Source organism: Citrobacter sp. Cu231 (assembly GCF_030332265.1).
Lineage (GTDB): Bacteria > Pseudomonadota > Gammaproteobacteria > Enterobacterales > Enterobacteriaceae > Citrobacter > Citrobacter meridianamericanus.
Genome location: NZ_JAOWIE010000036.1, coordinates 1 through 49881, shown reverse-complemented (window position 1 = coordinate 49881; position 49881 = coordinate 1). Strand labels below are relative to the sequence as shown.

General features: G+C 50.8%; 43 protein-coding genes and 1 pseudogene. 33 read left to right on the top strand and 11 right to left on the bottom strand.

The features are described 5' to 3' along the window. Positions 1-210: 210 nt before the first annotated feature. Together OGY15_RS13215 and mdtD are read left to right on the top strand one after the other, a co-directional pair. Complete coding sequence (locus OGY15_RS13215; protein WP_151217203.1) at positions 211-915, top strand: FadR/GntR family transcriptional regulator; 705 nt, start codon at positions 211-213, stop codon at positions 913-915. Between the two features lies 1 nt (position 916). Continuing rightward, positions 917-2344 (top strand): multidrug transporter subunit MdtD, encoded by a 1428-nt coding sequence (gene mdtD / locus OGY15_RS13210; protein WP_286539534.1) that lies wholly within the window; start codon positions 917-919, stop codon positions 2342-2344. Here mdtD and rbsR read toward each other — a convergent pair. The 7 genes from rbsR to kup form a co-directional block, all read right to left on the bottom strand. Next, positions 2310-3302 (bottom strand): ribose operon transcriptional repressor RbsR, encoded by a 993-nt coding sequence (gene rbsR / locus OGY15_RS13205; RefSeq protein ID WP_151217200.1) that lies wholly within the window; start codon positions 3300-3302, stop codon positions 2310-2312. The two genes, mdtD and rbsR, sit on opposite strands and share 35 nt — an antisense overlap. Positions 3303-3305: 3 nt before the next feature. Next, positions 3306-4235 (bottom strand): ribokinase, encoded by a 930-nt coding sequence (gene rbsK / locus OGY15_RS13200; RefSeq protein ID WP_151217198.1) that lies wholly within the window; start codon positions 4233-4235, stop codon positions 3306-3308. Positions 4236-4376: 141 nt separating this feature from the next. Continuing rightward, positions 4377-5267, bottom strand: coding sequence for a ribose ABC transporter substrate-binding protein RbsB (gene rbsB, locus OGY15_RS13195; protein WP_003023760.1), 891 nt, complete (start codon positions 5265-5267; stop codon positions 4377-4379). A gap of 24 nt (positions 5268-5291) precedes the next feature. Further along, positions 5292-6257 carry a ribose ABC transporter permease gene (gene rbsC, locus OGY15_RS13190; protein ID WP_003023762.1) on the bottom strand — a complete coding sequence of 322 codons (966 nt, stop codon included), beginning with the start codon at positions 6255-6257 and terminating at the stop codon, positions 5292-5294. Positions 6258-6262: 5 nt separating this feature from the next. Beyond that, on the bottom strand, positions 6263-7768 hold the full coding sequence (gene rbsA, locus OGY15_RS13185; protein WP_003023764.1) for a ribose ABC transporter ATP-binding protein RbsA: 1506 nt from the start codon (positions 7766-7768) through the stop codon (positions 6263-6265). A 7-nt stretch (positions 7769-7775) separates the two neighbouring features. Further along, positions 7776-8195: a D-ribose pyranase gene (gene rbsD, locus OGY15_RS13180; RefSeq protein WP_151217196.1), complete on the bottom strand. Its 420-nt coding sequence runs from the start codon at positions 8193-8195 to the stop codon at positions 7776-7778. A 192-nt stretch (positions 8196-8387) separates the two neighbouring features. After that, a complete protein-coding gene (kup, locus tag OGY15_RS13175; RefSeq protein ID WP_151217194.1) occupies positions 8388-10256 on the bottom strand; it encodes a low affinity potassium transporter Kup in 1869 nt (622 codons plus the stop codon). Between the two features lie 328 nt (positions 10257-10584). Between kup and ravA the strand changes: the two genes are divergently transcribed. After that, positions 10585-12081, top strand: coding sequence for an ATPase RavA (gene ravA, locus OGY15_RS13170; RefSeq protein ID WP_286539530.1), 1497 nt, complete (start codon positions 10585-10587; stop codon positions 12079-12081). Next, positions 12075-13526, top strand: coding sequence for an ATPase RavA stimulator ViaA (gene viaA / locus OGY15_RS13165; RefSeq protein WP_187259930.1), 1452 nt, complete (start codon positions 12075-12077; stop codon positions 13524-13526). The genes ravA and viaA overlap by 7 nt, the downstream gene beginning before the upstream one ends. Before the next feature lie 3 nt (positions 13527-13529). Here viaA and asnA read toward each other — a convergent pair whose 3' ends face one another. Then, positions 13530-14522: an aspartate--ammonia ligase gene (asnA, locus tag OGY15_RS13160; protein ID WP_151217189.1), complete on the bottom strand. Its 993-nt coding sequence runs from the start codon at positions 14520-14522 to the stop codon at positions 13530-13532. 151 nt (positions 14523-14673) lie between these two features. Between asnA and asnC the strand changes: the two genes are divergently transcribed. From asnC to phoU, 24 genes are all read left to right on the top strand, one after another. Next, positions 14674-15132, top strand: a complete 459-nt coding sequence (asnC, locus tag OGY15_RS13155; RefSeq protein ID WP_003023780.1) for a transcriptional regulator AsnC — start codon at positions 14674-14676, stop codon at positions 15130-15132. An 89-nt stretch (positions 15133-15221) separates the two neighbouring features. Next, entirely contained in the window at positions 15222-15671 is a 450-nt protein-coding gene (mioC, locus tag OGY15_RS13150; protein ID WP_151224050.1) for an FMN-binding protein MioC, read from the top strand. A gap of 372 nt (positions 15672-16043) precedes the next feature. After that, positions 16044-17933: a tRNA uridine-5-carboxymethylaminomethyl(34) synthesis enzyme MnmG gene (gene mnmG / locus OGY15_RS13145; protein WP_286539526.1), complete on the top strand. Its 1890-nt coding sequence runs from the start codon at positions 16044-16046 to the stop codon at positions 17931-17933. Between the two features lie 101 nt (positions 17934-18034). Continuing rightward, the gene (gene rsmG / locus OGY15_RS13140; RefSeq protein ID WP_151217183.1) at positions 18035-18658 is read left to right on the top strand and encodes a 16S rRNA (guanine(527)-N(7))-methyltransferase RsmG; all 624 of its coding nucleotides are present in this window, start codon (positions 18035-18037) and stop codon (positions 18656-18658) included. A gap of 614 nt (positions 18659-19272) precedes the next feature. Beyond that, a complete protein-coding gene (gene atpI, locus OGY15_RS13135; protein ID WP_151217181.1) occupies positions 19273-19653 on the top strand; it encodes a F0F1 ATP synthase subunit I in 381 nt (126 codons plus the stop codon). Between the two features lie 7 nt (positions 19654-19660). Continuing rightward, positions 19661-20476 carry a F0F1 ATP synthase subunit A gene (atpB, locus tag OGY15_RS13130; protein ID WP_151217179.1) on the top strand — a complete coding sequence of 272 codons (816 nt, stop codon included), beginning with the start codon at positions 19661-19663 and terminating at the stop codon, positions 20474-20476. A 46-nt stretch (positions 20477-20522) separates the two neighbouring features. Continuing rightward, a complete protein-coding gene (atpE, locus tag OGY15_RS13125) occupies positions 20523-20762 on the top strand; it encodes a F0F1 ATP synthase subunit C (protein ID WP_003023794.1) in 240 nt (79 codons plus the stop codon). A gap of 59 nt (positions 20763-20821) precedes the next feature. Next, positions 20822-21292, top strand: a complete 471-nt coding sequence (gene atpF, locus OGY15_RS13120; protein WP_003827022.1) for a F0F1 ATP synthase subunit B — start codon at positions 20822-20824, stop codon at positions 21290-21292. A 14-nt stretch (positions 21293-21306) separates the two neighbouring features. After that, complete coding sequence (gene atpH, locus OGY15_RS13115; RefSeq protein WP_286539522.1) at positions 21307-21840, top strand: F0F1 ATP synthase subunit delta; 534 nt, start codon at positions 21307-21309, stop codon at positions 21838-21840. A gap of 12 nt (positions 21841-21852) precedes the next feature. Beyond that, the gene (gene atpA, locus OGY15_RS13110) at positions 21853-23394 is read left to right on the top strand and encodes a F0F1 ATP synthase subunit alpha (protein ID WP_003023802.1); all 1542 of its coding nucleotides are present in this window, start codon (positions 21853-21855) and stop codon (positions 23392-23394) included. Between the two features lie 50 nt (positions 23395-23444). Beyond that, positions 23445-24308, top strand: coding sequence for a F0F1 ATP synthase subunit gamma (gene atpG, locus OGY15_RS13105; protein WP_003023804.1), 864 nt, complete (start codon positions 23445-23447; stop codon positions 24306-24308). A 26-nt stretch (positions 24309-24334) separates the two neighbouring features. Next, the gene (gene atpD / locus OGY15_RS13100) at positions 24335-25717 is read left to right on the top strand and encodes a F0F1 ATP synthase subunit beta (RefSeq protein ID WP_003023806.1); all 1383 of its coding nucleotides are present in this window, start codon (positions 24335-24337) and stop codon (positions 25715-25717) included. A gap of 20 nt (positions 25718-25737) precedes the next feature. Then, a complete protein-coding gene (locus OGY15_RS13095; RefSeq protein WP_003023809.1) occupies positions 25738-26157 on the top strand; it encodes a F0F1 ATP synthase subunit epsilon in 420 nt (139 codons plus the stop codon). A gap of 650 nt (positions 26158-26807) precedes the next feature. Further along, positions 26808-28178, top strand: coding sequence for a bifunctional UDP-N-acetylglucosamine diphosphorylase/glucosamine-1-phosphate N-acetyltransferase GlmU (glmU, locus tag OGY15_RS13090; protein WP_151224047.1), 1371 nt, complete (start codon positions 26808-26810; stop codon positions 28176-28178). Between the two features lie 192 nt (positions 28179-28370). Beyond that, entirely contained in the window at positions 28371-30200 is a 1830-nt protein-coding gene (gene glmS, locus OGY15_RS13085) for a glutamine--fructose-6-phosphate transaminase (isomerizing) (RefSeq protein WP_003023813.1), read from the top strand. 462 nt (positions 30201-30662) lie between these two features. Beyond that, positions 30663-31247 carry a chaperone-usher fimbrial major subunit gene (locus OGY15_RS13080; RefSeq protein WP_151224055.1) on the top strand — a complete coding sequence of 195 codons (585 nt, stop codon included), beginning with the start codon at positions 30663-30665 and terminating at the stop codon, positions 31245-31247. A gap of 83 nt (positions 31248-31330) precedes the next feature. Continuing rightward, positions 31331-32011 carry a fimbrial chaperone gene (locus OGY15_RS13075; protein WP_151217175.1) on the top strand — a complete coding sequence of 227 codons (681 nt, stop codon included), beginning with the start codon at positions 31331-31333 and terminating at the stop codon, positions 32009-32011. A gap of 20 nt (positions 32012-32031) precedes the next feature. Further along, the gene (locus tag OGY15_RS13070) at positions 32032-34569 is read left to right on the top strand and encodes a fimbria/pilus outer membrane usher protein (protein ID WP_210905546.1); all 2538 of its coding nucleotides are present in this window, start codon (positions 32032-32034) and stop codon (positions 34567-34569) included. A gap of 12 nt (positions 34570-34581) precedes the next feature. Then, entirely contained in the window at positions 34582-35643 is a 1062-nt protein-coding gene (locus OGY15_RS13065) for a fimbrial protein (protein WP_286539516.1), read from the top strand. A gap of 249 nt (positions 35644-35892) precedes the next feature. Next, a complete protein-coding gene (gene pstS, locus OGY15_RS13060) occupies positions 35893-36933 on the top strand; it encodes a phosphate ABC transporter substrate-binding protein PstS (protein ID WP_003023814.1) in 1041 nt (346 codons plus the stop codon). Between the two features lie 262 nt (positions 36934-37195). Next, positions 37196-38155 (top strand): phosphate ABC transporter permease PstC, encoded by a 960-nt coding sequence (gene pstC, locus OGY15_RS13055; protein WP_151217169.1) that lies wholly within the window; start codon positions 37196-37198, stop codon positions 38153-38155. Next, positions 38155-39045, top strand: a complete 891-nt coding sequence (gene pstA / locus OGY15_RS13050) for a phosphate ABC transporter permease PstA (RefSeq protein WP_003023819.1) — start codon at positions 38155-38157, stop codon at positions 39043-39045. Before pstC ends, pstA begins: the two co-directional genes overlap by 1 nt. 47 nt (positions 39046-39092) lie before the next feature. Further along, positions 39093-39866 carry a phosphate ABC transporter ATP-binding protein PstB gene (pstB, locus tag OGY15_RS13045; RefSeq protein WP_003023821.1) on the top strand — a complete coding sequence of 258 codons (774 nt, stop codon included), beginning with the start codon at positions 39093-39095 and terminating at the stop codon, positions 39864-39866. A gap of 24 nt (positions 39867-39890) precedes the next feature. Continuing rightward, a complete protein-coding gene (phoU, locus tag OGY15_RS13040) occupies positions 39891-40616 on the top strand; it encodes a phosphate signaling complex protein PhoU (RefSeq protein ID WP_003023824.1) in 726 nt (241 codons plus the stop codon). 44 nt (positions 40617-40660) lie between these two features. On the opposite strand, the gene yieH is transcribed toward phoU, so the two are convergent. Then, the gene (gene yieH, locus OGY15_RS13035; protein ID WP_286539513.1) at positions 40661-41326 is read right to left on the bottom strand and encodes a 6-phosphogluconate phosphatase; all 666 of its coding nucleotides are present in this window, start codon (positions 41324-41326) and stop codon (positions 40661-40663) included. A gap of 166 nt (positions 41327-41492) precedes the next feature. Here yieH and adeP point away from each other — a divergent pair, with 166 nt between their 5' ends. From adeP to phsC, 5 genes are all read left to right on the top strand, one after another. Further along, a complete protein-coding gene (gene adeP / locus OGY15_RS13030) occupies positions 41493-42830 on the top strand; it encodes an adenine permease AdeP (protein ID WP_003840586.1) in 1338 nt (445 codons plus the stop codon). A 305-nt stretch (positions 42831-43135) separates the two neighbouring features. Then, positions 43136-44842, top strand: a complete 1707-nt coding sequence (locus OGY15_RS13025) for an HAL/PAL/TAL family ammonia-lyase (RefSeq protein WP_151217166.1) — start codon at positions 43136-43138, stop codon at positions 44840-44842. Then, on the top strand, positions 44839-46419 hold the full coding sequence (locus OGY15_RS13020) for a flavocytochrome c (protein WP_247605086.1): 1581 nt from the start codon (positions 44839-44841) through the stop codon (positions 46417-46419). Before OGY15_RS13025 ends, OGY15_RS13020 begins: the two co-directional genes overlap by 4 nt. A gap of 1 nt (position 46420) precedes the next feature. Then, entirely contained in the window at positions 46421-46837 is a 417-nt protein-coding gene (locus OGY15_RS13015; RefSeq protein WP_151217164.1) for a cytochrome c3 family protein, read from the top strand. Positions 46838-46845: 8 nt separating this feature from the next. Beyond that, positions 46846-48453: a thiosulfate reductase cytochrome B subunit gene (phsC, locus tag OGY15_RS13010; protein ID WP_187259925.1), complete on the top strand. Its 1608-nt coding sequence runs from the start codon at positions 46846-46848 to the stop codon at positions 48451-48453. Between the two features lie 42 nt (positions 48454-48495). On the opposite strand, the gene OGY15_RS13005 is transcribed toward phsC, so the two are convergent. Both OGY15_RS13005 and OGY15_RS13000 read right to left on the bottom strand, forming a co-directional pair. Continuing rightward, positions 48496-49206 carry an AAA-type ATPase lid domain-containing protein gene (locus OGY15_RS13005; RefSeq protein WP_286539508.1) on the bottom strand — a complete coding sequence of 237 codons (711 nt, stop codon included), beginning with the start codon at positions 49204-49206 and terminating at the stop codon, positions 48496-48498. A 49-nt stretch (positions 49207-49255) separates the two neighbouring features. Continuing rightward, positions 49256-49881: pseudogene (locus OGY15_RS13000) on the bottom strand (IS1-like element IS1B family transposase); the annotation flags it as partial.

The following is a 49881-nucleotide window of genomic DNA, read 5'->3' as shown; positions in this document are numbered from 1 at the left end:
TAATCCGTTGTTCCGTGTCAGTGGAGGCGCATTATAGGGAGTTATTTCAGGCTGACAAGGGGAAATTTAAAATAACTTTCTGAACGCGTATTTTTTCACCAAAATCACCATTAACATGCCATAAAATAAGCAAATTGCCGTTTTTGCAGCCGCAATCACAGTTCCTGGTGGCATACTAATGAATAAGAAAAAGAGTAAGGAAGAACATTCATGCCGTTAAATGCCCAACAGCTAGCCGCACAGAAAAACCTGTCCTACGTTTTGGCCGAAAAGCTGGCTCAGCGAATACTAAAAGGTGAATATGCACCAGGCGCGATACTGCCTGGTGAAATAGAGCTGGGCGATCAGTTTGGCGTAAGTCGTACCGCAGTAAGAGAAGCGGTAAAAACGTTAACGGCAAAGGGTATGGTATTACCGCGCCCGCGTATTGGTACACGCGTCATGCCGCAGGCAAACTGGAACTTCCTCGACCAGGAACTGCTCACCTGGTGGATGACGGAAGATAACTTCCCACAGGTCATTAAACATTTTCTGGTAATGCGTATCAGCCTGGAGCCTCAGGCATGTTTACTGGCGGCAACTATCGGCACGGCAGAACAGAAAGCGCATCTCAACACGCTGATGGAAGAGATGGTTGAGTTGAAAAGAAACTTCAGACGTGAGCGCTGGATTGAGGTTGATATCGCCTGGCATGAACACATCTATGAAATGAGTGCTAATCCGTTCCTTATCTCCTTTGCATCACTGTTCCATTCTGTTTACCAAACCTACTTTACTTCTATTACATATAACGATGTGGTTAAGCTGGATTTGCACCAGGCCATTGTCGATGCGATAGATGATAGCAATGGGGATCGCGCTTTCACTGCCTGTCAGGCATTGCTGATGGCACCGAACGTGCTACCGGATAAATAATATGTCAGAAAAGAAATCACGCAGTATGGCCGGACTACCGTGGATAGCTGCCATGGCCTTTTTTATGCAGGCATTAGACGCCACTATCCTAAATACTGCGTTACCCGCAATCGCACACAGCCTCAACCGCTCCCCACTTGCCATGCAATCGGCCATCATCAGTTATACCCTGACGGTGGCAATGCTGATCCCAGTGAGTGGCTGGTTGGCAGACAGGTTCGGCACCCGGCGCGTCTTTATGATAGCAGTTAGCCTGTTTACGCTGGGATCGTTGGCCTGCGCGCTGTCCAGCACCCTAAGCGAACTGGTGATTTTTCGCGTTATTCAGGGTATCGGCGGTGCCATGATGATGCCAGTTGCCCGTCTGGCATTATTGCGCGCTTACCCTCGCAGTGAACTACTTCCTGTACTTAACTTCGTAACCATGCCAGGACTTGTGGGGCCGATTTTAGGCCCGGTTTTAGGCGGGGTTTTGGTCACGTGGGCCAGTTGGCACTGGATCTTCCTGATTAATATTCCAATTGGCGTTGCCGGTATCTTCTATGCACGCAAATATATGCCGAACTTCACCACACCACGCCGTGGCTTTGATATGACCGGTTTTTTTCTGTTTGGTTTGAGCCTGGTGCTGTTTTCCAGTGGAGTTGAGCTGTTCGGTGAGAAGCTGGTCGCAACCTGGATAGCGCTCAGCATTATTCTTGCCAGCGTTTTGTTACTACTCGCCTACATTCGACACGCACGCCGTCATCCAACGCCGCTGATATCGCTACCTATTTTTAAGACCCGAACCTTTTCCGTCGGGATCGCCGGAAACCTTGCCACACGTCTGGGTACAGGGTGCGTACCTTTCTTAATGCCGCTGATGTTGCAGGTAGGCTTTGGATATCCGGCACTGATAGCCGGTTGCATGATGGCGCCAACAGCGCTGGGTTCAATACTGGCGAAATCGATGGTGACTCAAGTGCTGCGCCGACTCGGTTACAGGACAACATTGGTGGGTGTTACAGTATTTATTGGTCTGATGATTGCGCAGTTCGCATTGCAATCTCCCGCCATGCCGGTCTGGATGCTAATTCTGCCGTTGTTCATTTTAGGTATGGCGATGTCCACTCAGTTTACCTCAATGAATACCATCACTCTGGCGGATCTGACCGATGAAAACGCCAGCAGCGGCAACAGCGTGCTGGCCGTTACGCAGCAGTTATCAATCAGTTTAGGGGTCGCCATCAGCGCCGCCGTTCTGCGTATCTATGAAGGTATGGAAGGAACGAATACGGTCGAGCAGTTCCACTACACCTTTATGACGATGGGCGCTATCACGGTAGTGTCCGCGCTGATGTTCATGCTGCTAAAAGCCAAAGATGGACGTAACCTGATTAAAGAGCGACATAAGCCTAAACCGACCCCCGCTCCATCAAAACAGGAGTAAGCTGCAAGCGCTGTTGCTGCAATGCGGGCTGCGCCATTCGATGAATTAATACATCGATGGCCAGTTCGCCCAATTCATCTTTTGGTTGATGGATAGTCGTCAGCGGCGGCGTCATATAGCGCGCCAGCTCAATATCATCATATCCCACCACCGCCATATCCTGCGGAATGCGTAATCCTGACTGGTACAGAGCCTGATACGCGCCGACCGCCATGGCATCATTGCCGGTAAAAACGGCCTGCGGTCGCAGTTTATGCGACAGCAACGTCTGCATAGCCTCAAAGCCGCCGCCGAACTCAAAGTCACCGGTAATCTCGTAACCTTCAGGAACAAGCAAACCCGCCCGCTTCATTGCTTCACGATATCCTTCCAGACGTAAACGCGCCGGGGTTTTATCCAGCGGCCCGGTGATGCAGGCAATGCGCGTAAACCCTTTTTCAATCAGATGTTGAGTGGCTAAATCTCCGCCCAACAAGGAATTATCCTGAATCAGATCGCTTTCACCATCAAAAGGCGACCAGTCCATCATGACGGTCGGTATAGAAGGATAGCGTTGCATTATCTCCCTGGAAGGTTGATGTGTTTCCGTGCAGAGCAACAGCAAGCCGTCCACCCGTTTTTGCATCAACGTTTCCAGATTACGGTTCATGCGCTGTTCATCACCTTCGGTATTACACAGCACCAGGCTATAACCGCGTTCAAAACAGCTACGTTCAACGCCGCGTACGAGTTCGGAATAGAAGGGATTGGTACTGGCAGTAATTAACATGCCAATAGTGCGGGTCTGGTTTAACTTGAGACTACGCGCCAGTGCAGAGGGTGCGTAGTTAAGTTCTTTAATCGCCGCTTCAACTTTGTCAGTAACAGGCTCACTGACAAAGCGATCTTTATTAATGACGTGAGAAACCGTCGATGTGGAAACTCCCGCCAGGCGGGCGACGTCCTTCATTGTAGCCAAGCGTTACCTCTGCTGACTTAAAAACGCTTCTATTTCTTCGCGCCATGGAACGGAAGGCTGAGCGCCTTTACGGGTGACCGCAATCGCCGCAGCCGCATGCGCAAAACGGATCGCTTCAGGCAGCGGAGTCTCTTCCAGTAACGCTGTAATTAACGCGCCGTTAAAGGTATCCCCGGCGGCGATGGTATCCACAGCATCAACTTTAAAACCCGGTACTCGCTGACCTTCACCGTTTACGCTGGCCCACACACCGCGACTCCCTAAGGTAATCAATACAGTATGGATCCCCTTCGCGTGCAATGCCTGCGCCGCTTTGGCCGCATCTTTATCATTTTCAACCCGGATCCCCGTCAGCTTTTCAGCCTCGGTTTCATTCGGGGTAATAATATCCACCAGCGCCAGCAGCTCGTCAGAAAGTTCACGTGCCGGAGCTGGGTTAAGGGCGACCAGAGTCTTATTCTGATGGGCAATCTTTGCCGCAGCCAGTACGCTTTCGATCGGAGACTCTAACTGCATCAGCAAAGCGGACGCCTGCGCAATACGCTCATGCTGCGCTTCCACCAGTGCGGGCGAAAGTGCTGCGTTCGCACCAGCATGAATGCCAATGACATTCTCGCCTTCACCATTCACAAAAATCAACGCCACACCGGTCGATTCCCCCGAAATTACGCTAATCGGAGCAATATCGATATTATCTTTGGCTAACTGTTTACGAACACTTTCGCCAATATCATCATCGCCCGTACAGGCAATAAATGCGATATTCGCGCCACTCCGACCCGCAGCAACAGCCTGATTCGCGCCTTTACCGCCAAATGCCACCTGATAATGGCTACCGGTTACGGTTTCACCCGGTGTTGGGAAAGAGTTAAGGTTGAGGATGTGATCGGCATTGATACTGCCAAGAACAACGAGGTTGCCTGCGGTTTTCATATTTGGTGTTCCAAGTCAAAGTGCGCCACCGGGTTAGGGTGGCGCGTGCCCTGCTTTTCTTTTTACGCTTTCATCCTCAGAACAAGATCCATGGATGGCGTATTTATGTCTCCATCAGGTCGCGAGCGACCTGAATCGGTATTACTGCTTGATGACCAGCTTCAGGTCAACCGGATATTTAGCCTGAACCTTCTCGCCTTTCAGGACTTTATCCGCAGTCTCAACGCCTTTCGCGCCGATTTGATCCGGCAGCTGAGCAATGGTCGCAGCCAGTTTGCCATCATTTACTGCTTTTTCGCCATCTGGAGTGCCGTCAAATCCAACCACCATCACATCAGATTTACCCGCCGTTTGCAGCGCGCGCAACGCACCCAGCGCCATTTCATCGTTCTGAGCAAATACGGCCTGCACGTCTGGATGCGCGGTCAGCAGGTTCTGCATGACGTTCAGACCTTTAGTACGGTCGAAGTCTGCCGGCTGGCTGGCCAGGACGTTAAACTTGTGCGCCGCAACGGCCTGCTGGAAACCTTCGCCACGCTCACGCGCCGCAGAAGTACCGGCAATACCCTGTAGTTCGATAACTTTCGCGCCTTCACCTGCTTTCTTCGCGATGTAATCACCCGCAATTTTGCCGCCCAGCACGTTATCAGATGCAATATGGCTTACCACTTCGCCTTTAGACGCTACGCGGTCAAGGGTGATAACCGGAATTTTCGCCTGGTTCGCCATCTTCACGGCGTTACCCACTGCATCGGAGTCAGTCGGGTTGATCAGCAGAATTTTGGTCCCGCGAACCGTTAAATCCTGAACGTTAGCCAGCTCTTTCGCCGGGTTGTTTTGCGAGTCCAGAATCACCAGGTTGTAGCCCAGCTTATCTGCCTCTTTTTGCGCCCCATCCTTCAGAGAGACAAAGAACGGGTTGTTGAGGGTGGAGACCACCAGCGCAATGGTATCTTTCGCCATCGCATTCGCGCTCACGGTGGCGCTCAGCGCAACAGCAGAAACCAGGGTAGCCAGTTTTTTCATGTTCATATTTAAGATGTCCTGTAATCGTTGTTACTGCTTTTTGTTGTCTACCAGTACCGCCAGCAAAATCACCACCGCTTTGACGATCATCTGGTAATAGGAGGATACACCTAACAAATTCAAACCATTATTGAGGAAACCAAGAATCAATGCGCCGATCAGCGTCCCAACAATTCGTCCTTTACCACCCGCGAGGCTGGTACCGCCTAATACCACCGCAGCGATAGCATCCAGCTCATAGCCTGTACCTGCCGTCGGTTGCGCAGAGGAGAGGCGCGCGACTTCAATGATACCCGCCAGCGATGCCAGCAGACCGCACAGTGAGTAAACGATAATTTTGATTTTACTGACGCTGATTCCGGACAGACGCGTTGCCGCTTCGTTACCACCCAGTGCATAGATATAACGACCCAGACGCGTGTGGTGCAACATGTACCACGCTGCGAGGAAGACAATCCCCATGATCCACACTGGCGTAGGAACGCCTAATGGACGCCCAATCCCGAACCAACCAAACAGATCGGCATTATCAGTAAACCCGGTGTTTACCGGGCTGCCGTTGGTGTAAACCATGGTCACACCGCGCAGCAGCAACATCATCACCAGAGTCGCAATAAAGGCCTGCACGCGGCCTTTCGCGACAATCACCCCGGTTACCGCGCCAATGGCAGCGCCAAGCGCCAGAGCCGCAGCAACAGCCACCAGCGCATTGACTTCAATCCCTACAATCGAAGCCGCAACCGCACCGGTCAGCGCCAGCAAGGAACCGACGGACAGATCGATACCCGACGTCAGGATAACCAACGTCATCCCGACGGCCATAATGGCATTCACCGACGTTTGCTGGAGAATGTTGAACAGGTTATTAACGGTAAAAAAGTTAGGGCTCATGGTGGAAACAATCGCGATCAGCACTAACAGAGCGATGAGCGACTTTTGCTCCAGAAGCCATGCTTTAGTGAAATAACGGCGACCAGAAACAGCCTGGGTAGTCATCTTTTTTACTCCTGATTCACGCGATTAAGCTTGCCCACAGCGGCAGCCATTAATACTTCCTGAGTGGCCTGCTCGCGAGTGAATTCACCGCCGAGATGCCCTTCATGCATAACGATAATTCGATCGCTCATGCCCAATACTTCTGGCATCTCAGAAGAGACCAGAATGATACTCAACCCATCAGCCTTAAACTGGTTGATAAGCTGATAGATTTCTTTTTTCGCCCCAACGTCGACGCCGCGCGTCGGCTCATCGAGGATCAGAACTTTTGGACGGGTCATCAGACCGCGTGCAATCGCTACTTTCTGCTGGTTACCGCCGGAGAGCAGGCCGATAGCCTGTTCCATCGATGGCGTTTTAACATTGAACAGGCGAATAAAATCCCCTACAGCCTGCTGCTCGTCTTTATGTTTAAGGCTTCCACCTGCGCGACTAAAATAACGCAGTGCGGTCAGTGACATGTTCTCTTTCACCGACATGCCGAGCACTAAACCATCGCGTTTACGGTCTTCAGAAATATAGACGATGCCGTTAGCCAGTCCATCCTGCGGCGAACGGGTGACAACTTCATGGCCATCAAGCGTGACGTAGCCGCTGGTACGCGGCAATGCGCCGTACAACACCTTCATCAGCTCGGTACGCCCAGCCCCCATCAGCCCCGATACGCCAAGGATCTCACCTTTACGCAGCGTGAATGACACATCATTTACGCCAGGACCGCACAGATTATCGACCTTCAGGCGAATATCACCCGGCGCTTTTTCCAGACGCGGGTACTGATCTTCCAACTTACGTCCCACCATCATTTCAATCAGCGAGTCTTCGGTAAGCGATGCGACTTCACGCTCGGCAATAAACTGCCCGTCGCGGAAGACGGTTACGTCGTCGCAAATCTCGAAGATCTCTTTCATGCGGTGAGAAATATAGACAATGCCGCGTCCCTGGGATTTCAGTTCGCGAATGACGCGGAACAGGGATTCGGTTTCAGTATCGGTGAGGGCATCCGTCGGTTCATCCATAATGATGACCTTCGATTCAAAGCTCAGCACTTTAGCAATTTCGACCATCTGCTGATCGCCAATCGACAGCTCACCGACCAGTCTGTCGCTTTTAAAGCGCAGATTCAGTTTGGCGAGCAGCAGATCGGCTTCGGCGTACATCTTCTTCCAGTCTATTTTGCCAAAGCGATTCACAAACTCGCGACCGAGAAAAATATTCTCGGCGATAGTGAGTTGCGGGATCAGGTTCAGCTCCTGGTGGATAATACCGATTCCGGCTTCCTGGGAAGATTTTGGGCCGTTAAAAGTGGTCTCTTTCCCCAGCCACAATAAGGAACCGGCATCACGGGTATAGATTCCGGTCAGCACCTTCATCATGGTGGATTTGCCCGCGCCGTTTTCGCCCACCAGCGCCATTACGCGGCCTGGATAGACATTCAGCGCGGCGCCGGATAGCGCTTTTACGCCCGGGAACGCTTTATCGATCCCTTTGAGTTGCAGTAATGCGTTCATGATGGCCTCAGAACGTGACGCCAGCACAGAGAATGATATTCGCATACGGAGAACATTCTCCGCTGCGAATTACCGCCTGACTGTCTGCGGTTTGTTTTTTGAATTGTTCATGCGTGGTGTAACGAATTTCTATGGTGTTTCCCTGGTGTTGTTGCAGTTGCTCAATGTGACTGAGCAACGTTTCGTGGAGTTGCGGATTATGTTGTTTAATTTCCGACGCGAGAATGGCCGCCTCGACCTGCATTTCACGAGTAACCACATCCAATACCTGCATAAAAGAAGGTACGCCCTGAGTTAATGCCATATCAATACGCGTTGTGTTGTTAGGGATGGGTAAACCTGCATCACACACCACCAGCGTATCGGTATGCCCCAGACGAGAGATCACCGATGAAATTTCAGAGTTGAGTACCGTGCCTTTCTTCATTTTCTTTCCCCACTAGCGAAACGTTTCGCTGAAAATAAGTGTAGTTCGAAGAGTGGACAGAAAACCACCGCGACGTTACGAAAATGTGATCACCATCGAAACGTTTCGCAAGGATTATCATTCGATGAAATGAAAACTGGGAGGAACAAAACAAAACGCCCCCTTTCGCGATGAAAGAGGGCGTCCATGAGATTAAATCTCGACCTGCGTACCGAGCTCGATAACCCGGTTTGGTGGGATTTCAAACTGGTCTGGCGCACGCAGCGCATTGCGCTGCAACAGCAGATACAACTTGCCGCGCAGGCGCAAATACCATGGTCGCTTACCAACAATCAACGACTCGTGCGACATGAAGAAGGAGGTTTCCATCATCCGACAACTTAAGCCTTCCAGACCACAGCGATGGAACACTTCCTCGACGTTCGGCGTTTCACGCCAACCGTAGCTGGCCACTACGCGCCAGAAAGTTGGCGATAACTGCTCAATCTGCACCCTACGCACGTTGTGTACATAGGGTGCATCTTCAGTACGCAGCGTCAGCAGAATCACGCGTTCGTGCAACACCTTGTTATGCTTTAGGTTATGCAAAAGCGCAAACGGGATGACGTTCAACGCACGGGACATATATACCGCCGTTCCCGGCACGCGTACTGGTGGGGATTTCTCCAGCGAGGCAATCATCGCCTCCAGAGAGTTGCCGTGCTCATGCATGCGACGCAGCAGACGGAAACGCTCGCTTTTCCAGGTGGTCATAATGGTGAACATCACCAGACCCAGCGTCAGAGGCAGCCAACCGCCGGAAATCAGTTTATCGAGGTTCGCGGAGAACAGCGGAACATCGACGCATAAGAACGCTACCAGGATCAGGAAGACAAAGTATTTATTCCAGTGCCAGTTTTTACGCGCCACGGTGGTAGACAGAATAGACGTCAGTACCATCGTCCCCGTTACCGCAATCCCGTACGCCGCGGCCAGATTACTGGAGTGTTCAAAGCTCACAATCACGATAACCACCGCAAAATAGAGCATCCAGTTAACGAAAGGAATGTAGATCTGGCCCGACTCCATTTCCGAGGTATGGATAATACGCATTGGCGATAAATATCCCAGACGTACGGCCTGACGCGTCAGCGAGAAGACGCCGGAGATAACCGCCTGCGAAGCGATTACCGTCGCCAGCGCGGCGAGAATCAGTAGCGGGATCAACGCCCACTCCGGCGCCAACAGGAAGAACGGGTTTTTGATCGCCTCAGGATGCTTTAACAGTAACGCCCCCTGACCAAAATAGTTCAGTACCAGCGAAGGCAACACGACAGAGAACCAGGCCAGACGAATCGGCAACTTACCGAAGTGGCCCATATCAGCATACAGCGCTTCAACACCGGTAATCGACAACACCACGGCCCCCAGCGCAATAAAGGACAATGTTTTGAATTCGAGAAAGAAATGCACCGCCCAATACGGATTTAGCGCCTGCAGTACTTCCGGATTGCCAATAATACTTCGCACGCCTAATACCGCCAGTGTCAGGAACCACAGCAACATAATCGGCGCAAACAGCTTACCGACCATGCCGGTACCGTGTTTTTGAATCAAAAACAGCAGGGTCAGTACGATTATCGAGAGCGGAACAATCCAGGTATCCAGTTGCGGGGCAATGATCTCCAGGCCTTCAATCGCCGACATCACCGAAATGGCAGGCGTTATCACCACTTCTCCATAAAAGAAGCTGCCGCCAATCAACCCCATAATCACCAGCATGGAGGTGGTTCGCGCCGAGGTATTGCGCCCGGCTAATGACATCAGCGTCAGGATCCCACCTTCTCCGGCGTTATCAGCGCGCATGACAAACGTCAGGTATTTAATAGAGACAACAAAGATCAACAGCCAGAAAATCAGCGAGAGAAAGCCAAATACTGCATCACGTTCAACGCCAAAACCAAACTGGCCGGATAAACATTCACGAAGCGTATAAAGTGGGCTGGTACCAATATCACCGTAGACAACCCCAATGGCCGCAAGGGTAATCGCAGACAATGATTGTTTATTATCAGTGCTCATAGACTCGTCTTTCGTTTATACACCTCATCTTTCACGCCACTCCGTCTGGGCTGCATTCGTTATTTCCCCATCCCAGGAGAAAACTCCATTGCCACCTTGGTGTAGATTGATTGATTTGGTGTATATATAAGAAATGTGTGCGTCGTCCCTTGGCCCACAAAAAGGCGCACAGTATGCACGATTAATCATAAAATCGTACCCCTAAATGTGACCAGATTAATCTGGCTCAAAGAAAACTTAGCGCACCTTCAGTCTATTAATGTACAGGTGTGGAGCATCTATACTCGCAGTTCACGCAGTACATTTGGCGAAAGGACGCCACTTCATTATGGCTCACCCACATTTATTAGCGGAAAGAATTTCCCGTCTGAGCAATGCGCTGGAAAAGGGACTTTATGAACGTAGCCACGCCATTCGTCTGTGTCTGCTGGCTGCACTCAGCGGCGAGAGCGTTTTCTTATTAGGCCCTCCCGGGATAGCGAAAAGCTTAATTGCCCGCCGACTGAAGTTTGCTTTTCAAAATGCGCGCGCTTTCGAATACCTGATGACGCGCTTCTCTACGCCAGAAGAGGTCTTCGGCCCACTGTCCATTCAGGCGCTTAAAGACGAAGGTCGCTATGAACGCTTAACGGCAGGCTATCTTCCTGAAGCTGAAATCGTCTTTCTTGATGAAATCTGGAAGGCGGGCCCGGCGATTCTTAACACCCTGCTGACCGCCATTAACGAACGCCACTTCCGCAACGGCGCGCATGAAGAGAAAATCCCGATGCGCCTGCTGGTGGCAGCCTCCAACGAACTGCCAGAAGCAGACAGCAGCCTGGAAGCGCTGTATGACCGTATGCTGATACGCCTGTGGCTGGATAAAGTTCAGGACAAAGCCAACTTCCGCTCAATGCTGCTAAGTCAGCAAGATGAAAGCGACAACCCGGTCCCGGCGTCATTACAGGTGACGGATGAAGAGTATTACCAGTGGCAAAAAGACATTGGCGCCATCAAGCTTCCCGATCGCGTGTTTGAGCTTATTTTCACCCTACGTCAGCAGCTGGACACGCTACCGAATGCCCCCTACGTGTCCGATCGTCGCTGGAAAAAAGCCATTCGCTTGCTCCAGGCCAGCGCCTTCTTTAGCGGACGTGATGCGGTCGTCCCTATTGACCTCATCCTGTTGAAAGATTGCCTGTGGTACGACGCACAAAGCCTGAATCTGATGCAGCAGCAGCTGGAAATATTGATGACCGGGCACGCCTGGCAGCAGCAGGCTATGCTGACGCGTTTGGGCAGCATTGTGCAACGTCGCATTCAGCTCCAGCAGCAGCAAAGCGATAAAACTGCGTTCACGGTGATCCGTCAGGGCGGCATGTTCAGCCGTCGTCCTCATTATGATTTACCGCCGGAAGCCACATCCTCAATCCTGACATTACTGCTGCAAAAGCCCCTGAAGCTGCATGATATGGAAGTCATCCATATTGCTTTTGATCGTAGCGCACTGGAACTGTGGCTAACCAAAGGCGGTGAGATCCGCGGAAAATTAAACGGGATCGGTTTTGCTCAGACGCTGAACATGGAAGTGGATAGCGCACAACACCTGGTCGTACGCGACGTCAGTTTGCAAGGATCTCGTCTGGCGCTGCCAAGTTCATCACAAGAAAGTATGCCTGCAGAGATAAAACAAGAGCTTGAAGCGCTTGATAACGAGTGGCACCAGCAGCACAGCGCATTTAGCGAACAACAAAAGTGCCTGTTTATTCATAATGACTGGTTAGGCCGCATAGAAGCCAGTCTACAGGATGTCGGGATGCAAATCCGCCAGGCGCAACAATGCTAACCCTTGATACGCTCAACATCATGCTGGCAGTCAGCGAAGAGGCGATGATCGAAGAGATGATCGTCGCCCTGCTGGCTTCTCCGAAGATGGTGGTTTTTTTTAAAAAATTCCCGCGCCTCAAAAAAGCGATCGCTGAAGATATACCGCGCTGGCGTGAATCTTTGCGTAGTCGGCTCAAAGATACCCATGTGCCGCCGGAGTTGGCGGAAGAGGTCATTTGTTATCAACAAAGTCAGCTCCTCTCTCATGCACAGTTTATCGTCCAGCTACCGCAAATATTGTCGTTATTGCACCGCCTCCATTCACCGTGGGCCGGACAAGCGCAGCAGTTAGTCGATGACAACAACACGTTTACGCCCGCCCTGCATACGCTTTTTCTCCAGCGCTGGCGCCTGAGTCTGGTAGTGCAAACCACCACGCTGAATCAACAATTGCTGGAAGAAGAGCGTGAACATTTGCTCAGCGAAGTACAGGAGCGGATGACTCTCAGCGGGCAACTGGAACCCGTCCTGGCAGAAAATGACAACGCCGCGGGTCGGTTGTGGGATATGAGCGCTGGTCAAATCAAGCGCGGTGATTATCAGCTGATGGTGAAATACGGCGAATTTCTGACGCAACAACCTGAACTCCAGCGTCTGGCTGAGCAATTAGGTCGTTCCAGAGAAGCGAAATCCGTGCCGCGTAAAGATGCGCCAATGGAAACCTTCCGTACGCTGGTGCGCGAACCGGCAACCGTACCGGAGCAAGTGGATGGCATCCAGCAAAGCGACGATATCCTGCGCCTGCTGCCGCCTGAACTGGCGACGCTGGGCATTACCGAACTGGAATACGAGTTCTACCGTCGGCTGGTGGAAAAACAACTGCTGACCTATCGCCTGCACGGCGAAGCGTGGCGTGAAAAAGTCACGGAACGGCCTGTGGTGCATCAGGATTTTGACGAGCAGCCGCGCGGGCCTTTTATCGTCTGCGTCGATACCTCGGGATCGATGGGCGGATTTAATGAGCAATGTGCGAAAGCCTTTTGCCTGGCGCTAATGCGCGTCGCTCTTGCCGATAACCGGCGCTGTTTCATTATGCTGTTTTCAACAGAAGTGGTGCGCTATGAGCTGTCCGGTCCGGAGGGTATCGAACAGGCGATCCGTTTTTTAAGTCAGCGCTTTCGCGGCGGTACAGATATCGCCAGCTGTTTTCGCGCCATTATTGAGCGCATGCAGGGTCGGGAATGGTTTGATGCCGATGCGGTGGTGATCTCAGATTTTATCGCTCAGCGATTACCCGATGAGGTCGTCAATAAAGTGGGTGAATTGCAGCGAGTTCACCAGCATCGTTTTCATGCAGTGGCGATGTCAGCACACGGAAAACCCGGCATCATGCGCATTTTCGATCATATCTGGCGCTTTGATACCGGGATGCGAAGTCGCCTGCTCAGACGCTGGCGGCGTTAATTCTTACAGCAGAGAAGCGACGCTTTCACGTACCTGAGCCGGCCATACGCCACACTGAACCTGACCAATGTGCGGTAATTGTAGCAACAGCATGGTCAAACGCGACTGCCCAATCCCTCCACCAATCGTCTGCGGCATTTCACCGCGCAGCAGCGCCTGGTGCCATTCCAGACTCAGGCGATCTTCATCACCGGTCAAAGACAGCTGGTGTTTCAGAGCGTCAGCATCCACACGAATCCCCATAGAAGACAGCTCAAACGCATCTTCCAGTACCGGGTTCCAGACCAGAATATCTCCGTTCAAACCGGCATGGCCCAGATCAGACGCTGAACTCCAGTCATCATAATCTGGCGCACGCACATCATGGCGATGACCATCACTGAGTTTGCCGCCGATCCCCACCAGGAATACCGCGCCCAACTCTTTAGCGATCGCACGTTCACGACCTTTTGCATCAAGATCCGGATAACGAGATAACAGCTCCTGACTATGAACAAAGTGGATCTGCTCTGGCAGGAACGGTGCCAGACCAAACTCTTTGCTAACCGCAGCTTCGGTAGCCTTAATTCCTGCCCAGATAGCCTCTACCGTGCTTTTCAGAGTAGAAAATTGACGCTCGCCGTCGCCCATCACGCGCTCCCAGTCCCACTGGTCAACATACACTGAGTGCAGCGGGGAGAGGCGATCTTCATCGGGACGCAGGGCTTTCATGTGCGTGTACAGCCCTTCGCCTGCGCTAAAGTCATGTTGTCCTAACGTTTGACGCTTCCACTTCGCCAGGGAATGAACCACTTCGAATTGAGCGTCCGGCAATGCTTTAACCTTCACCTGCACCGCTTTTTCACAGCCCGACAAGTTATCCTGCGTGCCATCTCCTACGCGGCTGAGGATCGGTGCCTGAACTTCAATCAGGCCTAAACGCTCTTCCAGCTGACGAGAAAAATGAGATTTTACGAAGCTAATTTGACGTTGTTTGGCAATGTAAGCGGTTTTCATTATGTGTACTCCTGTGTCCTGTTGCCTATGATTAAGCAACAGAATGGAGGTAATATTCAATAATCAACAAACAAAAAGCCGACTTCGATTTTGATTCGTTAAAAATAGCGGCTAAAATAGAATGAATCATTAATCTATATAAGAAAAACCTATGGAAAATTATCAGATCGACAATCTGGACCGCGGCATTCTTGACGCCCTGATGGAAAATGCCCGCACCGCGTACGCTGAATTAGCCAAACAGTTCGGCGTCAGCCCGGGGACAATTCACGTTCGTGTAGAAAAGATGAAGCAGGCTGGGATCATTACCGGCGCGCGAATTGATGTCAGTCCCAAACAGTTGGGCTATGACGTTGGCTGCTTTATCGGCATCATCCTGAAAAGTGCGAAAGACTATCCGTCGGCGCTGGCCAGACTGGAAAGCCTCGATGAAGTGACCGAAGCATATTACACCACCGGGCACTACAGCATCTTTATTAAGGTAATGTGCAAATCGATCGATGCGTTGCAGCAGGTACTTATCAACAAGATCCAAACAATTGATGAAATTCAGTCCACTGAAACCCTGATCGTCCTGCAGAACCCGATCATGCGCACCATCAAGCCATGATCGTTTTTTTTAATCCCCCATTTTTCCACAGGTAGATCCCAGCTCGCTCACAGCGTACAATACGCCCTCTTTATAAAGGTGGGCGATCAATGGCAGACATCACTCTTATCAGCGGCAGCACGCTTGGCAGTGCGGAATATGTAGCAGAGCATCTGGCTGAAAAGCTGGACGACGCTGGTTTTTCCAGCGAAATACTGCATGGACCAATGCCTGAAGAGGTCCCGACTGACGGGATCTGGCTGATGATTAGCTCCACACACGGAGCAGGAGACATTCCTGACAACCTGCAGCCTTTATATGATGCCTTACGCGAGCAGAAACTGGACTTGTCACAAGTGTACTTTGGCGCAATCGGGATCGGCAGTCGTGAATATGACACTTTTTGCGGCGCAATCGACAAGCTGGAAGCCGAACTGAAAGCCTGTGGGGCAAAACAGGTAGGCGAAACGCTCAGGATCAACGTACTGGAACATGAAATTCCGGAAGATCCGGCTGAAATTTGGCTGGGATCCTGGCATCCATTGCTCAGAGATTTGTAAAGATCGTACTTTTTTATGTGGATAACTCTGGTTAAAAGCTTGGATCAACCGGTAGTTATCCCAAGAACAACCGTTGTTCAGTTTTTGAGTTGTGTATAACCCTTCATTCTGATCCCAGCTTATACGGACCAGGATCACCGATCATTCACAGCTAATGATCCTCAACAACCTGTTGATCTTATTCAAAGGATCGCCCTTATCCACAGAAAGTCGCGATCCTAATAAGAGATCACAATAAAACAGATCTCTAAATAAAAAGATCTTCTTTTTAATACCCAGGATCCCAGGTCTTTCTCCATCGACTAAAGTTGAGTAGAATCCACGGCCCGGGCTTCAATCCATTTTCACACCGCGTTATGCGAGGCAATTACCATGTTTTATCAGGATCCTTTTGACGTCATCATCATTGGCGGGGGTCATGCAGGCACTGAGGCCGCGATGGCCGCGGCGCGAATGGGCCAACAGACCCTGCTTTTGACACACAATATCGACACTCTGGGGCAAATGAGCTGCAACCCGGCGATCGGCGGTATTGGGAAGGGACACCTGGTAAAAGAAGTGGATGCGCTTGGTGGGTTGATGGCAAAAGCGATCGACCATGCAGGCATTCAGTTTAGGATACTAAACGCCAGCAAAGGGCCTGCCGTTCGAGCTACTCGCGCTCAGGCCGATCGTGTGCTCTATCGCCAGGCTGTACGTACCGCACTGGAGAATCAACCCAACCTGATGATCTTCCAACAGGCGGTTGAAGATCTGATTGTTGAAAACGATCGTGTTGTGGGCGCAGTGACCCAAATGGGTCTGAAGTTCCGTGCCAAAGCGGTCGTGTTAACCGTGGGGACTTTCCTTGACGGCAAAATTCATATTGGTCTGGATAACTACAGCGGTGGCCGTGCCGGCGATCCGCCGTCTATTCCACTGTCACGCCGTCTGCGTGAACTGCCGCTGCGCGTCAGCCGCCTGAAGACCGGTACGCCGCCGCGTATCGATGCGCGCACGATTGATTTCAGCGTACTCGGTCAGCAGAACAGCGATAACCCGATGCCGGTCTTCTCGTTTTTGGGCGATGCCTCTCAGCATCCGCGCCAGATGCCGTGCTACATCACGCATACCAATGAAAAAACCCATGACGTGATCCGCAATAACCTCGATCGTAGCCCGATGTACGCAGGCGTGATCGAAGGTATCGGCCCACGTTATTGCCCGTCGATCGAAGACAAAGTGATGCGCTTTGCCGATCGTAACCAGCATCAGATCTTCCTTGAGCCGGAGGGACTGACGTCTAATGAAATTTACCCGAATGGCATCTCCACCAGCCTGCCGTTCGATGTGCAGATGCAAATTGTCCGTTCTATGCAGGGAATGGAAAATGCCAGAATCGTTCGTCCCGGCTACGCTATTGAGTACGATTTCTTCGATCCGCGCGACCTTAAACCTACTCTGGAAAGCAAATTCATCCAGGGTCTGTTCTTTGCTGGTCAGATCAACGGTACGACTGGTTATGAAGAAGCTGCCGCGCAAGGGATGCTGGCAGGTCTGAACGCCGCACGCTTGTCTGCTGACAAAGACGGCTGGGCACCGCGTCGCGATCAGGCTTATCTGGGTGTACTGGTGGACGATCTGTGTACGCTGGGTACGAAAGAACCGTACCGTATGTTCACCTCACGCGCTGAATACCGTTTGATGCTACGCGAAGATAACGCCGATCTGCGTCTGACCGAAATTGGCCGTGAGCTGGGACTGGTGGACGATGAGCGCTGGGCTCGCTTCAACGAGAAACTGGAGCGCATCGAACAAGAACGCCAGCGTCTCAAATCAACCTGGGTTAACCCGTTAGCGGAGTCTGTAGCAGAAGTGAATGCTCACCTGGCTACGCCTTTGTCACGTGAAGCCAGCGGTGAAGATTTGCTGCGTCGCCCGGATATGACCTATGCCCAGTTGACCTCTTTATCTGCGTTCGCACCTGCGCTTAACGATGCTCAGGCCGCGGAACAAGTTGAAATTCAGGTGAAATACGAAGGATATATCGCCCGTCAGCAGGAAGAGATCGAAAGACAACAGCGTAATGAGAACACCCTGTTGCCTGCAACGCTGGATTATCGTCAGGTCTCAGGTTTGTCGAATGAAGTCATTGCCAAACTGAACGATCACAAACCGGTATCGATCGGCCAGGCATCGCGTATTTCCGGCGTAACACCTGCCGCCATCTCCATTCTGCTGGTATGGCTGAAAAAACAAGGTATGCTGCGTCGCAGCGCTTGATATCACTTTTTGGCGGGAGCGCTTCGTTTGCCCGCCCTACATATTTGTCGGCCCGATAAGCGACAGCGCGTCGGGCAATAGATTATTTACAGGTAACGACCGTGCTCAACAAACTCTCTCGTCTGCTGGCTGATGCCGGTATTTCTCTTACCGATCACCAGAAAAATCAGCTGATTGCGTATGTCGATATGCTGCATAAATGGAACAAAGCGTACAACCTGACGTCGGTGCGGGATCCCAACGAAATGCTGGTGCGCCATATTCTGGACAGCATTGTCGTCGCGCCGTACCTGAAGGGCGAGCGTTTTATCGATGTCGGTACTGGGCCGGGCCTACCGGGGATCCCTCTCTCTATCGTGCGTCCTGAAGCGCATTTCACACTGCTGGATAGTCTGGGAAAACGCGTTCGTTTCTTGCGTCAGGTGCAGCATGAGCTTGCGCTTACTAACATCACTCCTGTGCAAAGTCGCGTTGAAGAATTCCCTTCAGAACCGCCGTTTGATGGGGTGATTAGCCGTGCTTTTGCGTCACTTAATGATATGGTGAGCTGGTGCCATCATTTACCAGGTCAGGATGGGCGTTTTTATGCGCTAAAAGGGCAGTTACCTGAAGATGAAATAGCCTCGTTGCCTGCAGAATTCAGCGTCGAGTCGGTCGAAAAATTACGCGTTCCGCAACTGGATGGTGAACGTCATCTGGTGGTTATTAAACCAAACAAAATTTAATTTTTATCAAAAAAAATAGAAAAAAAACGGCTCTTCAGGTGTTAAAAGTCATAGGGAATAGTGTGGTTAAATGTCGTTACATTTCACTAGTGTCTTACGGTTTTGCATCATAACTATAACGTAGCGTTTTTTGTTAAAAGCGAAACAAGTCAGCTATGAAAATATCAGCCTGCTAAAAATAGATTCAAAGAATCACCGTTCGTGTTAATTTTTTATTATAAATGTCAATGGGTGGTTTTTTTGTTGTTATTCGCTATTTTTAAAACAGTAACGAATTTTAGGCTTAAATATCAGAAAGTTGAAATGGCATCATTTGCCAAGTAAATAAATAGTGTCGGGGCGAATATGCTTAATATGTGATCTGGTGCACGCTTTGCAGCCAGTATTTACGCGGCTTTTGCAGTTTTGCATGATCGTTCACAGTTTGCATAAAAGTGATAAATGTGGGGTAGCGAAAAATATTTAAACATTTATTCACTTTTTAGCTACTTATTGTTTGAAATCGAGAAGCCGCACCGTATAATTTGACCGCTTTTTGATGCTTGACTCTAAGCCATAAAGAACGTTTTATACGACACGCGGCATACCTCGAAGGGAGCAGGAGTAAAAACGTGATGTCTATGTCGCTCTTGAGTCGAAACGTTGCTCGTAAGCTTTTGCTCACACAGTTTCTGGCGGTAACAGCAAGTGGACTGCTGTTTAGCCTCAAAGACCCTTTCTGGGGCATCTCCGCGTTGTGCGGTGGATTGGCAGTGTTACTGCCTAATGTGTTGTTTATGATATTTGCCTGGCGTCACCAGGCGCATACACCAGCTAAAGGTCGAGTAGCCTGGACGTTCGCTTTTGGCGAAGCCTTCAAGGTGTTAGCGATGCTGGTTTTGCTGGTGGTGGCGTTGGCTGTTTTGAAAGCGGTATTCATGCCGCTGATCGTTACGTGGGTTTTGGTGCTGGTGGTTCAGATACTGGCGCCGGCTGTAATTAACAACAAAGGGTAAAGGCATCATGGCTTCAGAAAATATGACGCCGCAGGATTACATAGGACACCATCTGAATAACCTTCAGTTGGACCTACGTACATTCTCGCTGGTGGATCCGCACAACCCCCCAGCCACCTTCTGGACGCTCAATATTGACTCCATTTTCTTCTCGGTGGTTCTGGGTCTGTTGTTCCTGCTTATGTTCCGTAGCGTGGCCAAAAAGGCGACCAGCGGCGTACCAGGTAAATTTCAGACCGCGATTGAGCTGGTAATCGGCTTTGTGAATGGTAGCGTGAAAGACATGTACCATGGCAAAAGCAAGCTGATTGCTCCGCTGGCCCTGACGATTTTCGTCTGGGTATTCCTGATGAACTTTATGGATTTACTGCCTATCGACCTGCTGCCGTACATCGGTGAGCATATCTTTGGCCTGCCGGCTCTGCGTGTGGTTCCGTCTGCTGACGTGAACATCACCCTGTCGATGGCGCTGGGCGTATTTATCCTCATTCTGTTCTACAGCATCAAAATGAAAGGCATCGGTGGCTTCGCGAAAGAGTTGACGCTGCAGCCGTTCAATCACTGGGCGTTCATCCCTATCAACTTAATCCTTGAAGGGGTAAGCCTGCTGTCCAAACCAATCTCACTTGGTCTGCGACTGTTCGGTAACATGTACGCTGGTGAGCTGATTTTCATTCTGATTGCTGGTCTGTTGCCGTGGTGGTCACAGTGGATCCTGAATGTGCCGTGGGCCATTTTCCACATACTGATTATCACGCTGCAAGCCTTCATATTTATGGTTCTGACGATTGTCTATCTGTCGATGGCATCTGAAGAGCATTAATTTACCAACACTACTACGTTTTAACTGAAACAAACTGGAGACTGTCATGGAAAACCTGAATATGGATCTGCTGTACATTGCTGCCGCTGTGATGATGGGTCTGGCGGCAATCGGTGCTGCGATCGGTATCGGCATCCTCGGGGGTAAATTCCTGGAAGGCGCAGCGCGTCAACCGGATCTGATTCCTCTGCTGCGTACTCAGTTCTTTATCGTTATGGGTCTGGTGGATGCAATCCCAATGATCGCTGTAGGTCTGGGTCTGTACGTGATGTTTGCTGTCGCGTAGTAAGCGTTGCTTGAATTAAGAGCAATATCAGAACGTTAACTAGATAGAGGCATTGTGCTGTGAATCTTAACGCAACAATCCTCGGCCAGGCCATCGCGTTTGTCCTGTTCGTTCTGTTCTGCATGAAGTACGTATGGCCGCCGTTAATGGCTGCCATCGAAAAACGTCAAAAAGAAATTGCTGACGGCCTTGCTTCTGCAGAACGAGCACATAAGGATCTTGACCTTGCAAAGGCCAGCGCGACCGACCAGCTGAAAAAAGCGAAGGCGGAAGCTCAGGTAATCATCGAGCAGGCGAACAAACGCCGCGCTCAGATCCTGGACGAAGCTAAAACTGAAGCAGAGCAGGAACGTACTAAAATCGTGGCACAGGCGCAGGCGGAAATTGACGCCGAGCGTAAACGTGCTCGCGAAGAGCTGCGTAAGCAAGTTGCTATCCTGGCTGTTGCTGGCGCCGAGAAGATCATCGAACGTTCCGTGGATGAAGCTGCTAATAGCGACATCGTGGACAAACTTGTCGCTGAACTGTAAGGAGGGAGGGGCTGATGTCTGAATTTATTACGGTAGCTCGCCCCTACGCCAAAGCAGCTTTTGACTTTGCCGTTGAGCACCAAAGCGTTGACCGTTGGCAGGATATGCTGACGTTTGCCGCTGAGGTGACAAAAAACGAACAAATGGCAGAGCTTCTTTCTGGCGCGCTGGCGCCGGAAACGCTCGCTGAGTCGTTTATCGCCGTGTGCGGTGAGCAGTTGGACGAAAGCGGCCAAAACCTGATTAAGGTAATGGCTGAAAATAACCGTCTGAATGCGCTCCCGGATGTTCTTGAGCAGTTTATTCACCTGCGTGCAGCCAGTGAGGCTATCTCTGAGGTAGAAGTCACTTCTGCCAATGCACTGAGTGATGAACAGCTTACGAAGATTAGTGCAGCGATGGAAAAACGTCTGTCACGCAAAGTTAAGCTGAATTGCAAAATCGATAAGTCTGTAATGGCAGGCGTAATCATCCAAGCGGGTGATATGGTCATTGACGGCAGCGTACGCGGCCGTCTTGAGCGCCTTGCAGACGTCTTGCAGTCTTAAGGGGACTGGAGCATGCAACTGAATTCCACCGAAATCAGCGAACTGATCAAGCAGCGCATTGCTCAGTTCAATGTTGTGAGCGAAGCTCACAACGAAGGTACTATTGTTTCTGTAAGTGACGGTGTTATCCGCATTCACGGCCTGGCCGATTGTATGCAGGGTGAGATGATTTCCCTGCCGGGTAACCGTTACGCTATCGCACTGAACCTGGAGCGCGACTCCGTAGGTGCAGTTGTGATGGGTCCATACGCTGACCTCGCCGAAGGCATGAAGGTTAAGTGTACGGGTCGTATTCTGGAAGTTCCGGTTGGCCGTGGTCTGCTGGGTCGTGTGGTGAACACTCTGGGTTCCCCGATTGACGGTAAAGGTCCGGTTGATAACGATGGCTTCTCGCCAATCGAAGTTATCGCACCTGGCGTAATCGAACGTCAGTCCGTCGACCAGCCAGTACAGACCGGTTATAAATCGGTTGATGCCATGATCCCAATCGGTCGTGGCCAGCGTGAGCTGATCATCGGTGACCGTCAGACGGGTAAAACCGCAATGGCAATCGATGCCATCATCAACCAACGTGACTCCGGCATTAAATGTGTGTACGTGGCTATCGGCCAGAAAGCGTCTACCATTTCTAACGTGGTGCGTAAACTGGAAGAACACGGCGCACTGTCCAACACCATCGTTGTTGTGGCGACCGCGTCTGAATCCGCTGCACTGCAATACCTGGCACCATATGCCGGTTGCGCAATGGGCGAATACTTCCGTGACCGCGGCGAAGATGCGCTGATCGTTTACGATGACCTGTCTAAACAGGCTGTGGCTTACCGTCAGGTTTCCCTGCTGCTCCGTCGTCCGCCAGGACGTGAAGCATTCCCGGGCGACGTATTTTACCTCCACTCCCGTCTGCTGGAACGCGCATCCCGCGTTAACGCGGAATACGTTGAGAAGTTCACCAATGGTGAAGTTAAGGGTAAAACCGGCTCCCTGACCGCTCTGCCGATTATCGAAACCCAGGCGGGTGACGTTTCTGCGTTCGTTCCGACCAACGTAATTTCCATTACCGATGGTCAGATCTTCCTGGAAACTAACCTGTTTAACTCCGGTATTCGTCCGGCAGTTAACCCGGGTATTTCCGTATCTCGTGTAGGTGGCGCAGCGCAGACCAAGATCATCAAGAAACTGTCCGGTGGTATTCGTACCGCACTGGCGCAGTATCGTGAACTGGCAGCGTTTTCTCAGTTCGCTTCCGACCTGGATGAAGCTACGCGTAAGCAGCTGAGCCACGGTCAGAAAGTAACTGAACTGCTGAAGCAGAAACAGTATGCCCCAATGTCTGTTGCACAGCAGGGTGTGGTGCTGTTCGCGGCTGAACGCGGTTACCTCGAAGATGTGGAACTGGCGAAAATCGGTAGCTTCGAAGCCGCTCTGCTGGCTTATGTTGACCGTGACCACGCTCCGCTGATGCAAGAGATCAACCAGTCCGGTGGCTATAACGATGAAATCGAAGGCAAGCTGAAAGCTATCCTCGATTCCTTCAAGGCAACCCAGTCCTGGTAACGTCTGGCGGTCTGCTTTAGGGCGGACCGCAAGGCATTGAGGAGAAGCTCATGGCCGGCGCAAAAGAGATACGTAGTAAGATCGCAAGCGTCCAGAACACGCAGAAGATCACTAAAGCGATGGAGATGGTCGCCGCTTCCAAAATGCGTAAATCGCAGGATCGCATGGCGGCCAGCCGTCCTTATGCAGAGACCATGCGCAAAGTGATTGGTCACCTTGCGAATGGTAATCTGGAATATAAGCACCCTTACCTGGAAGAACGCGACGTTAAACGCGTGGGCTACCTGGTGGTGTCGACCGACCGTGGTCTGTGCGGTGGCTTGAACATTAACCTGTTCAAAAAGCTGCTGGCGGATATGAAAACATGGTCCGATAAAGGCGTTCAGTGCGATATCGCAATGATCGGCTCTAAGGGCGTGTCTTTCTTTAATTCCGTTGGCGGTAATGTGATTGCTCAGGTAACCGGTATGGGAGATAACCCTTCCCTGTCGGAACTGATCGGTCCGGTTAAAGTGATGCTGCAGGCCTACGATGAAGGTCGCCTGGACAGACTGTACGTTGTCAGCAACAAATTTATTAACACCATGTCTCAGACGCCAACCATCACGCAACTGCTGCCTCTGCCGGCATCAGATGATGATGAGTTGAAGCGTAAATCCTGGGATTACCTGTATGAGCCGGACCCGAAAGCGCTGCTGGATACCCTGCTGCGTCGTTATGTCGAGTCTCAGGTTTATCAGGGCGTGGTAGAAAACCTGGCCAGCGAGCAGGCCGCACGTATGGTGGCGATGAAAGCCGCGACCGACAATGGCGGCAGCCTGATTAAAGAGCTGCAGTTGGTATACAACAAAGCTCGTCAGGCCAGCATTACTCAGGAACTCACCGAGATCGTCGGTGGTGCATCCGCGGTATAACCAGGTTAATTCGTAGAGGATTCAAGATGGCTACTGGAAAAATTGTCCAGGTAATCGGCGCCGTGGTTGACGTCGAATTCCCTCAGGATGCCGTACCGCGCGTGTACGATGCTCTTGAGGTTATGAATGGTAAAGAGAGCCTGGTGCTGGAAGTTCAGCAGCAGCTCGGCGGCGGTATCGTGCGTACCATCGCTATGGGTTCTTCCGACGGTCTGCGTCGTGGTCTTGAAGTTAAAGACCTCGAGCACCCGATCGAAGTCCCGGTAGGTAAAGCAACTCTGGGTCGTATCATGAACGTCCTGGGGCATCCGATCGACATGAAAGGCGATATCGGTGAAGAAGAGCGTTGGGCTATCCACCGCGCGGCACCTTCCTACGAAGAGCTGTCAAGCTCTCAGGAACTGCTGGAAACTGGTATCAAAGTTATCGACCTGATGTGTCCGTTCGCTAAGGGCGGTAAAGTTGGTCTGTTCGGTGGTGCGGGTGTAGGTAAAACCGTAAACATGATGGAGCTGATCCGTAACATCGCGATCGAACACTCCGGTTACTCTGTGTTTGCGGGCGTAGGTGAACGTACTCGTGAGGGTAACGACTTCTACCACGAAATGACCGACTCCAACGTTCTGGACAAAGTATCTCTGGTATATGGCCAGATGAACGAGCCGCCGGGAAACCGTCTGCGTGTTGCGCTGACCGGTCTGACCATGGCTGAGAAGTTCCGTGACGAAGGTCGTGACGTTCTGCTGTTCGTTGATAACATCTATCGTTATACCCTGGCCGGTACAGAAGTATCTGCACTGCTGGGTCGTATGCCATCAGCGGTAGGCTACCAGCCGACCCTGGCGGAAGAGATGGGTGTTCTGCAGGAACGTATCACCTCCACCAAAACCGGTTCTATCACCTCCGTTCAGGCGGTATACGTACCAGCGGATGACTTGACTGACCCATCCCCAGCAACCACCTTTGCTCACTTGGATGCAACCGTGGTACTGAGCCGTCAGATCGCATCTCTGGGTATCTACCCGGCAGTTGACCCGCTGGATTCCACCAGCCGTCAGCTGGATCCGCTGGTTGTTGGTCAGGAACACTACGACACCGCGCGTGGCGTACAGTCCCTGCTGCAGCGTTATCAGGAACTGAAAGACATTATCGCCATCCTGGGTATGGATGAACTGTCTGAAGAAGATAAACTGGTGGTAGCACGTGCGCGTAAAATTCAGCGCTTCCTGTCCCAGCCGTTCTTCGTTGCGGAAGTATTCACCGGTTCTCCGGGCAAATACGTTTCCCTGAAAGACACCATCCGTGGCTTTAAAGGCATCATGGAAGGCGAATACGACCACCTGCCAGAGCAGGCGTTCTACATGGTTGGTTCTATCGACGAAGCCGTGGAAAAAGCCAAAAAACTTTAACGCCTTAATCGGAGGGTGATATGGCAATGACTTACCACCTGGACGTCGTCAGCGCAGAGCAACAAATGTTCTCTGGTCTGGTCGAAAAAATCCAGGTAACGGGTAGTGAAGGTGAACTGGGTATTTTCCCGGGTCACGCACCGCTGCTCACCGCCATTAAGCCTGGTATGATCCGCATCGTTAAACAGTTCGGTCATGAAGAGTTTATCTACCTGTCCGGCGGCATTCTCGAAGTGCAGCCAGGCAGCGTGACCGTTCTGGCTGATACCGCGATTCGCGGACAGGATCTCGATGAAGCGAGAGCCCTGGAAGCGAAGCGTAAGGCTGAAGAGCACATCAAGAGCTCTCATGGTGACGTGGATTACGCTCAGGCATCTGCGGAACTGGCCAAAGCGATCGCGAAACTGCGCGTTATCGAGTTGACCAAAAAAGCGATGTAACACCGGCTTGAAAGCACAAAGGCCAGTCTGGTTTCCAGGCTGGCTTTTTTTTTGGTTTTGTTGCAAGAACATTTAAATTAAAAGCTGTTTTGTGATTTAGATCATAAAAACATTGATTGGCTAAAAAATGCGGCGTAGACTCTTTTTTATGTGATGTATGTCACAAAATAAACTCGGATAAAAAGAGATGCCAACATGAAATTACTCAATAAAATCATCGCCATGTTCAGCAATATGAGCTTTTAGCCTTTACCTGCATGTCCTGTGGCGCGATGCTTGATACGGTTTATCAGCCAGCGCCCCTTGTTGTAATAAATCCCCTCCCCCTACTCCTCTGCCTCAAATGTTTATTTTTGCTTACGCATTTTCGGTTTCTCACTGAATCACAAAATAAAATCGGACCATGCATTCGTAACTCTTTATTCATGCGGTAAAAAAATAGCAAAAACATTAACCTAAGGCTTTAATAAGAGCAGGTCCCAGGTTTTTTGAAGACAAAAGACACTGATATAGACGAAAATGGTGAGTTATCAGATGGGGAATTTCCCCGATTGAACGTTTTATCTTCGGTCCATTTTACGCTGAAAAAAATGTAGTATTTTCAATGTGAAACGGTATAAATTCGTTCTCAAATTACAGTCAGGACGTGTATGTTGAATAATGCTATGAGCGTCGTGATCCTTGCCGCAGGCAAAGGCACGCGTATGTATTCCGATCTCCCTAAAGTGCTGCATACCCTCGCAGGAAAACCGATGGTTCAGCATGTCATTGATGCAGCTAATGAATTAGGTGCGACTCACGTACATCTGGTCTACGGACACGGTGGTGATTTGCTCAAGCAAACGCTGAAGGATGGCAACCTGAACTGGGTTCTGCAGGCGGAGCAGTTGGGTACCGGCCATGCGATGCAGCAGGCGGCGCCATTCTTTGGTGATGACGAAGACATTTTAATGCTCTATGGCGATGTGCCGCTGATTTCCACCGAAACGTTACGTCACCTGCGTGAAGCGAAACCGCAGGGCGGCATTGGCTTGCTAACGGTAAAACTCGATGACCCAACCGGCTATGGGCGAATTACCCGCGATAACGGCAACGTCACGGGTATCGTCGAGCATAAAGATGCCACCGACGAGCAACGTCAAATCCAGGAAATAAACACTGGTATCCTGATTGCCAACGGTGCTGACATGAAGCGCTGGCTGTCCAGACTGACCAATAATAATGCTCAGGGTGAATATTACATCACCGATATCATTGCGATGGCGTATCAGGAAGGACGTGAAATTGCTGCAGTACATCCAGCACGCATTAGCGAAACAGAAGGGGTGAATAACCGTCTTCAGCTATCCCGTCTGGAACGTGTTTATCAGTCCGAGCAGGCAGAAAAACTGCTGCTGGCGGGCGTGATGCTGCGCGATCCGGCACGTTTTGATCTTCGCGGTACGCTTATTCACGGGCGAGATGTTGAAATTGATACTAACGTTATCATTGAAGGTAACGTAACCGTTGGGGATCGCGTCAAGATTGGCGCTGGCTGCATCATCAAAAACAGCGTTATTGGTGAGGGTTGCGAGCTTAGCCCATACAGTGTGGTGGAAGATGCCCATCTGGAAGCTGCTTGCACCATCGGTCCATTCGCGCGTCTGCGCCCAGGTGCTGAGCTGCAGGAAGGCGCACACGTGGGTAACTTCGTTGAAATGAAAAAAGCGCGTCTGGGTAAAGGCTCCAAAGCCGGTCATCTGACCTACCTGGGCGATGCGGAAATTGGCGATAACGTGAACATCGGTGCAGGGACGATCACCTGCAACTACGATGGTGCTAATAAATTTAAAACCATTATTGGTGATGATGTGTTTGTGGGTTCGGATACTCAGTTGGTAGCGCCTGTCACTGTGGGTAAAGGTGCGACCATTGCCGCCGGGACCACTGTTACGCGTAATGTCGCCGATAACGAACTGGTATTAAGCCGTGTACCGCAGGTCCATAAACAGGGCTGGCAGCGTCCGGTGAAGAAGAAGTAATTTAGTTTTTTGCCGAATGGCATACGTGTTTATTCGGCAGATAAGGGACGAGGAGATAAACATATATCTCCCGCCCACTAGTAATACCTATAAAAATAACCCCACTCTCTACAAGGCTCGGGGCGCCCGGAAAGGGCAAATACAGGTCAGCGACAACGACAGGCATAATGCCTAAATTCGGAATCAAAAAATATGTGTGGAATTGTTGGCGCTATCGCGCAGCGTGATGTAGCTGAAATCCTTCTCGAAGGTTTACGTCGTCTGGAATATCGTGGTTATGACTCTGCTGGTCTGGCCGTCGTCGATGCTGAAGGTAACATGACTCGTCTGCGTCGTCTGGGTAAAGTTCAGATGCTGACTGCTGCTGCGGAAGAACATCCGCTGCATGGTGGTACAGGTATCGCTCATACCCGTTGGGCAACACACGGTGAACCTTCAGAAGCGAACGCGCATCCCCATGTTTCTGAACACATTGTTGTGGTGCATAACGGCATCATTGAAAACCATGAACCACTGCGTGAACTGCTGAAAACCCGTGGCTATACCTTTGTTTCTGAAACCGACACCGAAGTGATTGCTCACCTGGTGCACTGGGAGTTGGAACAGGGTGGAACGCTGCGTGAAGCCGTGCTGCGTACTATTCCGCAGCTGCGCGGTGCCTACGGCACAGTGATCATGGATACCCGTAACCCAGAAACTCTGCTGGCGGCCCGTTCTGGTAGCCCGCTGGTCATTGGTCTGGGCATGGGTGAGAACTTTATCGCTTCCGACCAGCTGGCGCTGCTGCCGGTAACCCGTCGCTTTATCTTCCTGGAAGAGGGCGACATCGCGGAAGTGACCCGTCGTTCTGTCTCTATTTTCGACAAGTCTGGCGCAGAAGTGAAACGTCAGGATATCGAATCGAATCTGCAGTATGACGCGGGCGAAAAAGGTATTTATCGCCACTACATGCAGAAAGAGATCTACGAACAGCCGAACGCGATTAAAAATACGCTGACCGGGCGCATTAGCCACGGTGAAGTGGATTTAAGCGAGCTGGGTTCGCGTGCCAACGAGCTGCTGTCTCAGGTTGAACATATCCAGATTATCGCCTGCGGTACGTCGTACAACTCCGGTATGGTGTCCCGCTACTGGTTTGAATCGCTGGCGGGTATTCCTTGTGATGTCGAAATCGCTTCCGAATTCCGCTATCGTAAATCTGCTGTGCGTCGTAACAGCCTGATGATTACCCTTTCTCAGTCCGGTGAAACGGCGGATACCCTGGCGGGCCTGCGCTTATCTAAAGAGCTGGGCTATCTGGGATCGCTGGCTATCTGTAACGTTCCGGGCTCCTCTCTGGTGCGTGAATCTGACCTGGCGATGATGACCAATGCCGGTACCGAAATCGGTGTGGCCTCCACGAAGGCATTTACCACCCAGCTGACTGTTCTGCTGATGCTGGTGGCGAAACTGTCTCGTCTGAAAGGCCTGGATGCGTCTATTGAGCAGGAGATCGTTCACGGTCTGCAGGCGCTGCCGAGTCGTATTGAGCAGATGCTGTCTCAGGACAAGCGCATTGCTGCTCTGGCGGAAGGTTTCTCTGACAAACACCATGCGCTGTTCCTTGGCCGTGGCGATCAGTACCCCATCGCGCTGGAAGGCGCGCTGAAGCTGAAAGAGATCTCGTATATTCACGCTGAAGCATATGCCGCAGGCGAACTGAAGCACGGTCCGCTGGCGCTGATTGATGCTGATATGCCGGTTATCGTGGTCGCACCGAACAACGAACTGTTGGAAAAACTGAAATCTAACATTGAAGAAGTTCGCGCGCGTGGCGGTCAGCTGTACGTCTTTGCCGATCAGGATGCAGGCTTTACCAGCAGCGAAAACATGCACATCATTGAGATGCCGCATGTGGAAGAGGTGATTGCACCCATCTTCTACACAGTTCCGCTGCAACTGCTGGCGTATCACGTGGCGCTGATTAAAGGCACCGACGTGGATCAGCCGCGTAACCTGGCGAAATCAGTTACTGTAGAGTAATGCTTTGAGCCAACATAAGCCACCGGGATTCCGGTGGCTTTTTTTATGTCTGCATACAAAACACTATGTTTTGGTTGTTATTATAAATAACTACTTTTTTGTATTTTATTTGTTTTTTTTTATACCTGTTTGTTTATTTGTGTTTTTAATTGATATAAAAAATTGTTGTTAATTTTTTATTAATTTACTTTATGAATTATCATTGTGTTTTATGTAAATTAAATCTGAAAATCACATGAAAACAAGTGTCTGTTTTGAATTGATTATATATCTCGTGCTAATATTATAAAAGTAAGTATTGTTTTTTTGTATTTATTTTATTTTGCTTATATTTAAACTTGTTTAATTAATATTGATTTAATTGCTTATTGTGACAGGTTGAGTATTATTGCTGCCGTAGGGATAGCGTGTTTCATTATTTTAAATGGAACGCAAATATATAATATTATTGGTAGTGTCATAATGAAACTTAATTCAATTTCTCGCGTATTAATTTTATCCTTTAGCCTGTCTGCTGGTTATGCTATTGCAAATGATGGGAATGTTCACTTCACTGGCGAAGTTATCGACAGCACCTGCGAAGTGACGACGGAGACAGCAAATCAAACTGTCAAACTCGGGAAAGTTAATAAAACCGCATTTACCGGCGTCGGCAGCACGGCTGCGCCAGCTAATTTCCATATTGATCTGGATAAATGTCCGGCAACTTATACCAAGGCTGCCGTTCGCTTTGATGCCGTTGATACAAACGGTACATTTAAAGGCAATGCCGATGGCGACGTAACGGTAGGGTTCCCCGTGGAATCGACAGCGCCGGGCGATTTTACGGGAACAGGTACCGCAGCAGCGGCAACCGGCGTGGCGATTCGTCTTTATAACAGCAGCGATAACTCCCATCTCAAAATTGGCGACGATTCTACCCCTGTGACTATTTCTTCAGGGAAGGCCTCTATGCCATTTATCGCGCGTTATATTGCAACTTCTGCGACTGTAACGCCGGGTACCGCGAACGCCGATACGCAGTTCACCGTTATTTACACCAAGTAATAGACAATCATGAAATGAATGACGCTCATGTTGATAAAAATTATGAACAGTGGGCGTCTTTTTAAGGAGAAATTGTTGTGATTATGCGGTTACTGAAAGGAATCATTGCTGCACTGTTATTGGTTAATATTTCATCCTGTTTTGCGGGGATCGTGATTGGTGGTACGCGAGTTATTTTCCCCGGCAGTGAGATGGATACAACGATCTCTATTTATAACAAAGAGACTGAGCTTCCCTATCTTATTCAGGCATGGGTTGAGCCGTTTGACAGTAAAGATAAAAGTAAACCTCCTTTTACTGTTGTTCCTCCGGTGTCTCGCCTGGAAGCCAGCCAGGAAAAGATCCTGCGAATAATTAAAACTGCCGGTGATTTACCGAAAGATTGCGAATCTGTTTTCTGGCTGAGTGTGAAAAATATTCCCCCTACCAGCACCGACAAAGACAGCAGTAAGCTGGAAATTGCGGTGAAAACCAAAATCAAACTTTTCTGGCGCCCGGCGGGCATTACGCTCACGCCGGAAAAAGCCGTTGCCAACGTGAAATGGCATAAGCAGGGAAATAACCTGATTGTTAAGAATAACAACCCTATTCATATCAATATCATGGATGTGCTGATTGATGGAAAAGATGTACCGCTCAATATGATTCGCCCCTTTGAAACCTTAACCCTGCCTTTGCCTTCTGGCAGCGGCGGCCATTCACTGGACTGGCGCTTTATCTATGATACTGGCGCAGTGAGCAAGGCTCAGAAACAAGCGTTGTGATGGTCTTGAGAAGGAGTTTTATGCCAGGCTCACGTCTTTTTCCCGTACTTATTTCCGGTGCGTGTTTATGTGCGGCAACTCAGGTTGACGCACAGGGGTATTCATTTAACCCACGACTGCTGGAAATTGACCACCCGGTGGATATTGATATTCGCCAGTTTAATCGCGCGAATATGCAGCCGCCTGGGGAATATAAAGTTGATGTGGTGGTGAACGGCAAAGCCTTTGAGCCACAAACTATTCGCTTTGTACAGGACCCTCCCGAGTCGGAACTTCATCCGTGTTTTGTGGCCGTGAAAGAGGCGTTGTCTGCTCTTGGCGTGAAAGTCGAGGCGTTAAAAACGCTCAACGATGTCGATAACAGCGCCTGCGTCAACCCGATGCCGCTGGTTGAGGGATCTAAATGGGTATTTGATGCCAATGCGCTGGCATTAAATATCTCCGTGCCGCAAATTTACCTTGATTCAACCGCTCAGGGTTATATTCCTCCCTCCCGCTGGGATGAAGGTATTAACGCCCTGATGGTCAACTATGATTTTTCCGGCTCGCATACCCTTAAATCAAATTACGGTTCGGAAGATGACGATACCTACTACCTGAATCTGCGAAACGGGCTGAATATCGGCGCGTGGCGTTTTCGTAACTACAGCACGGTGAATGCCACCAACAGCAGCATTGATGTTCGCTCTGCCAACAACTACGTGCAACGCGATATCGCCACCCTGCGTAGCCAGATAATGGCTGGCGACACCTGGACGGCGAGCGATGTATTTGACGGCACCCAGATCCGCGGTGTCAGACTTTACACTGACGACGACATGCTGCCGTCGAATCTGAACAGCTTTGCACCGGTGGTGCGCGGTATTGCTAAAAGTAACGCCACGGTCACTATTCGTCAGAATAACTATGTGATTTATCAATCGGCTGTGCCTCAGGGAGCATTTGAGATCACCGATCTTAACACCACCAGCACCGGTGGCGATCTGGACGTGACCATCAAAGAAGAAAACGGTAGCGAACAGCATTTTACCCAACCCTACTCCACGCTAGCGATTATGAAGCGAGAAGGGCAAACCGACGTTGATATAAGCGTGGGGGAAATGCGCGATGAAAACCATTTCAGACCCAAGGTTGCCCAGGCACAGATTCTGCGCGGCCTACCGTGGGGTATCACTGCCTATGGCGGCACGCAAATCGCGCAGGATTACTCTGCCGTTGCGCTAGGCATTGGTAAAGATATGGGCTCACTCGGCGCGCTCTCATTTGACGTGACTCAGGCGCATTCTCATTTTGACGATAGCGATGATGAAAAAGGGCAATCTTATCGTTTTCTCTACTCTAAACGCTTCGATAATACCGATACCACTTTCCGCCTGGTGGGCTACCGCTATTCAACGCAGGGATACTACTCACTCAATGAGTGGGCCTCTCGTCAGAACGACAGCGAAAATTTCTGGAACACCGGGAACCGGCGCAGCCGGCTTGAAGGTACCTGGACGCAAGCATTTCCCAACGGGTATGGCAGTCTTTATTTAACGTTAAGCCGCCAGGAGTACTGGAAGACCAACGCCGTCGATCGCATGGTGCAGTTTGGCTATAGCAATCGCTGGCGAACAGTGTCATGGAACCTTTCATGGAATTATATCGACTCGGTTGGCACCTACTACGCTAACAATAATGGTTACGCAAACGAGAATAATAACGACCACGAACAGACGGTTATGCTTACACTCTCCTTCCCGCTGTCAGGAAGTATGACGAACAGCTACGTCGACTACTCCATGATGCAGAATAATCACCATGACAGTTCCATACAGGCGGGGATCGGCGGTACGCTTCTGGAAGATCGCAACCTCTCTTATAACGTTCAGGGCGCCTGGAATAACGCGGATAACGCCGCCTACAGCAGCAATGCTAGCCTCGACTATGATGGCACTTATGGTTCCATTAACGGCAGCTATGCCTGGAGCCGCGACACTCAAACCTTTAACTATGGCGCTCGTGGCGGCATTCTGGTACATGGCAGCGGTGTGACGTTCTCACAGGAACTGGGAGAAACGGTTGCACTGGTGGAAGCGCCTGGCGCGGCAGGGCTATCAGTGGAAAATGAAGGCGGCGTGTCGACCGACTGGCGGGGTTATACGGTGAAAACCCAGATGAATGCCTACGGTGAAAACCGGGTCGCCATCGACAGCCGCTACTTCTCGCGCGCCAATGTTGAGCTGGATAACACGGTGGTGAATCTGGTGCCGACGCGCGGTGCGGTGGTGAAAGCAACATTTGTTACCCATGTGGGATATCGCGTGCTGTTTACGGTAACGTTAGCCAATGGCAAGCCCGCGCCATTTGGTTCGATGGTTTCGGCTGAACTGGAAGCCGGTACGGTGACGGGCATTGTGGGCGATAACGGCGAAGTGTATCTTGCCGGGATGCCGGAAGAGGGTGATTTCGCATTAAGCTGGGGAAATAATGCCACGGACAAATGTATGGCACATTACTCATTTACAGCTAAACCGCAGGATACGAGTTTAGTTCAGCTTAATACCGCGTGTCATTAAAGGGATTTTACAATGAAAAAAAACTATTTAGCGTTGCTGTTTCCTCTGATATTGATGTCAGATCCCGTAATGGCTGAAGCAAATAAAGGTATGTGTGTTACCTCGTCAGGTACGCCGTTTCATAGTGTATTACCCTTTTATGGTAAAAAAATAAGCACAGTGCAGAACAAAAAAGGCCAGACGTTTAACTTTCCGACATCGACATCAGATAGTTATCCCGGGCATTGTGAATGCTCTCTGGGTAAATCCGCTCGGTTTTATTACATTTATTATACTGCCATCATGAATGAGGCTCTGACACCTACGGCTGTACGCAGCGGTGTTCATTATTATCAACTGAATGACTACCTTGACGTGGGCATTGCGATAGAAGTGTTGGGGCGAGGGAAAATTAATGCGCCTTTCGAAATGGAACAGAATATTCATCAAGGAACCTATTATGACTGTGGCCGTGTTCAGCCCCTTGATTTTACGAGCGGTGACTCCGCAACCATTTATTTTTATATCCGGGAACCCTTTATTGGAACTGTTACTATTCCGCCAACGCTAATGAGTCGGTTATATGCGACGATCAGTAATGATACACCCATTGATTATGCTCGCCCGCTGGCTGATGTGTATATTTCCGGCGATATCACCGCACCTCAGGAGTGTGAAATCAACGGCGGACAGACTATTGTCGTCGATTTTAACAAAATCCCCGCTTCAGAGTTCAGCAGTGTGCCGGGCACGGCGATAACGAGCCGAAAAATCCCGGTGAAGGTGGCGGTTAAATGTACGGGCATGTCTACCGGACAAAATATTGATATGTCGCTGCATGCCATGCAGTCCGGATCGTTATCTAAGGTGATTAGCACAGACAATCCCAATGTTGGGATCATTATGTATGATGAGTATGGCAATGCCACCGATGTTAACGGCGGACTCATGGACATTGACATGGGGCGAATCGTCTCAGGACGTGAGACGGGGGAGTTTAATTTTTCAGCCGCGCCAGCCAGCACCACCAGCACACGACCACAGCCGGGTATCTTTACCGCTGAGGCTACCATCATTGTGGAAATAAAAAACTGATCTTTCATGGGGCGGCTGTTTATGACAGTCGCTGTCATATTTCCCCGCCCGGACCTCATTCGTCGCAAAAAAAATGGCATTTCCACGAATATCATATGAATTAATTTCAATTTTTTCATGTAGTTAAAAGAACGTTTTTCGTTGTCATAAAACTGTCATATTTCGTACATTTAACTGTCACCTTTTTGTCCTATTTTGCTCACAGTAGCAACTCAAACAACAATTTACGAAAACCGTGCAGGAGACATTATGAAAGTTATGCGTACCACTGTCGCAACTGTTGTCGCCGCGACCTTATCCATGAGCGCTTTCTCTGCGTTTGCTGCAGCGAGCCTGACAGGTGCAGGTGCAACCTTTCCTGCGCCAGTGTATGCCAAATGGGCAGATACCTATCAGAAAGAGACCGGTAGCAAAGTAAACTACCAGGGTATCGGCTCCTCCGGTGGTGTAAAACAAATTACGGCCAATACCGTTGATTTCGGCGCCTCTGATGCCCCGTTATCTGACGAAAAACTGGCGCAAGAAGGCCTGTTCCAGTTCCCGACCGTGATCGGTGGCGTGGTGCTGGCGGTGAACATCCCTGGGCTGAAATCCGGCGAGCTGGTGCTGGACGGTAAAACGCTGGGCGACATCTACCTCGGTAAAATTAAAAAGTGGGATGATGAAGCCATCACCAAACTGAATCCGGGTCTGAAACTGCCTTCACAGAATATCGCCGTTGTGCGTCGTGCTGACGGCTCCGGTACTTCCTTCGTCTTCACCAGCTACCTGGCAAAAGTAAACGAAGAGTGGAAATCTAAAATTGGTTCCGGCTCTACTGTTAACTGGCCGACCGGTCTGGGTGGTAAAGGTAACGACGGTATCGCCGCGTTCGTACAGCGTCTGCCGGGCTCTATCGGCTACGTTGAGTACGCTTACGCTAAGCAGAATAACCTGGCGTACACCAAGCTTGTTTCTGCTGACGGTAAACCGGTAAGCCCGACCGAAGAGAGCTTCGCTAACGCCGCAAAAGGCGCTGACTGGAGCAAAACCTTCGCTCAGGATCTGACTAACCAGAAAGGTGACGACGCGTGGCCAATCACTTCCACCACCTTCATTCTGGTACATAAAGAGTCGAAGAAACCAGAGCAGAGCGCAGAAGTGCTGAAGTTCTTCGACTGGGCGTACAAAAACGGCGGCAAACAGGCTAACGACCTGGATTACGCCAGCCTGCCGGACAGCGTGGTTGAGCAGGTTCGTGCTGCATGGAAGACCAACGTGAAAGACAGCAGCGGTAAAGCGCTGTACTAAATACCCGTCATACTTCGAGCCGCAGCGGTGTTGGCTGTGTTTGTTCACCCCAGTCACATAGTGAATCTATGCTCCTGGGGATTAATGAGGGACATCCTTGTCCCTCACCGAAGGCAGCCTCCGGCTGTTCAAATTCGTTCCTGACGAATTTGTCACAAGCTTGCCGCCTTGCTGCAACTCGAATTATTTAGGGTATGGCATTACGTTAGCCGGGAAGCACGATAAAATGCGTGCTTCCTGGCCCAAACTTAAAGAGCGATTTATGGCTGCAACCAAGCCTGCTTTTAACCCACCGGGTAAAAAAGGTGACATGATCTTCAGCGCGCTGGTAAGACTGGCTGCGCTGATTGTACTATTGATGTTGGGTGGCATTATTGTCTCCCTGGTCATCTCCTCCTGGCCAAGTATCCAAAAATTTGGCTTCGCATTCTTGTGGACTAAAGAATGGGATGCGCCGAACGATATCTACGGTGCTTTAGTACCGATTTACGGTACGCTGGTTACCTCACTTATTGCGTTGCTGATTGCCGTTCCGGTGAGTTTCGGCATTGCGCTGTTCCTGACTGAACTTGCTCCTGGCTGGCTGCGTCGCCCGCTGGGCATCGCTATTGAACTGCTGGCGGCAATTCCAAGTATCGTGTACGGCATGTGGGGGTTGTTTATTTTTGCCCCGCTGTTTGCGACTTATTTCCAGGAACCGGTCGGAAACATCCTTTCCAACATTCCGTTTGTTGGCGCGCTGTTCTCCGGCCCGGCATTTGGGATCGGTATTCTGGCGGCTGGCGTGATACTCGCCATCATGATCATCCCGTACATTGCGGCGGTAATGCGCGATGTATTCGAACAAACGCCGGTGCTGATGAAAGAGTCAGCCTATGGCATCGGTTGCACCACCTGGGAAGTTATCTGGCGCATCGTCCTGCCGTTCACCAAAAATGGCGTGATCGGCGGCGTGATGCTCGGTCTGGGCCGTGCGCTCGGTGAAACCATGGCGGTCACCTTTATCATCGGCAACACCTACCAGCTCGATAGCGCCTCGCTGTACATGCCGGGCAACAGTATTACCTCTGCGCTGGCGAATGAATTTGCCGAAGCGGAATCTGGGCTGCACGTTGCCGCGTTGATGGAGCTGGGTCTGATTCTGTTTGTGATCACCTTCATCGTGCTGGCGGCATCTAAGTTCATGATCATGCGCCTTGCGAAGAACGAGGGGGCACGCTAATGGCTACGCTTGAAATGCAAAACACCGCTCAGCTTGCGGAATCCCGTCGTAAAATGCAGGCGCGTCGTCGCCTGAAGAACCGCATCGCGCTGACGCTCTCAATGGCGACCATGGCGTTCGGTTTGTTCTGGTTGATCTGGATCCTGATGTCCACGATCACCCGTGGTATTGACGGTATGTCGCTGGCGCTGTTCACCGAAATGACGCCGCCGCCGAATACGGCGGGTGGTGGTCTGGCGAACGCCCTGGCCGGTAGCGGTCTGTTGATTCTGTGGGCGACCGTGTTTGGTACCCCGCTTGGTATTATGGCGGGTATCTACCTGGCGGAGTATGGGCGTAAGTCCTGGCTGGCTGAGGTCATCCGCTTTATCAACGACATTCTGCTTTCTGCGCCATCCATCGTGGTCGGTCTGTTCGTTTATACCATCGTAGTAGCAAAAATGGAGCATTTCTCCGGCTGGGCGGGCGTAATCGCGCTGGCGCTGCTGCAGGTGCCTATTGTTATTCGTACCACAGAGAACATGCTCAAGCTGGTGCCGGATAGCCTGCGTGAAGCCGCCTATGCGCTGGGTACGCCGAAGTGGAAGATGATTTCTGCAATCACCCTGAAGGCGTCTGTCTCGGGCATCATTACAGGGGTTCTGCTGGCTATTGCACGTATCGCCGGTGAAACGGCTCCGCTGCTGTTTACGTCGCTCTCCAATCAGTTCTGGAGCACCGACATGATGCAGCCAATTGCCAACCTGCCGGTCACTATCTTTAAGTTTGCAATGAGCCCGTTTGCTGAGTGGCAACAACTGGCCTGGGCTGGGGTACTGATTATTACCCTGTGCGTACTGCTGCTGAACATTCTGGCGCGCGTCATTTTCGCGAAGAAGAAACACGGTTAATTTTTAACGGCGTGGCGGATGCGGCGCCGGATGAGGAAGAGATTGAAATGAGTATGGTTGATACTGCCCCAGGTAAGATTCAGGTTCGTGATTTGAACTTCTACTATGGCAAATTCCATGCCCTGAAGAACATCAACCTGGATATCGCGAAAAACCAGGTCACAGCGTTTATCGGGCCGTCAGGTTGTGGTAAGTCGACGCTGCTGCGTACTTTCAACAAAATGTTTGAGCTGTACCCAGAGCAGCGTGCGGAAGGTGAAATCCTGCTGGATGGTGACAATATTCTCACCAACACCCAGGATATCGCGCTGCTGCGTGCCAAAGTCGGCATGGTGTTCCAGAAGCCGACGCCGTTCCCAATGTCTATTTACGACAACATCGCGTTTGGCGTACGTTTGTTTGAGAAACTCTCTCGTGCGGATATGGACGAGCGTGTGCAGTGGGCATTGACCAAGGCCGCATTGTGGAATGAAACCAAAGATAAATTACACCAGAGCGGGTACTCTCTCTCCGGTGGTCAGCAGCAGCGTCTGTGTATTGCGCGCGGTATTGCCATTCGCCCGGAAGTGCTACTGCTTGATGAGCCGTGTTCAGCGCTCGACCCGATTTCTACCGGGCGTATTGAAGAGCTGATCACTGAGCTGAAAGAAGATTACACCGTTGTTATCGTTACCCACAACATGCAGCAGGCTGCGCGTTGTTCCGATCACACGGCATTTATGTACCTGGGCGAGTTGATTGAGTTCAGTAATACGGACGATCTGTTCACCAAGCCCGCGAAGAAACAAACTGAAGATTACATTACTGGCCGCTACGGTTGATATGCCCGGGCATCTGGAGAAATGATGGACAATTTAAACCTTAATAAACATATTTCCGGCCAGTTCAATGCAGAGCTGGAAAGCATCCGTACCCAGGTGATGACCATGGGGGGCATGGTAGAGCAGCAGCTTTCTGATGCGATTACCGCCATGCACAATCAGGATAGCGAGCTGGCGAAGCGCGTCATTGAAGGCGATAAGAACGTCAATATGATGGAAGTGGCGATCGACGAAGCCTGCGTGCGCATCATCGCCAAGCGTCAACCTACCGCCAGCGACCTGCGTCTGGTGATGGCGATTATCAAAACCATTGCCGAGCTGGAACGTATTGGCGACGTTGCCGACAAAATTTGCCGCACCGCGCTGGAGAAGTTTTCGCAACAGCATCAGCCGTTGCTGGTTAGCCTGGAGTCGCTGGGCCGTCACACCGTACAAATGCTGCATGACGTGCTGGATGCGTTTGCGCGTATGGATCTCGATGAAGCGGTACGTATTTATCGCGAAGATAAGAAAGTCGACCAGGAGTATGAAGGCATCGTGCGTCAGCTGATGACCTACATGATGGAAGACCCGCGTACCATTCCAAGCGTACTGACCGCACTGTTCTGCGCACGTTCAATCGAGCGTATCGGTGACCGCTGCCAGAATATCTGCGAATACATCTTCTACTTCGTGAAGGGGCAGGATTTCCGTCACGTGGGCGGAGATGAGCTTGATAAACTGCTGGCGGGCAAAGACCCGAAAGAGTGATGTTTGTGGCGGGTGGCGTTAACGCTTACCCGCCCTATCTCAACTTAACGCGTAATATTCCAACCCCGCGCCTTCCACAATTCCGGCAACTGCGCCAGATCGGTAAAGGTCGTGACTTTTGGGTTTTCGATCAGTTTGTTATGCGGATCGGCACAGAAGTAGAACACTTCCATCCCCGCGGCAATTCCCGCCTGCGCGCCTGCGCTGGAATCATCAACCAGAATGCAGTTCTCAACGTTAACGTCCATTGCTTTTGCCGCATGGAACATCAGGGCCGGATCGGGCTTCCAGCGTTGGATATCGTAGCCGCTGAACAGTAAATCAGGAAAATGGTGCAACATGCCCAGCTTACCCAGCGAATGCTGCATTTTGCTGACCGGACCGTTTGATACTACGCACATCGGTACTGTCATGCAGTCCAGCAGAGCATTTGCCCCAGCGATAACCTCCAGTTCCGAGTCGAACAGGCGTGCGACCTCAGCGCGGTAAACGGGCTCTAAATTGGCTTTCTCCAGCGTAACGCCGTGCTCTTCGTTGATGATATCGATGATTTCGTAGAGTTTTACGCCTTTAAAGCGTTTGAACACCTCTTCGAGATCGAGTTTGATACCGAACTCCTGGAACATGGCGACATACGCGCGGGAACAGATCACTTCACTGTCGACCAGCGTACCGTCGCAGTCAAAAAATACCGCTTCTATCTGGGACATGCCTTCCTCTTATCGCTAGTTTAACGTTTACGTCATGCTTATTTACGCCACGCAATCGTTGCCGTATAAGCAAAATCAATGAAAAAAGTTGCTCATAACCCAACCCTATTGTCGCATTTTGGTATAGGATAGCGACGAATTTTCCCTCCTTGTTCGGAAATTGATAATGAGTCAACAACACACAACCCAGGCTTCTGGCCAGGGGATGCTGGAACGCGTGTTCAAACTGCGCGAACATGGCACAACGGCACGGACCGAAGTGATCGCCGGTTTAACCACTTTCCTGACGATGGTGTATATCGTTTTTGTTAACCCGCAAATTCTTGGCGTGGCTGGCATGGATACCAGCGCCGTCTTTGTTACCACCTGCCTTATTGCTGCATTTGGTAGCATCCTGATGGGGCTTTTTGCCAACCTGCCGGTCGCACTTGCGCCTGCTATGGGCCTGAACGCATTCTTTGCCTTCGTGGTCGTTGGCGCGATGGGCCTGTCATGGCAGATCGGTATGGGCGCAATCTTCTGGGGTGCGGTAGGTTTGCTGCTACTGACAATTTTCCGCGTACGTTACTGGATGATTGCCAACATCCCAGTGAGCCTGCGCGTGGGGATCACCAGCGGTATCGGTCTGTTCATCGGTATGATGGGGCTAAAAAACGCCGGCGTTATCGTCGCCAACAAAGACACGCTGGTGTCGATTGGCAACCTGACGTCCCACAGCGTGCTGCTCGGTATTTTGGGCTTTTTTATCATTGCGATTCTGGCGTCACGTAACATTCACGCAGCAGTACTGATTTCTATCATTGTGACCACGCTGCTGGGCTGGATGCTGGGTGATGTCCATTACAACGGGATCGTCTCCGCGCCGCCGAGCGTGATGTCGGTTATCGGGCATGTTGACCTGGCCGGTTCGTTTAACATTGGCCTTGCAGGCGTGATTTTCTCGTTCATGCTGGTTAACTTGTTTGACTCCTCCGGTACGCTGATTGGCGTGACGGATAAAGCCGGCCTGGCAGACGCGAAGGGCAAGTTCCCACGCATGAAGCAGGCGCTGTATGTGGATAGCGTGTCCTCTGTTACCGGCGCGTTTATTGGTACCTCTTCCGTTACTGCCTATATTGAATCCTCTTCCGGGGTGTCGGTTGGTGGCCGTACCGGCCTGACTGCAGTCGTCGTTGGCCTGCTGTTCCTGCTGGTTATCTTCCTGTCGCCGCTGGCGGGAATGGTGCCGGGATATGCCGCCGCCGGTGCGCTGATTTACGTTGGTGTCCTGATGACATCAAGCCTGTCGCGCGTGAAGTGGGAAGACCTGACCGAAGCGGTTCCGGCGTTTATTACCGCCGTGATGATGCCGTTTAGCTTCTCGATCACCGAAGGTATCGCACTGGGCTTTATTTCCTACTGTGTGATGAAAATCGGTACCGGACGTTTCCGCGATCTCAGCCCGTGCGTCATTGTTGTTGCGCTGCTGTTTGTACTGAAGATTGTGTTTATCGACGCGCATTAATGTAGAACATGCTTCGGCTTTGTTATCAAGGCTGAAGCATTTCCTGTCTGATTGTCTTTTATTCCTGCCCCAAAATATCAAGCCTGAAAATTATCTCTCTGCGGACAAATCATCTCTGTTATTTATGCCCGTGTTTTAGCGAGTTGTGGTTTCTTCTGGTGAATTATCTGTTAACAGATTGAAATGTTTTTACTTTGGTTTTTTTGAAATATCAAAAATAGCCTTAGTAAATGCAGGGGCTATTTCAACTTTCGCACAGGCATTTTTCGTTACTGTTTCTTATCTCTATTAAAAGGAGTTTAGAAATGAAGAAGACTGTCATTGCGACGTTCTGTATCTCTCTGTTTTTTCCGCTATTCGCAAACGCTACCACCAGCGTGACGCTGGATGGTCATTCATTAACACTGGATGATGCCTGGGCCATTGCTCAGGGGGAAAAACAGGTTGAGATCGCTGCCACTGCGATGGATCGCGTCGATAAAGCCAATAAACTTTTAATGATTGCTGCCGGAAAAGGCGTTCCCGTTTACGGACTGACAGTAGGAGTGGGACTCAATAAAGACAAATCTTTGTTTGATGCGCATGGAAAACTGACTCCGGAGGTTATTCAGGCCTCTCGTGAGTTTAATATCAACGCTCTGCATGCGCATGCGGCGGGCGTTGGTCCAGACATGCCGGATGAACTGGTGCGTCTGGCTATGGTGATTCGCCTGAATACGATGTTAACGGGAAATACCGGCGCCCAACCGCAGGTTGCCAAAATGTATCAGCAGTTTCTCAATAAGCACATTACCCCCGTCGTGCCCTCACGGGGCTCTGTGGGTGAAGCTGATATCACGCTTGCCTCTCATATCGGCGATGTGATGATTGGTGAATGGCGCGTTCGCGTGAAAGGTGTCGAGATGGATTCGGCAAAAGCGCTGAAACAGGCGGGTATTGATAAGCTGGAACCACTCGGCAAAGATGCGCTGTCGATTCTTTCTTCCAATGCAGTATCAACGGCTTATTCTGCGCAGGCTCTGCTGGAGTCCAGACAGATTATTAACGTCACCCCGGCGGTGTTCGGTTTATCACTGGAAGCGCTGAATGGCAACGTTGCGCCATTCCTGTACCAGAGTTTAAGCGTTAGACCTTTCCCTGGCATTCAGGATACTGCCGAAGCGATTCGAACTGCGCTTACGGGTTCTTATCTCTGGCAACATCAGGATGGACGTCCTTTGCAGGACCCGCTCTCTTTCCGTACGACGGTATTTGTGCTTAATGAAGCGCGTCGCGAATGGAATGAAGCCTGGCAAATGCTGGAAATCCAGATGAACAGCTCGGATGACAATCCCGCAGTAATCGTGAATGCCGATCGTTCTTTGGCGGAAAATAGCCAGGTTGAGCAGTATTTCGTGAGCGCAAAAGAGGCCAATGGCGAAACCCTCAGCGGCGCGATTTTCCCGACCTCTAATTTTGAACCGCTGCCTCTGGCGCTGGCGATTCAGAATCTGTCTTTGGCGATGGGACATCTGGCGCATAACAGCGTGCAGCGCACTTTGCATTTATCTGACGATCATTTTACCGGACTGAGTCGTTTCCTCGCTTCCGACACCAATCAGCAGGGACATGCCTTCGGCGCTATTCAGAAGCCACAGGTTGCGTTACTGGCGGATATTCGCGACCTGGTTAACCCGGTATCACTGGATGGACAACCGATGGCGGGAACGATTGAAGATACCTACACCAACAATCTCCGGGCGTCCAAGCGATTGAGTCAAATCGCGGATGATATGCGCAGTATTTATGGTCTGGAACTGTTGCACGCCAGTCAGGCTGTCGATCTACGGAAACAGAAAAATCCTGACCTGAAGTTGGGTGAGATGACCGGCAAACTCTTTGCCGCCTATCGTGAAAAAGTACCGTTTGTTGTGCAGGATAGGATTTTTACTGACAACATTGCTGATTCATCCGCGTTAGTTGCATCGTTTCCTTCCGGTTCCCTGGTCAGTACGCAAGCTGGGAGCAAATGACGACAATGAAAAAAACCGTTAATGCGTCGCGGCGAGCCTTTTTGACGAAAAGTACCCTCCTGGCGACCGGCGGCGCGCTTACGGCGCTGACTGGAAAGGCGCTGGCGCAGGATAACTGTGCCCCGGCTTCGTTGGTTCGTTACCATAAAGTCTATGATGTGATCGTTGTCGGAAGCGGCTTTGCCGGACTGGCTGCTGCACTTGAAGCCGCTCAGGCTGGCCGCAGCGTGCTGGTGATTGAAAAGATGCCCGTTTTTGGTGGCAACTCAGCGATTAACGGCGGTGCGGTTGCCGTAGCCGGATCGCCTGCGCAGAAAAAAGAAGGGATCGTCGATTCACCAGAGTTGATGTTTAAGGACATGCTGAAAGCTGGGCGTGGGCTAAATGATAAAGACCAGTTGAAGATTCTCGTTAACAACACGACCGCTGCATATGAGTTTACCCTACAACACGGTGTAAAATATAAACCGTTCGTACAGCATTTTGGCGGTCACTCTGTCCCTCGTACGTTGCAAACGGTAGAGAGTTCCGGGGCGGGGATCACTCGGCCGCTAAAAGAGTCCGCCATGAAAATGGGCGTTATTTTTCGCGCCCAATGCAAGCTGGAATCTTTTCTGCAAAATTCGCAAGGACGTGTTATCGGTCTGACGGTACGTGACGGCTATCGTTTTCCGGATGAACAGAGCGGCAAGATAAGGCATTACGGCGCGCGTTACGGCGTGGTGATGTGTTCTGGCGGTTTTTCCAATGATCTGCGTTTTCGTAAAATGCAAAACCCCATGCTGGATGAGCGTGTCGATTCCACCAACCACCCTGGTGCTACGTCGGAATGTCTGGTGCAAATGCTACGTATTGGCGCAACGCCGGTGCAGCTTGATCTTATCCAGCTAGGCCCCTGGTCTTCGCCAGACGAACGCGGATTTGGCTACGTTTCGCAGTTCAATACCATCTCAGGTTTTCCTAACGGAATTATGGTTAACCCTCGTTCTGGTCATCGCTTCACAAATGAGCTTGCTGATCGTAAAGAGCGTGAAGAGGGGATTCTGGCGCAGGTGGATGAGAAAGGGGATCCACTTTATCCCATCTGCTTCACCACGCTTGAAGGTGCGAAACTGGCTCAAAGTCTGAAGCATGCCTTGCATTATGGTGTCGCCTGGCAGTTTGACTCACTGGATCAGTTGGCGGCGCATTTCGGCATACCTTTCGACGTACTGCAAGAAGAGGTGGAGGCCTACAATGCGGCCGTTGCGCGCAAAGGTGGCGATCGCATGAAAAAAGATGTGAGTCGTGCGGTTCCGTTAGACAAAGGGCCATTTGTTGCCGTACGCGTATGGCCTAAAGTGCACTACGTCATGGGTGGTGTGCAGATCAGTATGCGCACAGAGGTACTCAACGCGGCTGATAGCAAACCCATCCCCGGTCTGTACGCTGCCGGAGAAGCGACAGCAGGTTCGCATGGTGGAAGTCGTCTGGGGAGCTGTGCCGTTGCGGATTGTCTGGTTTTTGGCCGAATTGCGGGGCTTAGCGTTGCCTCAGCAACTGCTGCGGATGAAGCCTTTGACGTTGAGGGAATTTAATATGGCAAAATTATGGATAGCCCTGCTGTTGCTGTGTATTGGTGGTTTTTCCCAGGTCATCGCTGCGACTGACGACGAAGCTGCTTTTCATCAGCAACTGAATACAATGAACGTCAAGCCTTATCACCATTCACTGGAGTCCACCGGACGCAATACATCATGTCAGTTATGTCACGGTTCCAGCACGCCCGTCGCGGCGCCGAATGATAAGTCCTGCCTGAGTTGCCACGGTTCGCGCGACCAGATTGCTGAGTTAACGCAACCCAATCCGCATGACAAGAATGCTGAGCCCAACCCGCATGATTCAATGCACTACGGCAAAGATGTTCCTTGTACCGCTTGTCATAACGAACATAAACCCTCGGTAATTTATTGTAATAATTGCCATCTCTTTAAATACCCGGATATGAAGCCATGAGGGACATCATGCGCGGATTATTAACAAGAGGGCTATTCTTTCTGCTGGTGGGATGGATACCCCTGTCGGGATATTGTGCGCCAGTGCCGGCAGCGCAGCTCAATCAACCTTGTCTGGCATGCCACGCTGATGGCGATATTCAAGGGATCTCGACGGACAAAGTGCAGGCGAATTTAGTTGTCTCTGCCGATAAATATCACGACAGCGTGCATGGTGAAGTGCCGTGTATCGCCTGCCATCAGAGCCAACCCGGAAGCGAGGGATTTTCTGTCACCCCGCATGTTCTGAAGCCGGGCGACGACCAAAACTGCGAAAGTTGTCATGGTGTGGCCATGCGCGATACGGTGCATGCCGTACAGCAGAGTGTCCACAGTGAAAAGATAGCCAAAGGACTCTTCTCTTGTACCTCATGCCATAACGCGCACACCATGACGGCGGGAGAACTAAACCATCCGGGTAAACAACGGGTTGCCGACGACAATTTGATGTGCACGAATTGTCATTCGCGGGCGGGAGTCTTTACACAGCTGTCTGGTGGGAAAAGATCTACATCTCAGGATATGGCGCACTCTGCGTTGCCTTATGCTTCTGAACATCTCAACAGTTTACGTTGCATCGACTGCCATGCCGATGCTGCGGATACCACTTTGCATCGTATTCTGCCTGCTTCAAAAGCCATCAGCTGTGTACAGTGTCATGGCGATGGAACGCTGCTAACCGCTCGGCGAAAAACGTTCGCGCCTGATGAAAATGCCATGGCAGGTAGCTTGTTAGGGAAAGGATTATTTGATGATGTCTCTCTTAGAGAAAAACTGACGGCGGTGGCGCCTCCTGTTCCCGCTGTTCGTCAGATAGATGGTGTGTTATTTACCGATACCTACATGATTGGTAATAACGGCAGCGGTCAGGCCGATCGCTTCATTGCCTGGGCGCTGGGCGGCTTCGTAGTGTTGCTACTCTGTCATGGTTTGGGGCGGCTAATCATGTCGCGTCGCAAGGCAGATATGCCGCTGGAGAAAAGTTACCTCTACACGCTGCCTGTTCGCTGCTGGCACTGGCTGAACGCACTCTGTTTTGCCGCGCTAATTATCAGCGGCTGTGCCTTGCACTGGGTGAGTGCGCGATTCTCGCTGTGGGTTGATGTACACAATATTGCAGGGGTATCGCTGTGTGTTATATGGCTGGGTTTTATCCTGGTGGCGATGTGCGGCAACGGGCATCATTATCAGGTGCGCTGGCAGGGTATTACGGGGCGACTTATCCGTCAGACTCGTTACTACCTGTATGGCATTTTCCGGGGTGAACCTCACCCGGAACATGCGTCGCCAGCGGCTAAATTCAATATTCTCCAGCAACTGGGCTATATTGGCGTGATGTTCCTGTTATTGCCGCTGCTCATTGTGACCGGATTACTGATGATGTACCCCGGTTATACGCCAGAAACCCTGTTTGCGTTACCGGGTAAGCAGGTTGTGGCCTGGCTCCATTACGCTTTGGCTGTCGTGATGGTGGCATTTATCATCGTGCATCTCTATTTATGTAGTACGGGGGATACGCCGGGGGCACTGATTAAAGGTATGCTCGACGGTTTCCATCGCGCCAGAAAACAAAAATAAAGGCTGCTCCCCTTTTCCTGAAGAGGGAAAGGGGACGTCAGATTATTTTTCTTTCACCACAATGCCCAGTTTTTTTATTTTGCTGTATAGCGTGTTGCTGTTAACCCCAAGTAACTCTGCTGCACCGCCTTTACCTGATATTTTCCCCTGACTTTGTTGTAACGCCATTTGGATATGTTGGCGCATTGCGTCATCAAGCGGAGGGATGGCTATCGCATTTCTCTCCTTTGGTAGGACAATGTGTAACTCATTGCCCGTGCAACGGAAAAACGCATTTTCTAATAATCCTATCAATTCCGTAATGTTGCCCGGCCAGTGATACTTCAATAATAAGCGTAGTGAATCATCACCCAGAACAGGTAAAGAAGTGCGTTTATACTGGCTTGATAGCTTCCTCAGGTAATAGGTCAGCAGCAGAGGAATATCATCATAGCGATGCCGCAACGGTGGCAATGTAACGACCTGACAAAGGGTGTTTGCATAATGTTGGTTTGTCAGACAGTGAGTGGATATATCGTGATGAAGTGTGTTTTTTACCATTGAAAATGGAAGTGTTTGTATGGCAATAATCTGTAGCTGGCAATACTCACTGTAATTTGAGTGCAGCGCCAGTAAAAACGTTTGCCAACGATCCGGAAAAGAATTTATTTCTTTTATCAGTAAAGATCCCTGATGCAAGATCAGAAATGAAGCTATGTTAGGTGGTTTGTTGAAATCAATAGTTATTGTGCGGTTCAGTACACCATTTTTCATGACGATCAACTGCCCCTGAGGATTAATCAATCCAGGTAATGACTCCAACTTATTGATAGTGTTTTATGTTCAGATAATGCCCGATGACTTTGTCATGCAGCTCCACCGATTTTGAGAACGACAGCGACTTCCGTCCCAGCCGTGCCAGGTGCTGCCTCAGATTCAGGTTATGCCGCTCAATTCGCTGCGTATATCGCTTGCTGATTACGTGCAGCTTTCCCTTCAGGCGGGATTCATACAGCGGCCAGCCATCCGTCATCCATATCACCACGTCAAAGGGTGACAGCAGGCTCATAAGACGCCCCAGCGTCGCCATAGTGCGTTCACCGAATACGTGCGCAACAACCGTCTTCCGGAGCCTGTCATACGCGTAAAACAGCCAGCGCTGGCGCGATTTAGCCCCGACATAGCCCCACTGTTCGTCCATTTCCGCGCAGACGATGACGTCACTGCCCGGCTGTATGCGCGAGGTTACCGACTGCGGCCTGAGTTTTTTAAGTGACGTAAAATCGTGTTGAGGCCAATGCCCATAATGCGGGCTGTTGCCCGGCATCCAACGCCATTCATGGCCATATCAATGATTTTCTGGTGCGTACCGGGTTGAGAAGCGGTGTAAGTGAACTGCAGTTGCCATGTTTTACGGCAGTGAGAGCAGAGATAGCGCTGATGTCCGGC

Excerpts from the sequence above, each read along its gene's own strand:
- OGY15_RS13015 (WP_151217164.1), top strand. The coding sequence starts at position 46,421 with ATGGCAAAATTATGGATAGCCCTGCTGTTGCTGTGTATTGGTGGTTTT.
- pstC (WP_151217169.1), top strand. The coding sequence starts at position 37,196 with ATGGCTGCAACCAAGCCTGCTTTTAACCCACCGGGTAAAAAAGGTGAC.
- mdtD (WP_286539534.1), top strand. The coding sequence starts at position 917 with ATGTCAGAAAAGAAATCACGCAGTATGGCCGGACTACCGTGGATAGCT.
- OGY15_RS13025 (WP_151217166.1), top strand. The coding sequence starts at position 43,136 with ATGAAGAAGACTGTCATTGCGACGTTCTGTATCTCTCTGTTTTTTCCG.
- rbsB (WP_003023760.1), bottom strand. The coding sequence starts at position 5,267 with ATGAACATGAAAAAACTGGCTACCCTGGTTTCTGCTGTTGCGCTGAGC.
- OGY15_RS13080 (WP_151224055.1), top strand. The coding sequence starts at position 30,663 with ATGAAACTTAATTCAATTTCTCGCGTATTAATTTTATCCTTTAGCCTG.
- pstS (WP_003023814.1), top strand. The coding sequence starts at position 35,893 with ATGAAAGTTATGCGTACCACTGTCGCAACTGTTGTCGCCGCGACCTTA.
- adeP (WP_003840586.1), top strand. The coding sequence starts at position 41,493 with ATGAGTCAACAACACACAACCCAGGCTTCTGGCCAGGGGATGCTGGAA.
- mioC (WP_151224050.1), top strand. The coding sequence starts at position 15,222 with ATGGCAGACATCACTCTTATCAGCGGCAGCACGCTTGGCAGTGCGGAA.
- phsC (WP_187259925.1), top strand. The coding sequence starts at position 46,846 with ATGCGCGGATTATTAACAAGAGGGCTATTCTTTCTGCTGGTGGGATGG.
- glmS (WP_003023813.1), top strand. The coding sequence starts at position 28,371 with ATGTGTGGAATTGTTGGCGCTATCGCGCAGCGTGATGTAGCTGAAATC.
- atpB (WP_151217179.1), top strand. The coding sequence starts at position 19,661 with ATGGCTTCAGAAAATATGACGCCGCAGGATTACATAGGACACCATCTG.
- atpH (WP_286539522.1), top strand. The coding sequence starts at position 21,307 with ATGTCTGAATTTATTACGGTAGCTCGCCCCTACGCCAAAGCAGCTTTT.
- glmU (WP_151224047.1), top strand. The coding sequence starts at position 26,808 with ATGTTGAATAATGCTATGAGCGTCGTGATCCTTGCCGCAGGCAAAGGC.
- phoU (WP_003023824.1), top strand. The coding sequence starts at position 39,891 with ATGGACAATTTAAACCTTAATAAACATATTTCCGGCCAGTTCAATGCA.
- atpA (WP_003023802.1), top strand. The coding sequence starts at position 21,853 with ATGCAACTGAATTCCACCGAAATCAGCGAACTGATCAAGCAGCGCATT.
- pstB (WP_003023821.1), top strand. The coding sequence starts at position 39,093 with ATGAGTATGGTTGATACTGCCCCAGGTAAGATTCAGGTTCGTGATTTG.
- OGY15_RS13095 (WP_003023809.1), top strand. The coding sequence starts at position 25,738 with ATGGCAATGACTTACCACCTGGACGTCGTCAGCGCAGAGCAACAAATG.
- viaA (WP_187259930.1), top strand. The coding sequence starts at position 12,075 with ATGCTAACCCTTGATACGCTCAACATCATGCTGGCAGTCAGCGAAGAG.
- OGY15_RS13215 (WP_151217203.1), top strand. The coding sequence starts at position 211 with ATGCCGTTAAATGCCCAACAGCTAGCCGCACAGAAAAACCTGTCCTAC.
- atpI (WP_151217181.1), top strand. The coding sequence starts at position 19,273 with ATGTCTATGTCGCTCTTGAGTCGAAACGTTGCTCGTAAGCTTTTGCTC.
- OGY15_RS13020 (WP_247605086.1), top strand. The coding sequence starts at position 44,839 with ATGACGACAATGAAAAAAACCGTTAATGCGTCGCGGCGAGCCTTTTTG.
- rbsA (WP_003023764.1), bottom strand. The coding sequence starts at position 7,768 with ATGAACGCATTACTGCAACTCAAAGGGATCGATAAAGCGTTCCCGGGC.
- OGY15_RS13065 (WP_286539516.1), top strand. The coding sequence starts at position 34,582 with ATGAAAAAAAACTATTTAGCGTTGCTGTTTCCTCTGATATTGATGTCA.
- atpD (WP_003023806.1), top strand. The coding sequence starts at position 24,335 with ATGGCTACTGGAAAAATTGTCCAGGTAATCGGCGCCGTGGTTGACGTC.
- asnA (WP_151217189.1), bottom strand. The coding sequence starts at position 14,522 with ATGAAAACCGCTTACATTGCCAAACAACGTCAAATTAGCTTCGTAAAA.
- OGY15_RS13070 (WP_210905546.1), top strand. The coding sequence starts at position 32,032 with ATGCCAGGCTCACGTCTTTTTCCCGTACTTATTTCCGGTGCGTGTTTA.
- atpG (WP_003023804.1), top strand. The coding sequence starts at position 23,445 with ATGGCCGGCGCAAAAGAGATACGTAGTAAGATCGCAAGCGTCCAGAAC.
- kup (WP_151217194.1), bottom strand. The coding sequence starts at position 10,256 with ATGAGCACTGATAATAAACAATCATTGTCTGCGATTACCCTTGCGGCC.
- pstA (WP_003023819.1), top strand. The coding sequence starts at position 38,155 with ATGGCTACGCTTGAAATGCAAAACACCGCTCAGCTTGCGGAATCCCGT.
- asnC (WP_003023780.1), top strand. The coding sequence starts at position 14,674 with ATGGAAAATTATCAGATCGACAATCTGGACCGCGGCATTCTTGACGCC.
- rbsD (WP_151217196.1), bottom strand. The coding sequence starts at position 8,195 with ATGAAGAAAGGCACGGTACTCAACTCTGAAATTTCATCGGTGATCTCT.
- mnmG (WP_286539526.1), top strand. The coding sequence starts at position 16,044 with ATGTTTTATCAGGATCCTTTTGACGTCATCATCATTGGCGGGGGTCAT.
- OGY15_RS13005 (WP_286539508.1), bottom strand. The coding sequence starts at position 49,206 with ATGAAAAATGGTGTACTGAACCGCACAATAACTATTGATTTCAACAAA.
- yieH (WP_286539513.1), bottom strand. The coding sequence starts at position 41,326 with ATGTCCCAGATAGAAGCGGTATTTTTTGACTGCGACGGTACGCTGGTC.
- atpE (WP_003023794.1), top strand. The coding sequence starts at position 20,523 with ATGGAAAACCTGAATATGGATCTGCTGTACATTGCTGCCGCTGTGATG.
- rbsK (WP_151217198.1), bottom strand. The coding sequence starts at position 4,235 with ATGAAAACCGCAGGCAACCTCGTTGTTCTTGGCAGTATCAATGCCGAT.
- rbsC (WP_003023762.1), bottom strand. The coding sequence starts at position 6,257 with ATGACTACCCAGGCTGTTTCTGGTCGCCGTTATTTCACTAAAGCATGG.
- OGY15_RS13075 (WP_151217175.1), top strand. The coding sequence starts at position 31,331 with ATGCGGTTACTGAAAGGAATCATTGCTGCACTGTTATTGGTTAATATT.
- ravA (WP_286539530.1), top strand. The coding sequence starts at position 10,585 with ATGGCTCACCCACATTTATTAGCGGAAAGAATTTCCCGTCTGAGCAAT.